This is a genomic window from Shewanella sp. 10N.7 (assembly GCF_020806285.1).
Lineage (GTDB): Bacteria > Pseudomonadota > Gammaproteobacteria > Enterobacterales > Shewanellaceae > Shewanella > Shewanella electrodiphila.
Window position 1 is genome coordinate 1 of record NZ_JAJGZS010000003.1, and the last position, 57,671, is coordinate 57,671.

The 57,671-nt window shown below is 40.7% G+C and carries 41 protein-coding genes and 1 tRNA gene (1 of these 42 running past the window's edge); 22 read left to right on the forward strand and 20 right to left on the reverse strand.

Annotation, left to right across the window (positions count from 1 at the left end):
• Window positions 1-200: 200 nt before the first annotated feature.
• From LMH66_RS02980 to LMH66_RS02990, 3 genes are read right to left on the reverse strand one after another with little or no spacing between them, the layout of a single operon-like run.
• Window positions 201-836, reverse strand: a complete 636-nt coding sequence (locus LMH66_RS02980; protein WP_229368469.1) for a bifunctional 4-hydroxy-2-oxoglutarate aldolase/2-dehydro-3-deoxy-phosphogluconate aldolase — start codon at window positions 834-836, stop codon at window positions 201-203.
• A 40-nt stretch (window positions 837-876) separates the two neighbouring features.
• Entirely contained in the window at window positions 877-1,806 is a 930-nt protein-coding gene (locus tag LMH66_RS02985; protein ID WP_102526626.1) for a sugar kinase, read from the reverse strand.
• 26 nt (window positions 1,807-1,832) lie between these two features.
• Window positions 1,833-2,168 carry a cupin domain-containing protein gene (locus tag LMH66_RS02990; RefSeq protein ID WP_102526625.1) on the reverse strand — a complete coding sequence of 112 codons (336 nt, stop codon included), beginning with the start codon at window positions 2,166-2,168 and terminating at the stop codon, window positions 1,833-1,835.
• A gap of 296 nt (window positions 2,169-2,464) precedes the next feature.
• Here LMH66_RS02990 and LMH66_RS02995 point away from each other — a divergent pair, with 296 nt between their 5' ends.
• The 3 genes from LMH66_RS02995 (at window position 2,465) to LMH66_RS03005 (ending at window position 7,618) form a co-directional block, all read left to right on the forward strand.
• The gene (locus LMH66_RS02995) at window positions 2,465-4,618 is read left to right on the forward strand and encodes a heparinase II/III domain-containing protein (protein ID WP_229368470.1); all 2,154 of its coding nucleotides are present in this window, start codon (window positions 2,465-2,467) and stop codon (window positions 4,616-4,618) included.
• A 1-nt stretch (window position 4,619) separates the two neighbouring features.
• Window positions 4,620-6,794 carry a heparinase II/III domain-containing protein gene (locus LMH66_RS03000; RefSeq protein WP_229368471.1) on the forward strand — a complete coding sequence of 725 codons (2,175 nt, stop codon included), beginning with the start codon at window positions 4,620-4,622 and terminating at the stop codon, window positions 6,792-6,794.
• A gap of 338 nt (window positions 6,795-7,132) precedes the next feature.
• Window positions 7,133-7,618, forward strand: a complete 486-nt coding sequence (locus LMH66_RS03005; protein WP_229368472.1) for a VOC family protein — start codon at window positions 7,133-7,135, stop codon at window positions 7,616-7,618.
• A gap of 94 nt (window positions 7,619-7,712) precedes the next feature.
• Here the strand turns inward: LMH66_RS03005 and LMH66_RS03010 are convergent, their stop codons facing one another.
• Window positions 7,713-9,086 (reverse strand): MATE family efflux transporter, encoded by a 1,374-nt coding sequence (locus LMH66_RS03010; protein ID WP_229368474.1) that lies wholly within the window; start codon window positions 9,084-9,086, stop codon window positions 7,713-7,715.
• Between the two features lie 126 nt (window positions 9,087-9,212).
• A complete protein-coding gene (locus tag LMH66_RS03015) occupies window positions 9,213-9,923 on the reverse strand; it encodes a FadR/GntR family transcriptional regulator (RefSeq protein ID WP_102526620.1) in 711 nt (236 codons plus the stop codon).
• 766 nt (window positions 9,924-10,689) lie between these two features.
• Here LMH66_RS03015 and LMH66_RS03020 point away from each other — a divergent pair.
• Entirely contained in the window at window positions 10,690-11,505 is an 816-nt protein-coding gene (locus LMH66_RS03020) for a FadR/GntR family transcriptional regulator (RefSeq protein WP_229368476.1), read from the forward strand.
• A gap of 104 nt (window positions 11,506-11,609) precedes the next feature.
• On the opposite strand, the gene LMH66_RS03025 is transcribed toward LMH66_RS03020, so the two are convergent.
• A complete protein-coding gene (locus LMH66_RS03025; RefSeq protein WP_420709397.1) occupies window positions 11,610-13,430 on the reverse strand; it encodes a sodium:solute symporter family protein in 1,821 nt (606 codons plus the stop codon).
• A gap of 609 nt (window positions 13,431-14,039) precedes the next feature.
• Between LMH66_RS03025 and LMH66_RS03030 the strand changes: the two genes are divergently transcribed.
• Window positions 14,040-15,293: an alginate lyase family protein gene (locus LMH66_RS03030; RefSeq protein ID WP_229368478.1), complete on the forward strand. Its 1,254-nt coding sequence runs from the start codon at window positions 14,040-14,042 to the stop codon at window positions 15,291-15,293.
• Window positions 15,294-16,410: 1,117 nt separating this feature from the next.
• Window positions 16,411-17,850 (forward strand): PIN-like domain-containing protein, encoded by a 1,440-nt coding sequence (locus LMH66_RS03035; RefSeq protein WP_229368480.1) that lies wholly within the window; start codon window positions 16,411-16,413, stop codon window positions 17,848-17,850.
• A gap of 260 nt (window positions 17,851-18,110) precedes the next feature.
• Here the strand turns inward: LMH66_RS03035 and LMH66_RS03040 are convergent, their stop codons facing one another.
• The 3 genes from LMH66_RS03040 to LMH66_RS03050 all read right to left on the reverse strand — a co-directional run bounded on the left by LMH66_RS03040 (window position 18,111) and on the right by LMH66_RS03050 (window position 21,757).
• The gene (locus LMH66_RS03040; protein ID WP_102526614.1) at window positions 18,111-18,830 is read right to left on the reverse strand and encodes a 3'-5' exonuclease; all 720 of its coding nucleotides are present in this window, start codon (window positions 18,828-18,830) and stop codon (window positions 18,111-18,113) included.
• Entirely contained in the window at window positions 18,830-20,695 is a 1,866-nt protein-coding gene (locus LMH66_RS03045; RefSeq protein WP_229368481.1) for a putative nucleotidyltransferase substrate binding domain-containing protein, read from the reverse strand. Before LMH66_RS03045 ends, LMH66_RS03040 begins: the two co-directional genes overlap by 1 nt.
• A 108-nt stretch (window positions 20,696-20,803) precedes the next feature.
• Window positions 20,804-21,757 (reverse strand): polysaccharide lyase family 7 protein, encoded by a 954-nt coding sequence (locus tag LMH66_RS03050; protein ID WP_229368482.1) that lies wholly within the window; start codon window positions 21,755-21,757, stop codon window positions 20,804-20,806.
• 299 nt (window positions 21,758-22,056) lie between these two features.
• Here LMH66_RS03050 and LMH66_RS03055 point away from each other — a divergent pair, with 299 nt between their 5' ends.
• From LMH66_RS03055 to LMH66_RS03075, 5 genes are all read left to right on the forward strand, one after another.
• The gene (locus tag LMH66_RS03055) at window positions 22,057-23,607 is read left to right on the forward strand and encodes a polysaccharide lyase 6 family protein (protein ID WP_229368483.1); all 1,551 of its coding nucleotides are present in this window, start codon (window positions 22,057-22,059) and stop codon (window positions 23,605-23,607) included.
• 39 nt (window positions 23,608-23,646) lie between these two features.
• Complete coding sequence (locus LMH66_RS03060) at window positions 23,647-26,214, forward strand: hypothetical protein (protein ID WP_229368484.1); 2,568 nt, start codon at window positions 23,647-23,649, stop codon at window positions 26,212-26,214.
• A gap of 91 nt (window positions 26,215-26,305) precedes the next feature.
• Complete coding sequence (locus LMH66_RS03065; RefSeq protein WP_229368485.1) at window positions 26,306-27,061, forward strand: oligogalacturonate-specific porin KdgM family protein; 756 nt, start codon at window positions 26,306-26,308, stop codon at window positions 27,059-27,061.
• A gap of 438 nt (window positions 27,062-27,499) precedes the next feature.
• Window positions 27,500-31,204, forward strand: coding sequence for a response regulator (locus tag LMH66_RS03070; protein WP_229368486.1), 3,705 nt, complete (start codon window positions 27,500-27,502; stop codon window positions 31,202-31,204).
• Between the two features lie 115 nt (window positions 31,205-31,319).
• Complete coding sequence (locus LMH66_RS03075; protein WP_229368488.1) at window positions 31,320-33,698, forward strand: zinc-dependent metalloprotease; 2,379 nt, start codon at window positions 31,320-31,322, stop codon at window positions 33,696-33,698.
• A 77-nt stretch (window positions 33,699-33,775) separates the two neighbouring features.
• Here LMH66_RS03075 and LMH66_RS03080 read toward each other — a convergent pair whose 3' ends face one another.
• Entirely contained in the window at window positions 33,776-35,584 is a 1,809-nt protein-coding gene (locus LMH66_RS03080; RefSeq protein ID WP_102526606.1) for a serine/threonine protein kinase, read from the reverse strand.
• 300 nt (window positions 35,585-35,884) lie between these two features.
• On the opposite strand from LMH66_RS03080, the gene LMH66_RS03085 reads away from it, so the two are divergent.
• On the forward strand, window positions 35,885-36,235 hold the full coding sequence (locus LMH66_RS03085; protein ID WP_102526605.1) for a hypothetical protein: 351 nt from the start codon (window positions 35,885-35,887) through the stop codon (window positions 36,233-36,235).
• A gap of 204 nt (window positions 36,236-36,439) precedes the next feature.
• A complete protein-coding gene (locus LMH66_RS03090) occupies window positions 36,440-37,099 on the forward strand; it encodes a thiopurine S-methyltransferase (protein ID WP_229368490.1) in 660 nt (219 codons plus the stop codon).
• Between the two features lie 102 nt (window positions 37,100-37,201).
• On the opposite strand, the gene LMH66_RS03095 is transcribed toward LMH66_RS03090, so the two are convergent.
• Both LMH66_RS03095 and LMH66_RS03100 read right to left on the reverse strand, forming a co-directional pair.
• Window positions 37,202-38,233 (reverse strand): porin, encoded by a 1,032-nt coding sequence (locus LMH66_RS03095; protein ID WP_229368491.1) that lies wholly within the window; start codon window positions 38,231-38,233, stop codon window positions 37,202-37,204.
• A 486-nt stretch (window positions 38,234-38,719) separates the two neighbouring features.
• A complete protein-coding gene (locus LMH66_RS03100) occupies window positions 38,720-39,778 on the reverse strand; it encodes a porin (protein WP_102526666.1) in 1,059 nt (352 codons plus the stop codon).
• Window positions 39,779-40,223: 445 nt separating this feature from the next.
• Between LMH66_RS03100 and tcdA the strand changes: the two genes are divergently transcribed.
• Together tcdA and LMH66_RS03110 are read left to right on the forward strand one after the other, a co-directional pair.
• Window positions 40,224-41,018, forward strand: coding sequence for a tRNA cyclic N6-threonylcarbamoyladenosine(37) synthase TcdA (gene tcdA / locus LMH66_RS03105; RefSeq protein ID WP_102526665.1), 795 nt, complete (start codon window positions 40,224-40,226; stop codon window positions 41,016-41,018).
• Window positions 41,019-41,112: 94 nt separating this feature from the next.
• Entirely contained in the window at window positions 41,113-41,724 is a 612-nt protein-coding gene (locus LMH66_RS03110; RefSeq protein ID WP_102526602.1) for a superinfection exclusion B family protein, read from the forward strand.
• 124 nt (window positions 41,725-41,848) lie between these two features.
• Here the strand turns inward: LMH66_RS03110 and LMH66_RS03115 are convergent, their stop codons facing one another.
• A complete protein-coding gene (locus LMH66_RS03115) occupies window positions 41,849-41,980 on the reverse strand; it encodes a DUF3149 domain-containing protein (protein WP_065109785.1) in 132 nt (43 codons plus the stop codon).
• Between the two features lie 362 nt (window positions 41,981-42,342).
• On the opposite strand from LMH66_RS03115, the gene LMH66_RS03120 reads away from it, so the two are divergent.
• Window positions 42,343-42,427: transfer RNA gene (locus LMH66_RS03120), tRNA-Leu, on the forward strand.
• A 261-nt stretch (window positions 42,428-42,688) separates the two neighbouring features.
• On the opposite strand, the gene LMH66_RS03125 is transcribed toward LMH66_RS03120, so the two are convergent.
• Complete coding sequence (locus LMH66_RS03125; protein WP_229368492.1) at window positions 42,689-43,249, reverse strand: outer membrane beta-barrel protein; 561 nt, start codon at window positions 43,247-43,249, stop codon at window positions 42,689-42,691.
• 649 nt (window positions 43,250-43,898) lie between these two features.
• Between LMH66_RS03125 and LMH66_RS03130 the strand changes: the two genes are divergently transcribed.
• Complete coding sequence (locus tag LMH66_RS03130) at window positions 43,899-45,221, forward strand: anaerobic C4-dicarboxylate transporter (RefSeq protein WP_229368493.1); 1,323 nt, start codon at window positions 43,899-43,901, stop codon at window positions 45,219-45,221.
• A gap of 101 nt (window positions 45,222-45,322) precedes the next feature.
• Here LMH66_RS03130 and LMH66_RS03135 read toward each other — a convergent pair whose 3' ends face one another.
• The 5 genes from LMH66_RS03135 to LMH66_RS03155 form a co-directional block, all read right to left on the reverse strand.
• Window positions 45,323-49,189, reverse strand: coding sequence for a S8 family serine peptidase (locus tag LMH66_RS03135; protein WP_229368495.1), 3,867 nt, complete (start codon window positions 49,187-49,189; stop codon window positions 45,323-45,325).
• A gap of 255 nt (window positions 49,190-49,444) precedes the next feature.
• On the reverse strand, window positions 49,445-49,906 hold the full coding sequence (gene asnC, locus LMH66_RS03140; protein WP_055022683.1) for a transcriptional regulator AsnC: 462 nt from the start codon (window positions 49,904-49,906) through the stop codon (window positions 49,445-49,447).
• A 155-nt stretch (window positions 49,907-50,061) separates the two neighbouring features.
• Window positions 50,062-50,739: a bifunctional tRNA pseudouridine(32) synthase/23S rRNA pseudouridine(746) synthase RluA gene (rluA, locus tag LMH66_RS03145; RefSeq protein WP_102526664.1), complete on the reverse strand. Its 678-nt coding sequence runs from the start codon at window positions 50,737-50,739 to the stop codon at window positions 50,062-50,064.
• A 186-nt stretch (window positions 50,740-50,925) separates the two neighbouring features.
• Window positions 50,926-51,216, reverse strand: coding sequence for a hypothetical protein (locus LMH66_RS03150; RefSeq protein WP_102526598.1), 291 nt, complete (start codon window positions 51,214-51,216; stop codon window positions 50,926-50,928).
• A gap of 36 nt (window positions 51,217-51,252) precedes the next feature.
• Window positions 51,253-51,672 carry a hypothetical protein gene (locus LMH66_RS03155; protein ID WP_102526597.1) on the reverse strand — a complete coding sequence of 140 codons (420 nt, stop codon included), beginning with the start codon at window positions 51,670-51,672 and terminating at the stop codon, window positions 51,253-51,255.
• A gap of 187 nt (window positions 51,673-51,859) precedes the next feature.
• On the opposite strand from LMH66_RS03155, the gene LMH66_RS03160 reads away from it, so the two are divergent.
• Window positions 51,860-52,849: a 2-hydroxyacid dehydrogenase gene (locus LMH66_RS03160; RefSeq protein WP_102526596.1), complete on the forward strand. Its 990-nt coding sequence runs from the start codon at window positions 51,860-51,862 to the stop codon at window positions 52,847-52,849.
• A 76-nt stretch (window positions 52,850-52,925) separates the two neighbouring features.
• Window positions 52,926-53,663, forward strand: a complete 738-nt coding sequence (locus LMH66_RS03165; protein WP_229368497.1) for a dienelactone hydrolase family protein — start codon at window positions 52,926-52,928, stop codon at window positions 53,661-53,663.
• A 186-nt stretch (window positions 53,664-53,849) separates the two neighbouring features.
• Here the strand turns inward: LMH66_RS03165 and LMH66_RS03170 are convergent, their stop codons facing one another.
• Complete coding sequence (locus LMH66_RS03170) at window positions 53,850-54,446, reverse strand: mechanosensitive ion channel family protein (protein WP_229368498.1); 597 nt, start codon at window positions 54,444-54,446, stop codon at window positions 53,850-53,852.
• A 162-nt stretch (window positions 54,447-54,608) separates the two neighbouring features.
• Here LMH66_RS03170 and LMH66_RS03175 point away from each other — a divergent pair, with 162 nt between their 5' ends.
• From LMH66_RS03175 to ahpF, 3 genes are all read left to right on the forward strand, one after another.
• Window positions 54,609-55,352 carry a spermidine synthase gene (locus LMH66_RS03175; RefSeq protein ID WP_229368499.1) on the forward strand — a complete coding sequence of 248 codons (744 nt, stop codon included), beginning with the start codon at window positions 54,609-54,611 and terminating at the stop codon, window positions 55,350-55,352.
• A gap of 307 nt (window positions 55,353-55,659) precedes the next feature.
• Window positions 55,660-56,229: an alkyl hydroperoxide reductase subunit C gene (ahpC, locus tag LMH66_RS03180; RefSeq protein ID WP_102526592.1), complete on the forward strand. Its 570-nt coding sequence runs from the start codon at window positions 55,660-55,662 to the stop codon at window positions 56,227-56,229.
• A gap of 231 nt (window positions 56,230-56,460) precedes the next feature.
• Window positions 56,461-57,671, forward strand: the 5' portion of a protein-coding gene (gene ahpF / locus LMH66_RS03185) for an alkyl hydroperoxide reductase subunit F (RefSeq protein WP_229368503.1). 367 nt of this gene lie beyond the right edge of the window; 1,211 of the gene's 1,578 nt are visible here — the first part of the coding sequence; it begins with the start codon at window positions 56,461-56,463; its stop codon lies beyond the right edge, outside the window.

The following is a 57,671-nucleotide window of genomic DNA, read 5'->3' on the forward strand; positions in this document are numbered from 1 at the left end:
TGTTGGATGAATTTTGCTTAGATGACTAGGCATCAACTCATCCGCCTCGATTAAAGCGCTTTTATTTCGAACAAAAATTAACCGGCAAAGGTCAACAGACCCTAGCATGCAAATAGAACAATCAGTGTTGAGTTGTCTGCTGATGAATCAGACTAGCGCTGAGGGAACAGCATTGTTTTTATTGTTAATTTTTACTTATATTAGGCTACGTGAGCCACTGCTTCTTTAACTAAACGACCAATTTCTTCCCATTGACCTGCAGCAATCATTTTCGGCGGTAACATCCAAGTACCACCACAAGCTAGTACCGCTGGAATCGCTAAATATTGATCGACATTCGATAAACTTACGCCACCAGTAGGCATGAATGACACTGGGTAAACAGCCGTTAATGCTTTAAGCATTGGGATCCCGCCAGATGGTTCTGCTGGGAAGAACTTAACAGTCTTAAGGCCCATTTCCATCGCTTGTTCAACCAAACTTGGGCTATTCACACCAGGAATGATGGGAATGTTTTTATCTAAGCAGTACTGCACGACTTTTGGATTAAAACCAGGACTAACGATGAAGTCCACACCTGAATCGATAGCATCATCAACTTGCTCAGGGGTTAAGATAGTTCCAGCACCAATCAACATATCTGGAAAAGCTTCACGCATATTACGGATAGCTTGTGATGCACAAGCAGTTCTGTAAGTCACTTCGGCACAGTTCATGCCGTTTTCGACCAGCGCTTTTCCGAGTGGTACAGCGTCATCAGCATTTTCAATTGCGATAACAGGGATAACTTTTAATTGTGATAGTTGTTCGTTTAATGTCGGCACAGTATTTCTCACTTCTTACTCATTATTTAATAGGCTTAAATCAGGCTCAAATTTAGCCCAAACTAGGCATAGCATCTGGATGTATAATCGCACCTGCATGTTGGATGACAGTGCCAGCAAGTAAGTGACCTGCTTTGGCTGCTTGTTCTGTCGTGCCACCGGTTAATCTTTTCGCAAGGTATCCTGCGCTAAAAGAGTCGCCAGCTGCAGTAGTATCAACTACGTTTTCTACAAACGTCGCCGCAACACTGATCCTTGAATCTGGGGTGATCACCAAGCAAGGCTCACTGCCCAGTTTGACAACGATTTCAGATACGCCAAGGTTTGAGGTGCGCTCAATACATTGTTCAACATCAGTGTCACCATATAGCGCTTGTTCATCTTCAAAGGTTAAACAAGCAATGTCAGTGAATGACAACATTGTTTTGTAACTTGCTATAGCTTGAGCTTTATCTTGCCAAAGCTGTGGACGGTAATTATTGTCAAAAATAACCTTGCCGCCTGCTTCTTTAAATTGCTCAAGCACACTGAATAAAGTTTTACGGCTTTCACTGGTTAAAATAGCCAGTGAAATACCACTTAAATACAGATAATCAAAATCGATCAAAGACGCTGCCAGCTTTTTGCTGCCAGCTTGCTCAAATAAGTACTTCGCAGCGGCATCATTACGCCAGTAATAAAAAGAGCGTTCGCCGCAATCATCAGTTTCAATGTAATAAAGACCTGGCTGCTTGTTTTCAACATGCAATACATAATCAGTATTGATGCCTTCAGCCTGCCAAGTGTCTTTCATGGAAGTACTAAAAGGGTCATGACCTAACGCAGTAACATAATGGGTCGCTAAATTGGCACCTTGGGTAAGGCGCGCTAAATACAAAGCGGTATTTAACGTGTCTCCACCAAAGTTTTGCGCCAGCAATTCGCCTGATGGCCTTAGCTCAACCATGCATTCGCCAATAATCGCAATTTTTTGATTTTTCATATTCCAGTGCCTATTTAGAGGTTAAGTTACTTAAGGAAGTCTTCTCTTGAAGGCGAGAAAACATCGACCAGAATACTGTCTTCTTCTAGTGCTACTACGCCGTGCTCAAAATGTTTACGCGCAATAAATGCATCACCCGCATTAAGAATTTTTTTCTCACCATTAATTTGAGCTTCAAAGCTACCTTTCACTACATAACCAATTTGATCATGAATTTCGTGAGTGTGCGGGGTACCAATAGCACCTTTTCCAAAGCAAAGGTGAACCACCATTAAATCATCCGTGAAGCCTACAATTTTACGCTTAATCCCTTCACCGACTTCTTCCCATGGATGCTCATCTGCTTTAAAAAATATATTCATTGTGTTTCTCCGAAGCGTTTTAAATATTGCTAATCATCAATATTTAGTTATCATAATGCTTACTTTTGATTTGTAATACAATATGTTTTTATTTGTGTGAGCTAAATCAACTATTCTTTATTGGGCGAATTATAAGATATTTATCCGTAAAACGCTGTATAGCTTGAATATGGCCATTTGATTGCGAATGTGATCAAGTTCATTTTTCTGATAGGATTAGATATATCTATGACGCATATTGTATTACTTTATGTGCAGCTCTTAAATTTCATGACTGTAAAAAGGTGACAAAACCTATGGCAACGCAACCAATATTGCTTACTGAAGCCGAGATTTCGCTGTTAAGTAAAGAAGTAGGTCGTTCAAGCTTGATGGGAAAGACCATCGCGGCTAACCAGAAAGACGTCGATGCATTTATGCAACTGCCTATAGATATTCCTGGGCATGGTGAAGCAGGTGGCTATGAGCACAACCGTCATAAGCAGAACTACACTTACATGAATTTGGCCGGTCGTTTATTTTTGATCACTAAACAGCAAAAGTACGCTGATTTTGTTATTGAAGTTTTAGAGCAATACGCAGATAAATACCTTACTTTTGATTTTCATGTTCAAAAGAATACCAATCCAACAGGTCGTTTATTTCATCAAATTCTTAACGAGCATTGCTGGTTGTTCTACACCAGTATTGCTTATTCTTGTGTCGTTTCAGAAATGACACAAGCTCAACAAGAACGTATCAAAGAACGCATTTTTGAACCTATGCTAGATATGTTCACTGTAAAATATGCCCATGATTTTGACCGCATTCATAATCATGGCATATGGGCTGTAGCCGCAGTGGGGATATGTGGCTTAGCCATTGGTAAGCGTGAATACCTTGAGCACGCTGTATATGGTTTAGACCGTGATGACACCGGTGGATTCTTAGCGCAAATATCACAATTGTTTGCGCCATCGGGCTACTACATGGAAGGCCCTTACTACCATCGCTACGCTATTCGCCCAACTTGTGTGTTTGCTGAAGTATTACATCGTCATATGCCAGAAGTGGATATTTACAGCTACAAAGACGGCGTGATTGGCAACACAGTGCAGGCGTTATTATCAACGGCTTATCCTAATGGTGAATTCCCAGCATTGAATGATGCTTCTCGTACCATGGGGATTACCGATATGGGCGTTCAAGTGGCAGTCAGTGTTTATAGCAAACATTACGGGCTTGATGACAACTTATTAGGCATGGCGAAAATTCAAGATGCTGTGTGGATGCACCCATGTGGCTTAGCATTATCGCAAGCATTTGAACAAGCGACCCAAGAACGCGAAATTGGCATGCCATTCTGGCCGAGTGTAGAGCTTAACGAAGGCCCTGAAGGCCAAAGTGGCGCACAAGGTTTTATCCGTATGCAGGATAAAAAACAAGATGTATTCCAGTTGGTTATGAATTACGGCCAACACGGTATGGGTCATGGCAACTTCGATACTTTAGGTATTACTTACTTTAACCGTGGCCAAGAAGTACTACGTGAATACGGTTTTGGTCGCTGGGTTAACGTTGAGCCTAAATTTGGTGGCCGTTACTTAGACGAAAACAAATCTTATGCTCGCCAAACGATAGCCCATAACCTGGTCACGATTGACGAAACTTGCCAAAACTACTTTGACGTTAAGCGCGCAGATGGGGTTCATGGTATCCCTCACTTCTTCGCTGTCGACAGCGACAACATTAAAGGCATGAGCGCATTTGCCAATGACCATTACGATGGTTTCGACATGCAGCGCAGCGTATTTATGTTGAACATTGAAGAACTTGAAGCCCCGCTTTTATTAGATCTTTATCGCTTAACGGGTGAAGGTGAGCATCAGTATGATTACTCACATCAATATGATGGCCAGATTATCCGTACTAACTTCGATTACACCACTCATCAAGAACTCGACACCCTTGGTGATAAAGATGGTTACCAGCATTTATGGCACGTTGCAGATGGCAAAGTAAATGACACTGCATTGGTTAGCTGGTTGCAAAACCATAATTATTACACTTGGTTAGGCACAAGCTCTAACGACAATGATCAAGTCATCTTTACCCGCACAGGGGCAAATGACCCAAGCTTTAATTTACGCAGCGAGCCAGCATTTACGCTACGCAGCAAAGGTGGCAACACGTTATTTGCTTCGGTATTAGAAACTCACGGTTATTTCAACGAAGAGTTTGAGCAATCAGTTAGTGCTCGTGGCCAAGTGAAAAATATTAAGGTTGTTGGCCACAATGAAGTGGGATCAGTCGTAGAGATTGAAACCGCTAGCAGTGTCGTTACAGTGATGATCAGCAACCAAGCTGATGCGACTAAAACCACTGAGCATCATCTAGATATCAACGGTCAAACTTATACTTGGACAGGGTTTTACGCTGTATCAAGCCAAGCGACAGTGCAGGAGAAGTAACATGAGTTATCAGCCATTATTAATCAGCTTTGATGAAGCAATTGAGCTACGTAAAGAGCTGGGTCAAGATACGCTTCTTGGCAATGCATTGAGCCGTGATATTAAACAAACAGACAGCTATATGGCCGAAGTGGGCATTGAAGTGCCAGGCCATGGTGAAGGTGGTGGCTATGAGCATAACCGTCATAAGCAAAACTATATCCATATGGATCTTGCTGGCCGTTTGTTCTTAATCACTGAAGACACTAAATACCGTGATTACATTGTTGATATGCTCACAGCATACGCGACCGTGTACCCAACACTTGAAAGCAACGTCAGTAAAGACTCAAACCCACCGGGTAAGCTGTTCCACCAGACGTTAAACGAAAATATGTGGATGCTTTACGCATCTTGCGCGTATAGCTGTATTTACCACACATTAACTGACGATCAAAAACGCTTAATTGAAGATGATCTTTTGAAGCAAATGATCGAAATGTTTGTGGTGACTTACGCTCATGACTTCGACATCGTTCATAATCATGGCCTATGGGCTGTGGCTGCTGTAGGTATTTGTGGTTATGCCATTAATGACCAAGAATCAGTGGATAAAGCGCTATATGGCTTAAAGCTTGATAAAGTTAGCGGTGGTTTTTTAGCGCAATTAGACCAATTGTTCTCGCCTGATGGCTATTACATGGAAGGGCCTTATTATCACCGCTTCTCACTGCGTCCAATTTACTTGTTTGCAGAAGCGATTGAACGTCGTCAGCCTGATATTGGCATTTACCAGTTCAATGACTCAGTGATTAAAACCACGTCTTATGCAGTATTTAAAACCGCATTCCCAGACGGTTCTTTACCTGCATTAAACGATTCATCGAAAACGATTTCGATTAACGATGAAGGCGTGATCATGGCAACATCTGTATGTTTCCATCGTTACGAGCAAACTGAAACCTTACTCGGTATGGCGAATCATCAGCAAGATGTGTGGGTTCACGCTTCAGGACAAACCTTGTCTACGGCAGTGGCTAACGCTGACGATATCAAGCCGTTTAACTGGGGCAGTTTATTCGTTACAGATGGCCCTGAAGGCGAAAAAGGTGGCGTGAGTATTTTACGTCATCGTGATGCGAAAGATGATGACACTATGGCACTGATTTGGTTTGGCCAGCACGGCAGCGATCATCAGTATCACTCGGCGCTGGATCATGGCCATTATGACGGTTTACATTTAAGCGTATTTAATCGCGGTCATGAAGTGTTAAACGACTACGGCTTTGGCCGTTGGGTTAACGTTGAGCCAAAATTTGGCGGCCGTTATATCCCAGAGAACAAATCATATTGTAAGCAGACCGTTGCGCACAACACAGTGACAGTTGACCAGAAAACCCAAAACAACTTTGATACTGCCACAGCTGAATCTAAGTTTGGCCAAAAGCACTTCTTTGTTGCGGATAACCCAGCATTGCAAGGCATGAGTGGCGTTATCAGCGATTATTACGACGGCATTACCATGCAACGTAGTGTGATATTGGCTGAGCTCGAAGAGTTTGAAAAACCATTAGTCATTGATGTTTACTTGATTGAAGCTGATGCTGAGCACCAATACGATTTACCGGTTCATTATAGTGGTCAAATCATAAGAACTGACTTTGACTACGACGTGGAAAGCAAACTACGTCCATTAGGCAAAGACAATGGTTATGAGCACTTGTGGAATGTCGGTTCAGGTAAAGTTGAAGCAAGCGCATTAGTGACCTGGTTACATGACAGCAGCTACTACAGTTTAGTTACTAGCGCAGTTGAGCACAGTGAAGTAATTTTTGCGCGCACAGGTGCCAATGATCCTGACTTTAATATGCGTAGCGAGCCTGCGTTAATTATGCGTCAATCGGGCAAAAACCATGTGTTTGCCTCGGTACTTGAAACCCACGGTTACTTTAACGAGTCAACTGAAGCATCATTGAATGCGCGTGGCGAAGTTAAGTCAGTTAACGTGATGGGCCATGACGACATTGGTACTGTCATTCGTATTGAAACGATTAAAGGTAATGACTACTACTTTGCAATTTCAAACGAAGAAGAAGCCAAGCATGCTGAAACCCGCACCGTGAAGTTTGATTCTCACTACTACACTTGGGCAGGGGCATTTGCTCAAGTCGAGCCTACAGATGTAGAGCCAGCGTAAACGGCTGTTATTTGATAGCTTTAAAGCAGCTTAAGTAACAGCTTAAAAAACAGTTTATTTAAGCAAGTTTATCTTAATCATAAATGGGAAGCAGTTGCTTCCCATTTTTATTGGGCGTATTTCAGGGTATCTAAGGTCATCATTAAGATGTTGAGTTAAAGCGATGCAATGAATAACTCTAGTAAGACTGAACCATAAACTATGTGATAAACACAACTTGTGATAAATAAAAATAATCATTTTAATAAAATCTAATAATTTTTATTTATTAATGGTTAAGCTTAATATTACCTCATCGAAACAGAACATGGTTTCACTAATAGAATTTGAGGTAAGTTATGAAAATGAATCACGTCGGTATTATGGTCGGTGACATGGACCAAGCGGTTGAGTTTTACACTAAAGCTTTAGATATGAAGGTTGTCATGGGCAACACTAAAGTGAAAGAAGAACGTGAAACGGCTATCGGTAGAATGTGTATCGCGGTATTTGGTGAAGGCTTTAAAGGTTTTAACATTGCTCACTTACTTACATCAGATGGCATTGGTTTTGAGCTTTTTGAAATGAAAGATCGTCAAGAGCGTCACGAAGTAGACTTCTCACGCATTGGTATCTTCCATTTTTGTTTGCAAACTGATGATTTTCAAGGTGTTATCAAACGCACTCAAGCGCTTGGCGGTAAAGTCCGTATGGACATTATGCGTTACCATCCAGAAAGTGATAACAACACTGCACAAATGGTTTATCTAGAAGACCCATTTGGAAACTTATTCGAATTATACTCGCACACGTATGAAGAAACATACGCAGCTGATTACGAGTAATACTTATATTGCAAAAAAGGGCTAACTGAGAAGTTAGCCCTTTTGTTTTATCTGTTTGTCCCGTACAGAGATAAGCTTAACCCTATAACTCAGGTTAATAACTGAGCTTTTCAGCATCGTGATGACTAAATTCTTTGACCGCTTTTCTGGCTAAAAATCGAAATGGAAACGCTTTAATGATTTCTTCAAAAGGTTGAATTGCAAATGCCCAAAATATTGATGCATCAAAGTACAAGATAAGCAGGGCGCATAAAGGGATTGATATGAGCCACTGACCCGTAAAGTTAATCTTAAATACCGCAGTAGTATGCCCCATTGCTCTGAGCACATGCCCATGTACTGTGTTGTATCCGCGAACCAAAGGCAAAATAATATAAATTGGAGCAATAATGGCTAACGCCTGATAGGTTTCGTCTGCCATATCAGGGTATATATCGGCAATCCAAAAACTTAAAATGAAGAAAAAGCCCATGGTCATCAGTGAAATTGCCACAGCAAGATTAATGCTGATATTCACATTATCTTCTAAATCATGCAGCTTCTTTGAGCCAATGGCTTGGCTGATTGAAATGGCAGAAGAGTGGGCCCAGGCTGTAATAAATTGCCCACCTGCTCGCATCCAAGGCAAGACTAAGGTGATGGCTACGTAAGCGTTAATTGATAGCTGCGAGTAAAGTAACTGATAAACACTGACACCAATAGACAGCATGGTGACATTGGCAGCAACAGGAAAAATTTCCATAAAATGTTTGCGCGCATTGATCAGTGCTTCATGAATATTCAATGCAAGCTTTAACGAGATATTATCTAACGTGGAAACGCACAGAGCGAGGTGAATAAAGCGCACGAAAATAGCCACTAAACTACCCACAGCAGCGCCGACAACGCCAAGCTCTGGGGTGAATGCTGTGCCGTATATGAAAGCGTATGACAAAACTGCATTAATAGGGAGTTCAATCAAATAGCCTTTAAACGCGATTTTTGTTTTGCCTAAGCTATTAAAGAGGGCAATACATACTTGGGTAACAGCGTTAAAGAGCACCACATACTTGGCAACACTTAAGTAGCGCAATACTTCAGCCTGTAAGGCGACATCTTGGGTAATTAGCGCGACTATAGATTCTTCAAATAACAGAAGTACAGACCAAAACAGTAATGCGACAGAGAAATTGATACTCATGCCAGACCAGCATGATTTAGTCAGTGCAAGGGCGTTTTTAGAACCAACGGCACGGCTCATAACCAGTTGCGATCCATTGGCCAATGCCATTTGAATGCCCATGATAAACGCCACTATGGTGGTGGCTATTCCCATTGCTGCCAACGGGATTTCACCCAGTGGTGATACTAATAGGGTGTCTATCATCAGCATTGACTGCATCAACAGGGCGTTTAATGCTAAAGGCCAAGCTAAGGCAATGTTATTGCGAACATATTGGTTTTGAATATAGCGATTAATGAACTGCATGTTCACCTTTCATTATTATCGAGTTTGTCATTCATTCTTCCTTGAACTAGGGCTTCTGTACTTGGTACTCCAGTTTGCAGTTAACTGATAGTAACCTCACTTTTTAAGCAGAAGCCTTAGTAAATATTAAGCAGTAGGGACCTCAGAGAACCTTTGATTGTCATCGCGTAATAATTCCTGACAATAGCTGCGTGCTTGGTCGGCATCACCAGACATAATCGAGTCATAAATGCCTTTGTGTTCGTTAATACAAAAGCGGCCACCTTCAGCTGAGTGATCGATAAACAACTTAAAGATGGTGGTTAATATATTGCCGAAAGGAATATAAAACTGATTATCTGTCGATAAGTAGATCGTTTGGTGGAACAAGTGATCGTTAATGGTCCATTGCTCATAATCAAACTCTTCAGCAGCTTTAATCATATTTTGCATTAATACCGACATCTGCTTACGTTGTTCAATTGTGGCGTAGCTGGCTGCCAGTGCACAGGCTTCGGGCTCAATGGCTTTACGTAATCCTAAAAACTTACTTAAGAACACTTCAGTATTTTCAAGCCCTTGAATCCAGTCTAATAACTGTGGGTCAAGAAAATGCCAATTTGCACGTGCCCTTACCGTCGTACCCACTTTAGGACGTGACTCAATCAAGCCTTTGGCCGATAGCAATTTAGTTGATTCACGTAATGCTGTGCGGCTAACACCGAACATTTCACATAAATCCATTTCACAAGGAAGTCTCTGCAAAGGCTCAATCTCGCCTGACAAAATTTTACGCGCAATTTGTCTAGCAACTTGCACATGGACTCGTCTGCTTGAATCTTCTACTTGTATGAACATGATCTTGCGATCCTTTTTAAAATGAAAATTGACTCAAAATATCGATGAGATCAGAACACTTCTAAGCCACATGAGTTGTAGTGCAGTGGGTTTAATGCTCATCATAGATAGTTATAAAATGGTATTACGTATCAGCGACATTTGCCTGTTGGCTTATGGCTAAAAAGGCTGTTATGGAACGGGGTATTCGCAGAACTTGATCAGCATCAAATCATGTATATACCTTTACAATTGAATGAGTGTTTACAGTCTGAATCGCAGATTATTTGCTATCATGTAAGCAAATAAAGGTAAGCGTTTCACTCATTCTGAGACTCCTTACACTCACCATTTCCTGTTGTATTATACTACAATATACCGTGTTTTTATAAAACCTGTTTATGTTACCAATGGGTGTTAAAAGCTGTTTAGACTCACATATATGAATAAAAGATTAATTTTTATTTATTATCTTTAGCTTGTTTAAAGCTGACTAAGTTGGATAATTTCTACTTTATATTGTCGTACAAATATCCAGAGTAAGTACTTCTAAAGACTGAATAAGCTCTAAGTTATTCAGTTCAAACAAGTTTACTTAGTTTGCCATGGTAAGAGTCAAAATATGTACAATCGAGTAAACTCAGTAACGATATGATAGTTATAAAAAAGATAAATATTTTGTCTTTTCTATAGATTGTTTTTCACATGTTAAATTGTCATATGGGTTTGAAGACCGAATGAACTTGATTTTATTTGTATGATTTATCAAAGGCAGGCAACATGAAACTTGTTGAAAATCAGTGTTAAAGTACAGTTTTCAAGCATTCTCGTCTCATATTTATCATGTTATATTGGCGCAATTATCCCAATAACAGCGTTGTATAAGCAAATGGCGAATAGCTTCAATTCAATTTCAGGGGCTAAACGTAGTTTACATTTACACGTTGCCCGCGAAATCGCTCGTGCGATCCTTTCAGGTGAACTTGCTCAAGGCAGTATCATTCCAAGTGAAATGGTATTGTGCGAACAATTTGGTATTAGTCGAACAGCGTTAAGAGAAGCAGTGAAATTACTGACTTCAAAAGGTTTGCTACAGTCACGTCCCAAAATCGGTACACGAGTGGTTGAGAAGATTAATTGGAACTTTTTAGATCCACAATTAATTGAGTGGATGGAAGGGCTGACTGACATTAATGATTTCTGTAACCAATTTTTAGGCTTTCGCCGTGCAATTGAACCAGAAGCTTGTGCATTAGCGGCGCAAAATGCCACTGTCGAGCAGCGTAAAGAGTTGTCTTCAGTGTTTCAGAAAATGAGCGAGTTGAATTCAGCGCCTGAGTTAGACATCGAAGCATGGATTGACATTGATATTCAATTCCATCGGATTATTTTCTTCTCTACGGGTAATGACTTTTACCTGCCTTTTGGCAATATTCTCACCACCATGTTTGAGCACTTTATTGCTTATTCATCTGAAGAAGGTGGCACCTGTTTTAATGAGCATAGGTTGATTTATGAAGCCATTATGATTGGTGATTCAACCAAAGCTCGCGAAACATCTCGAGAGCATTTACAGTCAATCAATCACCGAATTAAAGAGTAAGTTAGCTCGTTAATCGGACATAAAAAAACGCAGACCTAGGTCTGCGTTTTTTGTTGGGTTAGACAACAGGTTATTAGTCTATTGTCTTAATGCCATTATTGGTTTTACTTAGCTTCTGCTTCTTCCGCAGCGGCCGCATCTTCAATGCTGCTATCAACTGCATTGACTAGCAGTAAACCAACCGAGAGTACAATCGCACCACATAATACAAATATCATACGTGACCAGAATGGATTCGGTAGCAGGAACATTGCCATGACAAAGATACCAGCGACAGCGATTAATGTACCTAACATGCGACGTTGCTTGTTATCCAGTTGCTTTTGCGCATTGCCTTCAGAAACCAGTGGTGTCGCTAAGTTCTCAAAGAACTTATCAACATTCTTCTGACGTTCTTCAGTTAACGGCTTGTAGAACAATGTTGATAGGACGAAGAAGCCTGCTGTAAACACAACGTGTGCCATCAGACCAATCGCAACCGTAATTTCAGACCATTCACGTCCAGTTAACGCTTGTTCTAGACCTAAAGCGTTCTCAACCATTTCAGCAGTAATCACAAAGCCAACAATATAAGAAACAAAGCCACCGACCACTAAGGTTCCCCATGCTGCCCAGTCAGGCGTCTTCTTAATGAAGAATCCACAGAATGCTGGAATAGTCATTGGGAAGCCAATTAAGGCACCAACGTACATCATGGTATCGAATAAGCTCAACCCTTTAAGTGAGTTAATAAATAACGATACTAAGATAATGGCAATACCGAAGAAGGTTGAAGTCAGTTTAGACACTAACATCAATTCTTTTTCGCTAGCATGTGGACGAACGACTGGCTCGTAGAAGTTCTTAACGAAAATACCAGAGTTACGGTTCAGACCTGAATCCATAGAAGACATGGTTGCGGCAAACATTGCGGCAATCAATAGTCCAACCATGCCCACAGGCATATATTCTTGTACGAAGTATAGGTATGCAAAATCAGCCGCTTTACTACCCGCTTCAGGGTAAATCGCTGCTAAATCAACACCAGAACCCGCTAAGTACCAGCTAGGTAGGAACCAAATAACAGGGCCAATACTCATTAATACACAGGCCAGTAATGCGGCTTTACGTGCATTCTTTGAATCTTTAGCTGCTAAGTAACGGTAAGAGTTCAACATGTTGTTGGTAATACTGAACTGCTTTAAGAAAATGAATACTGCCCATACTGCGAAGATACTTAAGTAGTTAAGATCGCCACCAGCAATAAATGAATCCGTTGGGAAGTTTTCAATAATGTTAGTGATACCACCGCCGTGTACGTAAGCCATTACCGCACAGGTAATCGTTACAGCCATGATAATAACCATTTGCATAAAGTCAGATGCAATAACCGCCCATGAACCACCGGTAACTGACATAACCAATACAACAAGACCAGTCAAAATAATTGTTGTGGTCATGTCAAAGCCGAAGATACCTGATGCAATAATGGCGAGGCCATTTAACCAGATACCCGCAGTGATTACGCTGTTTGGCATACCAGTCCAGGTAAATACTTGCTCATTGGCGTTACCAAAGCGCATACGGATGGCTTCAATTACCGTGACAACACGTAGTTGACGGAATTTAGGCGCGAAGTAGACGTAATTCATTAAATAACCAAAGGCGTTGGCTAAGAAAAGAATGGCGACACTAAAGCCGTCTGTGTATGCCTTACCAGCTGCGCCAGTAAAGGTCCATGCGCTGAATTGGGTCATAAAGGCAGTCGCCCCAACCATCCACCACAACATACTTCCGCCCCCACGGAAATAGTCACTTGTATTACTTGTAAATGTTCGGAACATCCAGCCTATTGCAATTAAGAATAGAAAATAGATGCCTACAATGAGTGTATTTAGCTCCATTTTTATAACCTTTTCTAAGAGTAAATCTATGGGAACCAACATCAGCAATAATGCTGAAAAAAAGCCTTAATTACTCAGTAATCAGACTGACCTTATTAAAAGTGCAAACTTTAAAACTTCAAACATTCTTATTTCATCAACGATTTAGCATCCTGAGTAGTGGATGCATTTGCTAAAGCACATATCGTAGCTGCAATAACCTAAAATCTATTTGTCACACTGACTTATTTTCATCGTTTCAATCTTGTTGTTACCTTGACCGCAGTTATTCTTTTTAGGGTGGTAACTTCATTGCGGGTCGAAGACGACACCACTAAGATAAACCTCAGTGCTGATTTCTCGTACTCGCTGTATGAAAACGATAAATGGGAGTGTATTAACCAAGTCCTCTTAGACCACGTCGATACAGTGAAACCATATTCCCAATAAATCAATAAAATAATACTAACATAATACAATATCAATTGTGAGACACACATCAAATTTCGTTATACAATTTATTGATATCAATTGCTGGTTAAAATAACTCGTTGATTTTATTGTGTTAAAAATATTTATAGAATGTTCTTATCCATTTTATACATGATCTCGATCACTGAACAACTCTTGTTTTATGTTATATTTGTATTACTTAATAGCTGGAGGAAGTAAATGAAAGTCTCAAAATCTTTGTGCGCAGCCGCTTTAATGAGTGTATTTGCAACGAGTCCTGTATTGGCGGCCAGTTTTGTTTTTTTAGATGAAGCCACATTGGCAGCTAATCGTGCTTTGTTACATTCAGAAAATGCACCTAAATCAATGCAGCGCAGTTACCAGCAACTACTTGAAGAAGCAGATATCGGCAAAAAGGCAGGTATTTTCAGTGTAGCCCATAAAGGCTTCACACCTCCTAGTGGCGATAAAAATGATTATATGAGCATTAGTCCTTATTGGTGGCCAGATGAATCTAAAGCTGACGGCCTACCTTGGATACGCTTTGATGGGAAAACTAATCCAGCGTCTAAATCTGATGAAACGGACTCAGTAAGAATTGGCACTTTTACTCGTACAGTGCGGGCATTAGCATTAGGTTATTACTTTAGTGAAGATGAAGCCTACGCCAATAAAGCGATTGAATTAGTTCGTGCTTGGTATATAGATGAAGACACACGCATGAATCCCAATGTGAATTTTGGTCAAGGTGTACCAGGTGTGGCAGAAGGACGTCGCAGTGGTTTGATCGATACTCGTACCTTGGTTGAACGTAATTTAGATGCGATAGCTATTTTATCTCAGTCACCCTCGTGGACAGATAAAGACGAGCAGGGGATAGAGCAATGGTACAGCGATTACCTTGATTGGTTAATAGAAGACGATTTAAGTGGTGGCCCTAAAGGCGAGGCTTATGCACCTAATAACCACGGCACTTGGTATGATTATCAAATGGCAGGCATTGCATACTTCTTAGGTAATACACATTTAACTAAGCAAATGGTTCAAAAAGGTAAAGTTCGTGTTGATACTCAGTTTGCTGAAGATGGATCGCAGCCACATGAAGCGCAAAGAACTCGTTCTTATCATTACCATTACTTCAGCTTAGATCCGTTAGTAGGCATTGCTCAACTTGGTGATAAGGTTGATGTTGACTTGTGGCACTATGAAAATGATCAAGGCGTGTCTTTATCGAAAGGCATCGAGTTTATGGTGAATTACAATGATCCTAAAGCCAGTTGGCCTTTTCCTGAAAAAGACAGCCGCAGAATTGCCCGTATGTCACCGATTTACCTAAAAGCAGGTCAAGCATTGAATAACGAGCAATGGATTAACTTGGCGAAAGACACTGACTTTAGTAATTACAGCGTGAGTAAAAACTTAGCTGAGGTATGGGCACAGCGTGAGATTGAACTGCTGTATCGTTCAAACTAACTGATTCTGACTGCTTAAAATGAAAAGCGAATACTGATATAGGTATTCGCTTTTTAGTTTCAGGGATTTTTATTACAAGAATTGATCACAAAGAATTGATCACAAAGAATTGTTCACCCATTAATGAATTATTGTGGGTTCATAAAACAAAGTCGTGGCGCTTAGTTAACACCTGATTTAGACCGTAAACTTCCTTTCTGTATTTCCAAACTCCGTTTGGATAAAGGTCGTGGGTTTTCCACCCACACCCGACCAAGAGGGTATCAACAGCAATACCCTCTTGGATCACCCTGCCGCCCCTAACGAAAAATGCTGAAAAACGCATGTTTTCAACGGGGATTGATCCAGCTTTAGACTTCATTTTGAGTCCGCTTCGGCAAGCTACAAAATCACTAACGCTTGCGATGGGGCGTCCCTTCCCCTCGAAAGCTAGCCAGACATCCATGTCTGGACTCACGTAATTTTCTTGCTTACCTCATTTCAAATTGAACATTCAAAGAAGATCAAAAGCACCCACGCAACTTGAGTAATTTAGCTTTTTAAATTGTCACAAATATAGTCAAATCGAAGAGATAATAATCCCAGTGTAGATGCAGCAGCGAGCTTCCAAAACATGGATGTTTTGGCAGAGCTTACATGGACGTACTTGTAGCGTCTCGCAGCTGTATCTGCACATAAGCCTGCGGCAGGCAATGGATTAGATAGAAGTAATGGTCTGCTGTAACTGAGCCAATATAAATGAAATATAGAATTGGTGACCTTAAACGTTTTTGTCCCGTTGAGAGTTACAGCCGCTAAGTAGTACAGATAAGTAACAAGCCTGTGACCTACTTTTGCTAATCGATAAGTGACTGCTGCTGATTACTTCTGATTAGGCATCAATTTCAATGCTCACTTTGCAAATATTTGTGCTCGTTTATCCAATACCACTCTGGTAGAGTGCTTATAAATCAATAGCTTTACTTTAGTAAGGCTTAAATAATAGGTTTATTAAATGTGCATGCGCGTTTGCCAAATAAACGCGCATGCGCACTATACAAATGTTAGGCATACAAGCTAAATTAACTACATCCCTCAAGTATATTTACTTGAAACTAGAATTAACTTAGGACAATAAATGAAAGACGCTTTTAAAGGATTTTACAATATTGAAAAAACAGTATTGGAAGAGCTATGGATGGATGAAAAAACTCTTTTTGTCTTTGATACCAACGTACTTCTTAATTTGTATGGGTATGCTAAACAAACTAGGGATGACTTCTTTAGTATTCTTGAAGCTGTCAATGATAAGTTGTGGATTCCATACCATGTAGGCTTAGAATATCAGAGACGCAGATTAAGCATCATTAGAAATGAAAAAATAGTTTTTAATGAGATTGAAAGTAATTTAGATAAAGTCCAAAAAGTTTTTAAAGGGGATTTTGAAAAACTGGCACTAAAACGCCGCTTCCCTAAATTGTTTGAAAACACTGAGAAACTTGAAAAAGAGATTAATAAAAGTATCTCAAATTACAAAAAATCAGTACAGCATTGGGATAGTGAACAACCATGTGTAAGGTCGCATGATGAAATAAGAGACAAACTCAATGATTTGTTCAATGAGAAAGTTGGTGAAAAACCAGAAAGTCAAAAATGGTTGGACGAGCTTTACGTTGAAGGAAAAGATCGCTTTAAAAAGAAAGTCCCACCGGGTTTCAAGGATGCGGGTAAAGGTAATAGTGATGATGAAACGCACTTTTACAATGATGGCTTATATTATGAAAGACAATACGGAGATCTTATTCTTTGGAAACAATTGATTAAAAAATCTCAAAATGAAAATATTGAAAATGTGATTTTCATTACTGACGACGCCAAAGAAGATTGGTGGTATAAAATAAACTCAAATGGAAAAAAAACCGTTGGTCCTCTTGCTGAGCTACAATCTGAAATATATCGAGAATCCGATATAAAAAACTTTCATATGTACAGTACATCAATGTTTTTAGAAGATGGTAAATCAAATTTAGCCGTTGATGTAAGTGAAAGTTCTATCGAAGATGCAAGTACTCCTCACGTTACAGAAAATTCGAGTGGCTTAGCTTCGAAGCTAATGGAATCTTATAGGGCTCAATCAATCAAAAATGATCAGTGGAGAGAACTTATTGACCGTACTCATAAAATCAAATCCATTGATAATGATCGATGGAGAGAAGCACTAGAGCGTACGAATAACATTCCATCTATTGATAATGACCGATTGAGAGAAGCTCTAGAACGTACGAATAACATTCCATCTATTGATAATGACCGATTAAGGGAAGCTCTAGAACGTACTAATAACATTCCATCTATTGATAATGATCGATTGAGAGAAGCTCTAGAACGTACTAATAACATTCCATCTATTGATAGTGATCGGTTGAGAGAAGCTCTAGAGCGTACTAATCACAGCCCATCTATTGATAATGAACGATTAAAAGCGATATTTGAATCTCAGGGCAGAACCCAAACAGAAAGTGATATTTTTTATAAAAATTTAAACAGTTATCTAAGAAAAAAAGATGAGGATGATTAACCTTTTAAGTAAGGCGTAATGTAAGCCTAACAAGCTGTTAAACAAGGACAAAATACAGTTGGTTTTTGCTCCTTCGTCGCTTATTCTAACCAACTATATTTTGCCTGTTAACAGGGCGTTACCACATATCAGATCGCCATACTTTCCCTAATGGAAGTTGTTGCTTTCAGAGTTTCAGCTTTAAATGATTTCTGTCCAAAAGTATGTTTGAAAATGATCAAACTTTAATATGGTCGTACACTTCTCTGGTGTATTTTTAGCTATTTTTTCTGGCTTAATCGATAGAGTCGGGCAAAGCTGTCGCGACTGCCTCGAGATAACCTTTTTTGTTGCGCCAACAATAATTCTGCCGCCCCGAGAGCATCGACTAATGCGTTATGACTATTATATTCTGGCAAGCCATAACGTTTGCGGGTGCCTGCTAATGTAAGATCAACATCTGAGTAATGATCGATTGCAGTAGCAAAATGCTTCTCCAAGCATAAGGTATCGAGCCAAAGTAAAGGCAGCGTAGGCAGTTGCCAATACTTTTTGGCGTAGTAGTTTATAAACCCCGATTCAATCACTGAACCGTGAGCTACTAATACTCTGTCGCCCAATTGAGTGAAAAAGTAGTTCATTGCCTCATGCAGTGAAATGCCGTTATCTAACATTTGTGGAGTGATGTGATTGATGACTGCGGATTCAGGTTTTACTTTGTCACAGTTTTTAATATAAAGGTGTTGGCAATTGGCTAAGTCAATTTGTTGGTTGTTAATCACTACCCAACCCATACTGAGAATGTCATCATCAACAGGATCGAAGCCCGTGGTTTCGATGTCGAGTACCACGTAGGTTAAGTCTTTGCATAACGCCTTAAGTTCTGGCAGCTCTGCTTTGGTCGGCTTAAGCAGATTTTGCATTGAGCTGTCTTTAATAAGAAAGCTTTCACGTTGCCTTTTTAAAACCGACAGAGGATGGAAATAGTCTAAAAGAGCCATTAGATATTTCCAAAGCGCAGTTTAGCGGCATCTTGTTGATCGGCAATGATCCGAAAGGCGTCTTTTAAATGTTTACGCTCGAAGCTACCAAAAGTATCTGGATTAATATGGTTATTAGGAACTTTGCCTTCCTTTAATGCCGTTAGTTGATGGCTGTATCTGAACGACAAAATAAAGCGGTATGCGCCCATAATATTTTTAAAGGCATCATCACTTAATACTCCCGCATCATTAGCCGCTTGGAAACGAGCCTCTGTTTGCAGTGCATCACTGCCAACAGCTAAGGCATAAATCCTTGCTAGATCGATAATTAAGTTAATCGCATATTTTTTGATATTCAGTGTCTTATTATTCTCACCACTTTTTTCTAGCACTAATGAATTAAAGATACCGAGGGGTGGACTGGTATTTGTCGCGTCTTTGACTAAGATCCCCAAGAATTCTGCATTTGCACGTATATGGTTATGCATAGACTCATGTAATTCATGTTCAAACTGCTGATTACCAAATGCAGTTCTAATCTCTAAAAATACACTGATATTGAGTAGGCGTTCGTATTCAGGATTAGCGACCCACTTTTTATAATATTGCTTCCACATTGATAATGGTTGGCACCACTTTTCAGTGGTCGGCATATAAAAGCCCGTGCAAAGTGGGTAATCACAACGATTAAGCCCTTGAGTGACAAATTCGGCTAAATGTTTGAAGTAAATCCGATCATTGGCAGTGGCGGTGTCGGCTAACACGATTGCACTATCTTGATCCGTTAAGCAATGTACTTCATTGCGGGCATGGGAACCTGCGACAATCCAGGCAAATTCGCAGGGCGGCTGGCCTAGTTGATCAATCATGATATTGATTAATCGTCGAGTGTAAGCATCGAAAATCATCGCCATTACTTTGCCGATGGTTTCAGGTACCACTTTGCCTTCTACTAAAGCTTCGAAAATGGCTTGGCGCTCAGGGTTTAATTCAGCAAGTTCTTTGACACTGACAGCATACTTAATTTTCTCAATTAGAAAAATGGCCTGCATTCGGTGATTTTGCACTAAGTGTGTCGTAGTTAATAACCCGACGACTTTGTTGTCTTCGACGACAGGAAGATTACGCACGTTGTATTGCATCATCAGTGAGGCAGCTTGCAGAACAAGATCATCGGGCGCGACAGTGAGCGGATTCGATGTCATCACATCTTTAATTGGGTTATCAATTGGGTAGCCTTCCACAATGACGCGTTTGGTCATATCACGGTCGGTAATCAAGCCGACAATTTTGTCATTTTCGTAAATGACAGCGCAGGAGGTACGTTTAATCATGCGCATTTCATGGGCGACAGCTTGAATGCTCATATCGGCGGTGACCACAGCAATACGACCACTGGCGACATCTTTTACCTTGCGAATGAACAAGCCTTTTTCTTTATTTGACCAGACAACATCTAATGCTGAGTTCAAACGTACTTGTGCTTGTGATGCAAAATGTTCTGCGTATTCAGGTGTCTTAGTAAACAAGCTTTGCAGTGCTGAATGAGGGATCAAGTACAGTAAGCAGGGCTCAATGGCGATAGCTTGATAACCTTGATCGTCATCAACATCAGAATCTAAAAAGGTGAAGCCAAATAAGTCTTCTGATTCTAGACGGGCGCGTAACACACCACTTTTTTTACGTTGCTCCATCGCGCCTGACCGCACAATATACAAATGCTTTTCTTGATTATCTGAAGATAAATCAACAACTTCACCTTGAGAAACATAAATAATTTTAACCACTTCAGCAAGGTCGCGAACTACGGCTTTAGGCAGTTTATCAAATGGATCGATTTGTCCAATAAATTGGATGACATTAGGAAGTAAAGATTCGTCCATTTTTATACCTTAAATAATGAATAACTCATGATCTTACATAGCTTAAACTCAATTTTCTCAAGCTGCATGAAAATTTATGCAGCCTGGACAGTTACGATCATAGCCTAGCTATGGAGCATGAGTGACCTTAAGTTCGGTAAAGCCGACTTCAAATATTTGTCCAACATAGTTCGACGACGTCACTATTTGAGGGTATATGCCAGCTTTAAAGTAATATTCTTCACCAAGCCAAGCGGTATCTAAGGTGTATTCTTGGCCATTATTTGCGATCACAGGTTCGCCCCATTTTAACGTTTTTTGAGTTGTAGCGCCTGCAATTGTAGTTGAAAGCGTTACGCCATCAGTATCAAGATGAATCGAGTATTGCCAATCTTCGTACGCTGGCGCTGTGCCTAGTTCGATACTGAAAGGCTGACAAGTATCACAAGTCTCATTATTAGGATTGAACGTGTCATTTAATATGACTCTGACAGGCTTATCCTCGCCCTCCCATAATACTTTTACCAATGCTTGCTTGATATCTTTGCCATGTACTTGGCCAACAATCACTTTTGGTGTCGTCGATGAGATTTGTGGATATTGAATGATGTTCAGCGATGCCATTAATTGATGCTCACCACTAATAGACCAATTTTGATTGCTTGTAGAGCATGCACTTTCAGTATCGTATCGATATAGCTCACGTAATTCAGAGCGTACATACTGGGTATTGGGTGTCGTCGCGCCATCTATGCCTAAATCAAGGTTAAACACCATTTGCTGTGGATTGGTTTCAGTCCAGAAATAAGCGATGTCTGTGTCATTTGAGAAGGTTTGATTATTACTGCATGTACCAGGTTTTAGTTCTGCAGCACTCGTTCCGCCTGAACCATAAAAGCTGTCTTTGCTCTCAGGAATAGTCAATTTCCACTGCTCAATTGTCCAATTGCAGGTTTCGCACGGAGGCACTTCTGGAGGCACTTCAGGTGGCGTTTCAGGTGGCGTTTCAGGAGAATCAGAAGAACCTGAACAACCTAAAAGAAGTATAAGTAATACATTAGAGATAAATATTCGCATTAACATAACGATAACCTTCCTTATTTGTAAGACAATATATCTTACTTTTTCAAACGAATTTGTGGGAGAAATTTTTAATATTCTAGTCAATTAGCAATCAGCTAATGAGACCATTGTTAATTTTTGTGATTAAAGTTTACCCTGAAAGTCTCATTGTTAAAGGTTTTTTTGCTTTGGTTGCAAAGAATAATCAATTATATACTCCTAATTAGTTAGTTTATGAACAATCTCACAGTTTTTCCTACCAAAAGATTAATAATACAAATAAGCTTGTGTTAAATAATACAAATAGGAAAGGGGAAAGTATGAAAAAGCGTATTATCGCTTCAGCTATTTCTTTGGTATTGCTGGCAGGTTGTGCAGCTACCGAGCCTGCGGTTGATGTTGTGGGGACAGCAACAATCACAGGATCAATGGTTGAGCAAAATAATAAAAGTGCTATTGCTGCGTCATCTTTGCAAAGTGCTGATGCTGCAGCATTAAAAGATAAATTACTCACACTCCAAGATGGCGAAACGCTCGTTATCGATGCTGGAAAATATGCCAACCTTGGCAAGTTCGATATCAAAGCAAATAACGTCACGATTAAAGCTGCGAACCCTGGGGAAGTTTGGTTTACCGGTTTAGTACAGTTTAATCTTCGTGGTGACAATATTACCTTAGACGGTGTGGTATTTACCGATGGAGGCCCAGCAGAAAGAATGGGCGGTGTGGTCTTCCGTGGTGATAATAATACGCTAACTAATTCTACTTTCTACTTCTTCAATGATGACTACCTTTATCAGCCTGACGACAGACGCGCTGAATACCCTAAATATTTGTGGATTTCCTTATACGGTAAACACAACAGCCTAATCAACAATACTTTTGAAGGTAAGCATAAACGCGGCACCTTGATTGGTGTACAAAAGAAAAAAGGCGACACTACCGCTGATCATCACACCATCAAAGGTAATCTTTTTTATAACCAACAGCACAACCAGTTTAATGAGTTCGATAACCCTGATGCGGTTCGTTATAACTCAAATAGCTGGGAAGCTATTCGTTTAGGTGACTCCAAGAGCTCAATTTACGCTTCAAAAACCTTAATTGAAGGTAATTTATTTTTGAAATGCGATGGTGAGACTGAATTAGTTTCATTGAAATCAGGCGGTAACACGCTTAGAGGCAATACTTTTGTTGATAATGCTTCGATGATTTCACTGCGTCACGGTACCGACAATGTAGTAGAAGACAATGTCATTTTAGGTAACAACAAAAAGCAATCTGGTGGTATTCGTTTCTATGATGCTGGTCATACGATTCGCAATAACTACATTGAGCGAGTAATGGGCACTGGTGATGTGCGTGGCGGTATCGCTGTGAACACTGGTATCACTGATGTTGCTGCAGGTGAAACCTTAAATAATGATGTGAAAGGTAAAGAGCTCAATAAACAGGCTACACCTTATAAAGTTAAAATTGAAAACAACACCATTATCGACTCTCGTCAAAACTTCCTTTATTCCACCAAAACTCACCGCGTCAGCCTTTATGACAATGCCAAAGTGAGCACCATCTTTGCGGGTACCGATCTGAGCTTTAAGAACAACCTGTCTTATGCACAAGGTTCAAGAACTTTGGCTCTCACGGGTAATGAAAGCGTTGCACCTTTGGTGAACCCAACTTACGAAAATGATTTGTACTACGGCCCAGTGGCGGGCATCGAACTGCCATGGGACGGGGTTATTTACCGTAATCCTCAACTACAGCGCGCTGAAAATGGTTTGCTTGAAGCGACTAATTTCGATGGTGGTGCTAAAGGATTGAAAGTACTAACGACTCAAGATACGGGTGCGAGCTATCGCATCAAATAATAAAAAGATGAACGTTAAACTCATTAATGGGGCAGTAAAATGAGAATTAAAAAAATATCGGCTTTAGTGGCCATTGCTTTATCGACAAGTTTAGTAGCAGGTTGTGACTTTTATGATGAACCTCCAGGGGATGGTGGAACAGATCCTGGGCAACCACCCGTTGAAACACCTGATGTAGCCGATGTGGTTGCTTCAAGTTCAGCTGAGTTATTGTCAGCAATTGATACCGCAGAAGCGGGTACTGTTATCGGCTTGAATATCGATGGTAGCTTTGAAAATGTTGGCACTATTGTTATTAATAAAGCCATTACCCTCATTACCTCTGATGCCGATGGCGCAATTGATGATCCTGTAGAAAATGAGCAGGCGATTTTATCTGGCGCGGTTTGTATTGATATTCCTACTGAAGCTGCAGAAATTCTTCGTGGTGGTGAGCAAGCGCGTATTTCAAACTTGGCGTTTGAAAACATCGTCATGGATAGCTGTGGCTTAGGTGAAAGCACCTCTAATTCAATTATTAATATCGGTAAAGTCGGTAAAGATAAAACAGCGGTTATTTTAGATAACCTGTCTTTTGATGGCACTGGCTTCGAAGAATCTACCAGTGATAGTGCTGCTTGGGTTTATTCACGTGGTTTAGTGAATATTTCAGACAGTGTATTCACCAATAAATCGACAGATGCGCAAAGCATGATTTACCTGAACTGTGGTAGTTCAGCATCTCGAGGCGGTAGTTACGCCAATGATCTTGGCTCTACCATGACTGGCAATATCTTTGCACTGGCTGAAATCAATGCAAATGACGCGACAAAAGCGGCCACAATCGGTGTGCCTAGCAACTTAGGTCAAGATAATAAGAATTGTGCTGCGACCTTTACAGGCAATACATTCGAAAAATTTGGCTTTTTAATCAGCGAGACTAGCGATCAATCAACTGCACTTTATGATGTATTTGGTGATACCACTGAATCTGACAATACCTTAACTGATGGTGATACCGACCCAGGTGTTCCACCAGAAGCTCCTGATGTGGTGACAACGGTTGCTGAGTTACATGCAGCAATTGATGCGGCAAGTTCAGGCACTGTTATTAGTTTAGATGTTGCAGGTGACTTTGCTGATGCCGGAACCTTAGTTATCAATCAAGCTATTACCTTACAATCAACTGATTCAGAAGGCGTTGTGACTGAGACAGAGCAAGCTATTTTCTCTGGCGCAGTTTGTATTGATATCCCTACAGAAGCAGCTGAAATTTTACGTAACGGTAATCAAGCAAAGATTTCTAACATCGGCTTTGAAAATATTGTGATGAATGACTGTGGTTCGGGTGAAAGCACCTCAACTTCTATTATTAACATCGGTAAAGTGGGTAAAGATAAAACAGCAGTTGCGCTTGAAAACTTAACCTTTGACGGTAGCGGGTTCGAAGAATCAACGGGTGAGAGTGATGCTTGGGTTTACTCTCGTGGTTTAGTCGATATTTCTGACTCTGAATTTGTCAATAAATCAGCCGATGCGCAAAATATTGTATATCTAAACTGCGGAAGCTCTGCTTCTCGTGGTGGCTCAAACAGTGACCCACGTGGTTCAATCATTTCAGGTAGCACTTTTGGTTTGGGCGCTGATAACACTTCAGGTATGACAATCGCTGCAACCATTGGTGTGCCAAGTAACTTAGGCCAAGAAGATAAAAACTGTGGCGCTGAGTTCACTGACAATACCTTTGATAAATTCAGTGCGTTAATCAGCGAAAACAACGATATTGGCACTGCACTTTACGATGTCTTTGGTGATACGACTGAAACCAATAACACGGTAACAGGTGGCGGCACAGATCCTGAGCCGACTTACCCTGAAAATGTTGATGAAGTTAATGCGGCAATTCAAGCTGCAACAGCAGGTAGCACCATTACTTTAGGCGCAAGCTTTGAGTATTCAGCAGGTGTGATTACCATCGATAGAGCCATCACGTTAACAGGTCAAACTGGCGCGGCTATCTCAGGTAGCGCTTGTATTGATGTGGTTGATGGTGCGGCGGGTGCACAAATCACAAACATCACGTTTAATAATGACGCCATAGCTAAATGTGGCGCGACAGATGATGCCAAAGAAGCAGTCATTAATATTCAAAAAGTCGGTGAGGATGGTATGCCAATCATCTTGGATAACCTTTCATTCGACGCTTCAAATATCACCGAACAAGATCAAATCGAAAATAAAGGAGCTTGGATCCGTTCATACGGTTTCATTAACTTAACGGGCAGTGAATTCCTTTCTCAAAGCCGTAACTTACAAAATGACATGGTAAAGCTGACCTGTAGTTCAAGTAAAGGACGCATGGGTACGCTAGTTGATGGCAACAGTTTCAGCATTATTGGCGATGGCAATAAAGAAACTGCAGCAGTCAAAATTGGTGATTCAAGTGGCGGTGTCATTAAAGATGCTGACAACGAAAATACTTGTGCTGTCACAGTGAGCAACAACAGCTTCACTGATTACACCCTAGAAGCGGTTAATGATGTGGGTGAAGGTGTGCGTGATGCTGCTATTTTCGCTCGTTTACCAGCTGAAAGTACCAATGTATTTACTGGTAACACTCACAACTAATTACGCCTTGAATTGTAATTTATTCGATATTGATAAGGCATGTGCGATGCACATGCCGGGTATTTAACTACCTACAGGAAGATATTTTAAGATGAAAAAATCAATTTTAGCCTTGGGCTTATTAAGTATGGTGAGTGGTTCAGCACTAGCGAACAGCACCATTACAATGAAGTGGGAACATAAAGTATTAGATGGCCGTACAGATCGTCCTAAACTTGAGTTTAGCCACAGAATGGATAACGGTTTTAACTTCGGCTTTGAACAAGTATGGCAATATGACCGCAGTAAAACTGAGCTTGAAACAGGTTATGCACCTGATCAATATGAATTTACTGTTAAAACGGGTTATCGTCATCGTTGGGGCGATAAGAATGAACACGAAGTTGGTCCATTGCTGGATTACCAAATCAAAGAAAACGCTAAAAAGCTTCGTCTTGGCGCTTTTTATGGCTACCGCATAACCAAAGATTTTCAAATGAAATTCCGTGCCCGTTATTCAGAGGATTTAGATCGTTTGAGCCTAAGTAGCGGTGTTTATGATGATGCTGTGGGTAAAGAAATGCGTTATGACCTGTGGTTAACGTATACGTGGAATGACTTTAGATTTGTTTATGATGCGATTTACAAAGACAAACTGGATGACAACGTATTTGATAACAACAAAGGCACGGTATGGGAGCATGAATTTAGCGCGGAATACCGTTTGCCAAACGCCCGTGCTCATGCATTCTATGGCAAGTATAAAATTAAGTCTGAACTCCTTAAATCCAGCCATTTAGGCAGTGATTATGAGTGGTATGGTGAACGTGATAATGCCATTGAGTTTGGTTATAAGTTCCGCTTCTAGTTAGTGAGAAATTAGCCGTAAATGATAAACCGATGATGCGTTGGCATTGTCGGTTTTTTTGTTTTTAGTCGTTGTTATTGTTTTGAGGCAACTTTTCAATTTTCAGTTTTCACTTAACGCTAGCGAATATTAATTCTGCAGTGAGTCATTGGGGTAATGGCAGGGAAATTGAAGCTTTTATCTATCACAAAATAAGGAATCAGATTTCTTGGTATTAAAGGTAAAATCACCATGATTCTATAGTGATAATTTGCTATGTTTTAGAAGCCATTTATAAACTGATTAAAATGACATGTTTTCTAACGATTGATCTAGGTTATTCATGTGCTTAAGAATAGCTTCCTGATAATATGCGTAAATAAACCAGAATTAAACTATGTAGCGCCTCTCCTTTTTCTTTTGAACATCGACGCTATTGAGTAAACCATAGGGATTTCAATGAAATCGACCGAGCCAGATTTACATCTAAAATCGCTTATTCAACGAAAGTACAATCGAGCTGTTTTTTATACCTATATTGGCGTTATTGTTATGGCGCTATTATCGGCTTGGATGCTATTTGAACGTCAAAAAACGCAATTAATTAAAGAGCGTGAAGAGCAAGTTTTACGTCATGTACTGCAAATTGATTTACTGCTTGAGTCCAGTATTCGCGCGGTTAAAAGTTTACGTAATGTGGCGGTTGATAACTTACGTCTGGGCGAATTAGTGCGTAAAGATCGTTTGCCTCAGTATGAAAAATTCAATGAAGATGGTCAGTTCTTTACCTTAGAACCTAGCTACGCCATTAGCGGTGAGCCTTTTACCAATATGGGGCGGATCACCGGTATGGGCTCGTTAGATGGCCGCAGTGATACCTTCTATCAAGAATTAGAAATGCTGTTTGAACTGTCATTGTCTTTCCCTGTTGCTAAAGAAGCAGCGCCAAAAGCATCATCAATTTACTACATCTCTAAACAACGGATAATGTCTTCATTTCCGTGGTCGACCAATGAGACCCGATTTAGAGAAGAACTGTTAAACAAGAAACAATTCCAACTTGCAACGCCCGCAATGAACCCGCAGCGCAGCGTATTCTGGCGCGAAGCGTATGTTGATTTAGCCGATCAAGGACTGTTAACTACATTAGGGTTACCGGTTTATCTTGAAGATGATTTTATCGGTTCAATCAACCTTGATATGACACTGGCATCGCTTGCTAAGCAAATGCGCATGTATTTCAAAATGCCGGGCACGGTGATATTGCTGGATCAATACAACAATATCCTTTCTCATAGTGACTTCGACGCCAATGATATGAACCGTGTTTATCACATTAGTCAGCGGATCCCGTCAGAGTTACACTCGCTACCTGAGTCAGAGCTATTCGATGCCCACGATGGTATATTACGTAATGGTTATTACATCCATTCAGTTGCATTGCAAAATCCACCTTGGCGTTTATTGTATTTACAAGATGAAGATGTGTTATTCCAAGATGCGTGGGATAAGTTAAAGCTGACGTTTTTATTAGTTGTTTTAGCGTTATCAGTATTGGTGACGATAGTGCATTGGCAGACTCGTCGTTCATTCGTTAATCCAGCATCTCGCCTGCTGACCCATTTAGAAGAGTGTTCCCGTGAGCCGATTGCTGCGCCAAAGAAAATTACCGAAGGTTGGGAGCCGTGGTTTTTACTGGTCAGCCGCATTTTTGAAGAAAACAAACAATATACCCGCCACTTAGCTGAGCAGAATAAGCGCCTTGATAATCTCGTTGCGCGGCGTACTCAACGACTGCGTGATACCACAGAGCGTCGAGAACGTGAATTTGCATTACTGCGTTCTTTGATTGACTCAATTCCCGAGGCGATTGTTTATAAAGATAAAGAGGGTAAGTATTTAGGCTGTAATAAGTCAGCTGAATACATGCTTGGCTGTAAAGAAAATGAACTAGTAGGCCAACTATCACTTGATGCAACTCATGATCAAGGCGCACGTATTCGTGAAGAAGATCAGAAAGTCTTAAGTGATCGCTCGTTGCTGCGTTATCAAGAAAAAGTCGATATCGGCGGCAAGACAGTATTACTCGATACCTTAAAGTTACCTTTCTACAATCGTCGTGGCGAGCTATTAGGGCTTATTTCGGTTTGGCGTGATGTGACTCGTGAGTATGAGTCCGCTGAGCAGTTACGCTTATCTGAAGAGCGTTACCATCTTGCAATGGATGCGGTAGAAGATGGCTTATGGGATTGGTATTTAGATTCAGAGCAGCTGATTTGTAACCCTGCTTTCTATTCAATGCTGGGTTATAAGCCAAATGAATTCCCTGCGCTTATTTCATCAACGGATGCGTTAATTCATCCAGATGATCGCATGCGTGTTGAAGAATACCGCAGTGGCTATGCCAAAAAACCTGAAGGCACCTATGAGATTGAGTATCGGATGCGAGCGAAATCCGGTGAGTACCATTGGGTATTATCACGTGGTCGTGCGGTAGAGTTTGCCGATGACGGTCAATCAAAACGTATGTTGGGTACCCACAAAGATATTACTCGTCAAAAAAGTAATGAGGTGGCCTTGCTTGAAGCGAAGCAAGACGCTGAACTTGCCAATATGTATAAGAGTGAATTCCTGGCTAATATGAGTCATGAAATCCGCACCCCAATGAACGCGATTATCGGTATGTTGCAGCTAGCGCAGCGTACTCAGCTAACACCGCAGCAGCAAGATTACCTTAACAAGGCAGGTTTCTCGGCTCACTCTTTACTGCGGATCATCAATGACATTTTGGATTTCTCCAAGATTGAAGCGGGTAAACTAGAGTTAGAGCGAGTGTCATTCCCGCTTGATAAGGTGCTTGATCACGTCATTGATATGAACGCGCAAAAAGCACAAGAGAAAGGGGTAGAGTTATTACTGTATGCCCCAGTGACCGCAGGCTTAATTCTTAGTGGCGATCCGCTGCGTTTAGGCCAAGTATTGGTTAACTTATTATCTAACGCAGTCAAGTTTACCCAAAATGGCGAAATTGAACTGGGCTGTGAAGATGTCGGTGAGCGCGATCACCGTATCAACCTTAAGTTTTGGGTACGTGATACCGGGATTGGTATTAGCAAAGAGCAACAAGCTAAGTTGTTTGATGCCTTCTCACAAGCCGACGGCTCTACGACTCGTAAATACGGTGGTACAGGCTTAGGCTTATCGATCAGTAAGCACTTAGTGTCGCTGATGGGCGGTACGATGGAAGTGTCATCAGAGCCAAATCAAGGCAGTACCTTTAGTTTCAATATTAGCTTTGAAATTGCCGAAGAGAATGTTGTTGCGCCGTTAGTGGTGCCTGAGCAGTTGAATAACTTAACCACCTTAGTGGTTGATGATAACCCAAGTGCATTGCAAATATACTCAACCGTTATGGATGACTTTAGCTTTGATGTTAAAACAGCGCAAAGCGGCGCTGAAGCCATTGATGTGCTAACCCATAGCTCAGTGGATTTGCTGTTATTAGATTGGATGATGCCTGAAATGGGCGGCGCTGATGTTATTGATATTATCGATGAGATGGTGGCAGATGGTCGCCTTAAAAAACGTCCCGTCATCATCTTAATGACGGCTTATTCAGCCGAGCCATTAGAAGCTGAATTTGATGAAAGCCGTGTGTTTGCCGTGTTACAAAAGCCATTTAAAGCCTCGGCATTATTTGACGAAATCATCGGTGCATTTGCCGCTGAACCTAAACTCAATGTGGCGCCAGTAGTCGAGGAAGATCCTGAGCAAACTAAAGAAGCTGGTTTAGTACTGTTGGTTGAAGATAACTTTATTAATCAGCAAGTCGCCACAGAGTTATTGAAAAGTGCTGGCTATGAAGTAGTGGTGGCTGATAATGGTCAAATCGCCCTAGATATAATTGATAGTAAGCCATTTGATGCGGTATTGATGGATATTCAAATGCCAGTGATGGATGGTCTCACAGCCGCTCAGGAACTACGTAAACGTTATACCAGTGAACAAATGCCCATTATTGCCATGACTGCTCATGCAATGTCAGGCGATAGAGAAAAGAGCTTAAAAGCGGGTATGAATGCCCATATTACCAAACCTATCGTCTTGAATGAGTTATTTGATTCGCTTGAGCATTGGATAGATTATAAGAATAGCCATAAGTGATAAGTGCTAAGCCAGATTTAAATCTGGCTTAGCACAGTTGTTTGTATTAACTTGCTTAAAGTTTGAGTTGTTTATTTGTTTGTAGACCCTGTTTATTCGATTTGGAGATAGTTTAATGATCCGCCACAGCATCGCACTTTCATTGGCATTAACCGCCATTCCCATCATGACGTATGCGGCGACACCTGCGCAAACCGTGATTAAGCAAAGTGAGAAAGCTTCTGGGTTTATTAATTTCTATTACCAAAACAAATCAGGAGAGCTATTTTTAGAGGCCCAAAAGTTAAATCAACCCTTTTTGATGATAACTAGCTTGCCCCACGGCGTTGGCTCTAATGATATCGGGCTAGATCGTGGCCAATTAGGTGAAACCAGAATGGTGCAGTTTGAGCGCCAAGGTCCTTTCATATTATTAAAGCAATTAAACACTTTTTATCGTGCCAGTAGTGACAATCCTGCGGAGCAATTAGCGGTTAAAGAAGCTTTTGCTGAATCAGTGTTATGGCGCGGCAAAGTCTTAGATGGCAAAACGCCATTAGTGTCGGTGAATGATTTAGTCCTTAATGATCTCCACGGCGTCGGGCAGCGTTTTGCTGATACTAAGCAAGGTCATTACAGTTTAGATACCTCGCGTTCGGTCATTATGGAAGAGGGGATAAAGTCCTTTGAAAAGAATGCCGATGTGGACGTTTTATTAACCTTCACTAGCAACAAAGAAGGCGAGCAAGTCAGGCAAGTAACCCCTGATGGCAAGTTTGTCTCGGTAAGAATGCGCTATTCATTTGTGGCGCTACCAGAGGAAGGTTATCAACCTCGCGAATATCAACCTATGAGTGGGTACTTGTCAGGTGAATATTATGATTACTCTGCTGCAATAGATTCTCCGCTCAGTAAGCGTTATTTACTCAGACATCGTTTAGAAAAAGTCACTCCAGGTATAGCGCCCAGTGAAGTCATCAAGCCTATTACCTATTATCTCGACCCTGGTGTGCCAGAGCCGATCCGTACTGCACTGTTAGATGGTGCTCGCTGGTGGGAAGAAGCCTTTACTGAAGCAGGTTTTATTGATGGCTTTAAAGTCGAAATGCTGCCTGAAGATGCTGACCCACAAGATATTCGCTATAACATGATCCAGTGGGTACATAGAGCGACGCGCGGTTGGTCATATGGCGCATCAATCAAAGATCCTCGCACCGGTGAAATCATTAAAGGCCATGTGACTCTAGGCAGTTTGCGGGTTAAACAAGATCACTTAATTGCGCGTGGTTTAACAGCTGGCTGGGAAGACAGAGAAGCGGCAAGTGATGCATCTATGGCATTAGCACTAGCCCGTATTCGTCAGCTGTCGGCACATGAAATTGGCCACACAATTGGCCTTGACCATAACTTTGCCGCATCGACCAATGACAATGCATCTGTGATGGATTATCCACACCCTAATGCCACACTTAACGGTGATAAAATTGATATCTCAGCGCCATATGCTGAGGGTATAGGCGCATGGGATAAGTTCACTATTGCTTATGGTTACGGCAATGAAGCGAACATGGAAGAGTTGGTCAGACAAGCGAGAACTCAAGGCCTACGTTATATTGGCGAAGCTGACTCTCGTTCACCTTCAGCCAGTCACGCTTATGCAAGTTTATGGGACACCGGAGCTTCGGCTGCGGCTGAGTTAACCCGATTAGAGCAAGTTCGTCGCACCGCCATTGAGCAATTTAATGCTCAAGTTTTACTGCAAGAACAGCCATTAGGTGAGCTGAGTGATGCATTTGTGCCCATCTATCTACTGACGCGTTACCAGATAGATGCCGCGGCTAAATGGATTGGTGGTAGTGATTACAGTTATCAGCAGCAAGGTTCAGCTGAACGCTGGCATTACCTTTCGCCAAAATTGCAGCATGCGGCTTTATCTTCACTGTTAGAGGTGATTTCGGCGCAGAGTTTATCAGTTCCACAAGAAGTAACAGAAATGCTAGTGCCGAAAGCGGGTAACTATCGAAAAACGCGAGAAAGCTTTGATTCTGGTATTGGTGTATTAACAGATCCTATAGGCATGGCAGAAGTACTGAGCCGCCAAATTGCTAATAGGTTACTAGCACCTGAACGACTAAATAGAGTAAATCAAGGCTATATGGATGATTCAGAGCAGTTATCTGTAGTGAGTTTAGTGGATAAACTATTGGCGAAAACGGTTTATCAAGATCTGCAGCGCGGTCAGTTATTGGCGGTGCAAATGCGAGTCAATACAGTGGTGATGGATGAATTGTTAGCCAGTTACCATAATGAGAAAACCTCGCCGGAAGTAAAAGCTCAATTACTTGCAAGGCTGCATTATGTTGAGAAACAACTCAAACGCCGCAGTAACCGTGCGAGTAACTATCAAGCTGCGTATTTTGATTGGCTGTTACAAGGCCTGGCTCAAGGGATAGAGTCGAAAGAGTATCGCTTTATTGCTAAGCCACTAAAAATGCCGCCTGGTTCACCTATTTAAAGGGTTTCACTGGTGCGATAGTAAAAAGCCTCATTACGAAATGAGGCTTTTTTGTGTGAGGCGCTGCTCGAAGCGGGTTAGCTTTGCGCTTGCTTAGGATTCTTGGGGTAAAAATGATCGCTTTTTTGATCGATATGCGAAAACTGTCGGGTGTTTTTATAGGGCAGCTTCATAAAGCCTGACACACCATGACCTTGTATTTTGCTAGCATGATGGAGAATTCGATCTAATGAAGCCCTAAATGCAGCTTGTTTACGAGGATTGAGTAAACGTAAATAACTGTGCACTTTAAGGTGATTAGGTAGCGCTTCAAAAATAATACAACCAGTGTGATGAATTTGGTTAATCCAGCCAAGCTCGGTCATGATCTCAGTGGGCAACTCAAGATTTTCTTCAGGATCTTTACCGTCTTCAAAGTAGGAGTGTAATCGAGAGCGTCCTTCAGATGCGGGGACATCACCCACTTCAAAACTAAGTTGGGCATCATTGATCATCTTATAAGGCTCAGAAGGCGTGTCCCTCTCAAGATGTAAGGTGTCTTTTGCATTAAAAAAACAGGCCTTAAATACCCCGATCCGTTTTATTCCACGGGCTAAAGTGACCATATTATTGACTGCTTTTATGAGCACATCTTTGGTATCAGGGTCGTATATGGCCAGATTTGAATCAATGTATACGCCGCTTTTACGCCAGTGAATAGCAAGACCGCCAACAATTGGATATTGCGCCAGTTTACCCACTGCAGCTACGAAGCCTTTTTCAGTGTCTCCCATGCCAGCTAAAAAGTTTCGATAGTACTTTTCCAGCTGTACGTCGTCCATTTTAGCAATAGGATCTTGGGTGTTATGTTCTTTTAAAAATGATTTTCGAGAGCTATAACTCACGGTTTCAACTTGTTTCTGTTTGGGTAATACCCACAGCGGTATGTCTTCATGCAGCGGCTGGGTTTGCAAATCAGGTAGGTGCATTCGATGGTTGTGGCGCATGCTCTTAAGGAAATAATCTCCAGCAAGGTTTTGCCTTTCAACATCATCACTTAGCATGCCATCTAATGTTCGGGCCAGTTCAATGGGCAGACCTAAGCTGCTTGCTGGTATCACTTTACTGCCGAAACGGCTAATTTGTCCTGAGGCTAACGCGTATAAGGTTGCGGCTACACCTTGCTCGTCAAAGCGTGGGCTTGAGAGCGCACCATTTAGCTGCTCGGAGCCAATAAAATAGACATCGCCCATTCTGGCATTGGTATGGTGTTGATCGCTGGACATTAACGACATGACATTATCTTCAACCGCTTTGTTGTGTTCATCTCGCTGAGCGAACACTGCCGATCCCCAGTCGATTAACGACAAATGATCGTTTTTAATATCGTAAACTAAGTTAGAGGGTTTTATATCGCCATGGACAAGACATTTACCGGTGCGAAGATAATAAAGTAAGTTAGCTAATTGGCGGGCAATACTGATAATCATCGCTACAGGCAGTACGCCTAATCGGTGGCAAATTTTATCTAAATCCTCCCCTTGAGCACGCTCCATTACCATGATCCCTTGCTTGCCAACACGTTCAAACTTGATGGCATTAGGAACGTTTGGGTGAACTAACTGGCTGAGCATAAACGCTTCTTCTTCCAGTCGGTCTTGAACGCTTCGGGGGAGGGTAATACGTGAAAATTTAAACACGTGGGATTCACCAATATCATTGGTGCCAGCAAACACAAAGCCATAGGCGCCTTTACCGATGAATTCGATATCCGCATAACCCAGTTTACTCAGCTGTTGGTTACATAGTCTTATCCAAGCGCGATGTTTACGTGCATCTTCAGCTTTTAATAAATAGACAGATTGTTCTTCATTGATATAAAAGTGTTGTAGCTGAGGTGTCTGCACTTTGTACTCCAGTTAGCTAACCCATTGGCTTAATGTGTTAGAAACACTATAAACTCATATTTAGATTTATCAGGCAAGTGCTGATGGGAATTTTTATGTTTAAGAATTCATAAAATGCTAAAAGTGCGGCAGGATCAATTATTGTCGGCGCTATGTAAGTATTTATATTAGCAATTCAGAGTAAAGCTACCTATCTCAAATAAACGGTGTTGTAAACTTTGACTTGAATCAAGTTGTTTTTGGTCATAGACAGGTACTATTTAACTGAATCAACGGATTCGGTTTAATCAAGGAGCGCTTATGCCTACCATCAATAAAGCAGATTTAATTCCACTGTTTAGGTTTCCTCGTCAGCGAATTTTACAGTCAATGGAAGTGACGCATTGTCCACATGCCGTCTTTTATAATGCCAGTGACGAGCAATGTACGACTTGCCATCAAGGCGAAGAGTGTATCTGGATGAATCATAATGATGAGCTAGTTGCCATAGAGAAAAAATCCGTTGAGGAATTGAAGCAGCAACTATTGATAGCAGTGGATTTTGTTGATTCTAATTTGAGTCCGCATCATCTTTCTCGTCGTAACTGCCAATGTGACAACTGTAAATGGCTTAAGAAAGTCCAGTTTGTGCTAGAGGGTGAGCCTGAGTAAGTCCCCTAGGTTTATTGCTCAATAAATTAGCTTAGCTTGAGTGTCCTGAGCTGATAAAAGTTAAGTGACGATTGCCGTATTTGGCTTGATGATAAGTCAATTTGCTAACGCTGTGTGAGTGACCAAGCTTATATGGTGTGTTGCATCTCAGTATTTTTGTGATTACAGTGAAGCCCATTAGTTACTGAACAAGGGTTTGTTATCATGGAGCCGAGCTTTTGGCACGAAAAATGGGATTTGAAACAAATTGGATTCCATCAACCTCAAATTAATGAATTTCTGCTTAAGTATTGGTCGCGTTTATCGCTAGAACCATCTGCGGAAGTATTTGTACCTTTATGTGGCAAATCCTTAGATATGTGTTATTTAGCGGAGCAGGGCCATAGTGTGCTTGGCTGCGAGTTAAATCAAATTGCTGTCGAAGACTTTTTCAAAGAAAACAACCTACCAGTTAATCGTCAAACTCACGGTGAACATCAAGCTTACTCAACTGAGCAGGTTTCACTGATCCAGGGTGATATTTTTACTTTAGCTAACGAATCAACCCAGTCAATTAACGCATTTTATGATCGCGCCGCACTCATTGCGTGGCCAGAAGCCATGCGTCAACAGTACGCTAAAAAACTGGCTGAACTTATTCCTGTTGGCGTTAAGGGATTATTAGTGACACTGGATTATGATCAAGCTGCGCTCAATGGCCCACCATTTGCTGTAAGTCCAGCCTGGATTGAGCAATACTTAGCAAGCCACTTTGAAGTTGAATTACTCGAGTGCGCCGATGTACTTGCTGATAATCCACGCTTTGTTAATAAGCAAGTACCATGGCTGAATGAAGCGGCTTACCTGTTAACCCGTAAAGGGTAAACTTATTTGCTAAACTTACTAAAATAGCCACATAAAAAAAGCGACCTCAAGGTCGCTTTTTTTGGTATAGCTTTATTGAAATGAGCCTAATGACTCAATCAATTAGAAGTCGTAACGCATACCAACAGTAAATACGTTGTCATCTTCTAAATCGATGGTTGGGCCACCGTCAAGTTGGTAATCACCTTCGTACATAGCGTAGTGGCCATATACTAGAGTAGATTTAGAGATGCGGTAATCAGCACCTACAGTGATTTGAGTAATGCTAGCATCAGTAACAACACCATCTGCTGCTTTTTGCTTAGTTAGGTAACGACCAAAACCACCTTCATCAACACCGTACTCAGCTTTTAAATTAACGCCGTTTAGGTTGTAAACCACGTTTAAGAAGTATGAATCACCTTCTTGATCGGTAGTTTGGCTTTCAGTGCTTTGGTATAAACCGCCTACTTTGAAATCACCAAATTTAACTTGTGCCACACCACGGTATGCATCGATGCCGCCAATTGTGTTGTAAGCCGCTGCTACATAGTAGTTTTGCGCTTTAAGTTTTTTATCACCAATAGTTGCACTTAATGCATACTGATCTTCATAAGACTCGTTGTCATCAGCATCAGTGTAGTTATCTTCCATTAAGTAAGTCGCGTTTAAGGTAATTAAATCAGCGATTTTTGGAGAGTAGTACCAGATACCATCAGCAGAACGAGTTTGACCCGCCACTAAACGGTCGATATCAGCATTGGTGTTACCGAAAACGTCAACGCCGCCTTCAGATTGCTTAAATACAGTGTCGTTACGACCCACTAAAACAGTACCGAAGTTAGTTTTTAAACCTAGGTAAGTATTACGCGCTTTGAAAACGTCTGAACTAGAAGATGTGTTTTCAACTTGGAATTCCATTTGGTAAAGCACTTCAACAGCATCAGAGATTTTTTCGCTGCCTTTAACACCTAAGTGAGAGAAGTTGTTTTCGAATACAGTGCCTTCTTTCCCTTCTTGAGTTGTTACACCAAGATCTGAATTGGTTACAGCTAGGTCTAAGCGACCGTAAAAGTTTGGACCTTCAGCTGCTGCGCCGAAAGAAGTTAATGCAATTACTGAGGCTACAGATGCTGAGATTAGCGTCTTTTTCATCTTCATACTCCCTTTAGAACCTGAGGTTCTATCCCCTTTAAACGGGGGTGTTTTAGTGAATTTCAGTCATAGAGCTATCTAAATAGTAATAGGTCAACGACATGAACTTGAGAGGATTTTTACAGGTTTGAGGTGTTTAAGTTGTGGGCTATGTCAAACTTTATGGGATAACGTAATGATTTGATGAAAAAATGTGACAAGTTCGATACTTTTGGCTATTAGTTAACACCAATGTAGCAAACTACCTATTTATAGAGGTTCCCAAAGTTATCAGTATCGTGTAAGGCTTGATATGATAGGCTTTCGAGTTAGTTAAGTTGTTGCTAAAGTGTTAAGCTTTAAGGCTTGTATAGGCTGGGGTTATGCAGTTTTGCATATCTAAAAATTCATTTGGAATGCTCTGGGCAAAAAAAAGCGACCTAGCTAGGTCGCTTTAGCAATTGCTTAACAATTGACTGTGATATTTTTCAACAGCTTAAGGGCAGTTTAGAAGTCTAAACGAACACCAACTGTGAAAATATCATCACTTAAGTCTTCAACAACACCATTTAGCTTCATGTCGCCATCGTACTTAGTGTAGTGTCCGTATACTAATGTATTAGCACTTAAACGATAATCAGCACCGATGCTGAACTGCTGGATTTCAACGTCAGATACGTCTTTGCGTGCATCTAACACGTTGACATCACTTTGGCTTTCTAATTGACCGGTGCGGCGGTCAACGATTTTACCAAGACCTGAATCATCGTAGCCGTACATTGCTTTAAGCTTTAGGTTGCCCATTACATATGCAGCATTGATGAAGTAAGAGTCACCTTCTAGGTGAGCTAACTCGCTTTTTAAGCTTTCAGTGTTTTGGTATAAGCCACCAACAATAAAGTTACCGAATTTAGCTTGAACCACACCACGGTACGCTTCGACATCTGTAATACCATCTTGGTAAGCAACAGCGGCATAGAAGTTTTGTGACTTAAGTGCTTTGTCACCTAGCGTTGCACTTAATGCATACATTGAATCACTTTGTGACTCGTAATTGTCATCCATTAAGTAAGTTGCGTTGAACGTCACCATGTCAGCAATTTTTGGAGAGTAGTAGCTGATACCGTCGCCTGAACGCGTTTGACCTGCTGCTAATAAATCGATATCAGAGTTACTGTTACCAAATAAATCGAAGCCACCTTCAGAAGCTTTGAACACAGTGTCGTTACGACCCACTAAAGCCGTACCTGCATTGGTTTTAAGACCAATAAAAGTGTTACGAGCTGCGAAAGTATCGCCTGAGTTATCAAAGTTACTTACACCGAATTCCATTTGGTAAAGGATTTCGAAGTTTTCATTGATTTTTTCACTGCCTTTAACACCTAACCAAGAAAAGTTATTCTCGATAACTGTGCCGTCTTTTTGATTTTGTGTTGCAACACCTAAATCAGAATTTGTTAATGCAAGATCTGCGCGACCATAGAAATTTGGGCCATCAGCTAACGCAGTGAAAGAGGTCATTGCTGTGCAAGATACAATAGCAGCAGTGATCAGGTTTTTTTTCATCATCTTAATCTTCCTTTGGTAAGGGCTTGATTTTGTTACGCACTCATCAGTTGTGCGCAACATTGATAACAATAGCGACTCGCTAATAATTTAGCGGTAAGCGCTATTATTTAGGATCCTTTATCTGCGGCTGATACTGACATAAAAGCTTCACTAAAAAGTGTGATTATTGTCACTAAAGGCTGGTTTTATTCGATATGTATCATATTGATTTACAAGGTTTACGGTTATGGATAACATGTTTTTTAGCTTGTTTAACGGTAAATCAATTAAGTTTACTTAATTGGCGTCTGTAGGTAACAACTGTGTCGTATGGTTATTGAATTCAACGAAAGTAATAATAAAGACATCGACTCTCATTTTTCACTGTTCAGTTATATCGGTTTGTATCAGATTCGGATAAAATATCGCCCCTTTATTAGTGAGTACTCAAGAGCGTTACATGTTGTCAGAATCTTATTTAAATCGTTTTGGTGGTATAGGCCGTTTATATGGTCAAAATGCACTGCAAAACTTTGCAAATGCTCATGTTGTTATCATTGGTATTGGTGGGGTAGGGACCTGGGTTGCTGAGTCATTAGCCCGAAGCGGAATTGGGCAGATTACCTTGATTGATTTGGATGATATTTGTGTCACTAATATTAATCGCCAATCCCATGCGACGACATCAACAGTGGGCGAATCTAAAGTTGAAGTGATGGCACAGCGTATTCGCGACATCAATCCTGAATGTGTCGTCAATGAGATTGAGGATTTTGTAACCGCTGACAACCTAGCAGAGTACCTTGGAACTAAAAGCGATCCTTTATCTATCGACTATGTTGTTGACTGTATTGATGCAGTAAAACAAAAAGCCGCGTTAATTGCTTGGTGTAAAAGAAATAAACTCAAAATTGTCACTGTCGGCGGCGCTGGTGGGCAAACTGATCCCACTCAAATCCAACTTACCGATCTAGCTAAAACGATCCAAGATCCATTACTTGCTAAAGTGAGAGGGATTTTACGTCGTGAGTATAATTTTACTAAAAATGTCCAACGACGTTTTGCTGTCGATGCGGTGTTTTCTACTCAACACCTGGTTTACCCTCAAAGTGACGGTTCAGTTTGCAGTACTAAAGCGACAGCAGAAGGTAGTATGCGTATGGATTGTGCATCAGGGTTCGGCGCTGTGACAATGGTTACAGGTACATTTGGCTTTATTGCTGCGAGTCGTGTGTTAGCAAGGCTAGCTGAAAAGTAAGTTATTGTTTTAATAAGCTGATTAATGCGTACTATTTGGCATCAAAATTGCTTTTGAAGTATTAGATTCAAAAATCTGACACTTTGGAAGCGAGATGATGAAAATTAAATTAGATAACTTAAAATTTGCCAACGCAAAGCGTGTGCTTGTCAGTGTAATGCTCTGGTGGGTTGTTGCTTGTGCTGTATTGTTGTTTGCCCCTTCTCATGTCTTGCAGACTTTATCGTTAGATAACCTAGTGAACGAATATGGTCATTTTATTGGCCTAGGTCTCATTGTCGGCGCAGCTTTCTTCTTAAGTCAGTTATTCACTTTTGTTGTTGATGAATCTATTAATTATTTACGTGAAAAACGCGCGATAGAAACCATTGAGTCTAAAGTTAAATTGCTGGATCCTGCAGAACGTGCATTGTTGCGTGAATTCTTCCTTCAAGGTGCCACTATTTTGGCATTACCTCAAAACGAACTCGCGGTGAAAGGATTAGTTGCGACGAGTATTCTTGAGTTAGTGGGTAATGAACGTCATTACGCAATACAAGGCCCGACAGCTGAGTATAAAATTTCGATGAAAGCGAGAGTGTATTTGAATCGCGATGTATTACGATTACCTGCTGGTGAGCCTAGTAAAGAAGAATTGTCGCATTTGATTAAAGCTAGACCGCAATTCATTAATGGTTTAGTGCAACCTAGAAAACATGCTGCTTAATCACCAACCATGATCACTTACCATTGATTTTATGTTTATTAGGCAGAAAAATGGGGGCTAATTGCCCCCTAATTATTTGCTAAAAAACACAAAAAAAACTGACTAAAATAAAAATAAGTAACACCTATTTCTTTGGAGCCGACTTCACTATAAACATCCACATCATGTACGACATAATTCCCATAGTGCAGAAGATGACAATCATAGATAGCAAACCTATTGCATTACCAAACATTAAATCTAACCAGAATGCCATTTTATTATCTCCTTTATTGTGAAGTCATAAATAACATACTAGATACATCTTTTAACAATTATGATCTCGATCAATTAACTTGTCGGTTATTGCTAGAATGCTAATGTAATGAATTAAAAATTAGTAAACTCTGCAATCGATCACTATTTACATGATGTCGAGTTAGAACCGAATTTTCGAAAGGGATGTGTGAGCTGTTGTTTAGAGTCCGCTTAGCGCAGCAAAGAGCGCTGGTTGAATGAGATTTGAGCTGTTGAAAGTAAATAGACGAAATAGCGCATTAAAGAGCTTGCCATTGTTAATGGCCTAGGTATAATTCTGACTCTCGATAGAGCCTAGCTCTGTTGAGACATCAATATGATGCCGGTGTGGTGAAATTGGTATACACGACGGATTCAAAATCCGTTGCTTTCGAGCGTGGCGGTTCAAGTCCGCCCACCGGTACCACTTCCTCTTTGAGGATTAAACCGACTTTATGTCGGTTTTTTTGTGTCTTAAATTTGTATCGTGCTAAGTTTTGATTATCCAGTAAGGTTAGTTTTTCTTTTTCTGGCATTTTTATTTATATTCTCAATTATTAATAGTTTATTAGTGTAACGATCATTAATTATAGTGATATACATATTTGTTTGCATATGTAATATGCCACTATACTTATAATTAAAGGATGCCTAGGCATCCTTTAATATCCGGTTAGATTATTTAAAACTAAAATTTATAATCAATGGCTAAATAAACTTGTTGGGTATCATTTAATGAGAATGTACCGGTATTAGCGCCATTTTCAACATCTTTCTCGTAGTCTTGTTTCAGGTATTGGTAACCAATTTCAGTCGACCAGTTGTCGTTGATGTTGTACATAAAGCCTGTTTGACCACCCCACACAAAATTGTCACCAGAGCTTAAATCTGCTTCCTTGATACTGGTATGAGTCATACCGGCTGTTGCACCCACAAACCAGTTAACATTACTTTGTCCGAGTGGGACTAAGTAGTCATAAGATAATAAGAAAGTCTGCTGTTTACCTATGTCTTCAGAGTTGTAGCCATATGTACCATATACACGGCTATTGTCGTTAATATACTTACCAACACGAAGTTGATAGGCCATATCTCTTTCGTTCTCTTTTTCACCGTCGACAGAAGAGTCTAGCTTGTAAGTATTTTTTTGGTATCCAGCGGCGCCACCAACAAACCAATCAGATGCCATTGCTGGAACAGACATCATTGACGTTACTACACCCGCTAAAATAAGTTGTTTAGTTTTCATAATCACTCCAAGTAAAAATAGTTATTTCGTTTTGTTGGAGCAATCATAGTCTGACTAAGCTGTATCAGAACTGAATGAGTTTAAGAGTAAAAATAAATGACTTGTTGGTGATTTAATTAATAATATTATTTCTATTAGTTAGTGGATTCATTATTATAAATAGATAAGTTTGTAGTGATTACCCTAAATAAATTCAATTCCTCATATATAACTATTGTTATTCAATTCTAGCTTTAGCAGTAATTTAAACCTTATTTCAATATTATTAATTACTAATTTAATATGTTGTCTTTTTTTGATGTGTTCACTTGGTTTTCTGTGATTTTTAAATTAAAAAATTAGAGCCTTTGATCGGTATAGGTGTGAGCAGATCACAAATTTAACAAGCTGTTGTTGAAATCCTTGCGCAAGGTCACTGTATGGTTTTTAGCTGATATTTGATGTGCTGCATTTGATGTATAAACAAGATGAAGGCTGTGAAAATAATAACCACTCTGTCAGCCTTCAACTGTTATTTTCTTTGTTTATGCTAATGATAATATGCGATTCCTACAACGCATAGATAACCAATTTGTTTATGACATAGAAAATGAATTTAATGCAGCAGGAGTCGCTGCAATTACTTAATGTTTGCTAAGGAGATTAGCTAATGTTTTATGTTCATATGCTGTTGTTGTTGGCGGTAATATTTGTTGGTATTCGCCATGGTGGCGTCGCGTTCGGTTTATTAGGTGGATTAGGCGTTTCTGTTTTAGCGTTTGTGTTTGGGGTTGCTCCAGGCTCACCTCCAGTCAGTGTTATGCTGATTATCCTTGCTGTTGTGGCGGCATCAGCGACACTTGAAGCCACTGGCGGTCTTAAACTACTGGTTAAATATGCTGAAAAGCTATTAAGAAAACACCCAAATCAAATTACTTTCCTCGGTCCTTTGTGTACTTATTCATTAACAGTGTTAGTAGGAACCGGTCATTCCGTGTATCCTCTTTTACCAGTAATTTATGATGTTGCTTATAAAAAAGGTATTCGTCCTGAGCGCCCATTGGCAATGGCTACGGTTGCTTCGCAAATGGGGATTACAGCAAGTCCAATTGCTGCTGCCGCCGCAGTGGTAATGGCGACTGCAATGGATAATAGCCTTGATATTAGTTTGATCAATGTATTGTCAGTCACTATCCCTGCTACCTTAATCGGTGTGCTTGCAGGTTGTGCATGGAGTTTGAATCGAGGTAAAAATTTAGATAAAGATGAAGCGTTTCAACAACGTCTTAAAGATGAAGAGTTTCGCAGTAACCTAATTGATCCTGATGTAGAGTCTTGCGATCAAGCGCATACCGATTCGGTTGCTAAACGGGGTCTGTTTTTATTCTTAGCGGGTATCTTATCAGTCATCATGATTGCGATGTTCAGCAAGGAAGTGTTGCCAGAAGGCGTGAAAATGTCGGTAGCAATTCAGTTTATGATGTTATCTGTTGGTGCGATTATATTATTGGCAACTAAGGTGTCACCGCAAAAGATTGTTAATAGTAATGTCTTTACTGCAGGAATGACTGCAGTGGTGATCATTTTTGGTATTGCATGGTTAAGTGACACTATTATTGGCCATCATAAAGCCTACTTAGTGAGTTCGCTCAGTGATTTAGTCAGTGCCTACCCTTGGTCATTTGCTATTGCGATGTTTATGGCATCAATCTTCCTTAAAAGCCAAGCTGCAGTACTCACTATTATGTTCCCACTAGGATTTGCGTTAGGTATCCCTGCACCTGTGCTTATTGGTGTGATTCCAGCGTGTTATGCCTACTTCTTCTTCCCATTCTACCCAAGTGATTTAGCCGCAATCAGCTTTGATAGATCTGGCACAACGAATATTGGTAAATATGTTCTTAACCATAGCTTCCTTATCCCAGGTTTTATCGGGGTCACGACAGCAACGGTGTTAGGTTACTTTATTTCGACATTGGTGATTAACCACTAAGTGATGTTATGAGTAGAGAAATTGTCTGAATAATCTTTGATGATTCAGGTATAAAAAAGCCCAGCAATTGCTGGGCTTTGACGTTAAGTTTTAGCTAATGATTAAGACTTCATCTTACGACGACGGAATGCCGCTAAAGGAAGAAGAAGTGTTGTTAACCAGCCCATAGAGCCGCTGTCATTTACATCAGGGTAAGGGTTAGCAGTTACACTGACTTCTCCGAGGTTACTATCTTCAGTTCCATCATTTGCCGTCACTGTGAATGTATAAGTATCAGAAGAATCTGCTGTAAAACTTATATTCTCAGCTGATGCATCGAAGTCTACAGAAGGTCCACCTGTTTGAACCCAGCTATAAGTCAATGAATCATTATCTGCATCAGTAGAGTTTGACTTTACAGAAAGCTCTCTTCTTACAAAATCATCAGAAGCTGATGGAGCAACCTTAGGCGCATCTTGAACGTTAGTAACTTCAATCGATACCATAGTCGGAGTGCTAACTGTTTCGGCTTCATCTGTCACAGAGTAAGTGAATGTATCTTCACCAAAAAAGTCAGTGTTTGGTGTATAAGTTACTTCACCGGATTCAGCCACAGTGACTGTACCATTTGCAGGCTCATCGACTATTGCAACACTTCCTAAGTCACCAGAAGCTGCAGTGTTAATAATACGTTGAGCAGTCGCAGTAATACCATCGCCAGTAACTTGTGAACGAGCCACTTTTTGGTCAGGCATTGTGTCGTTATCTAGTACATTGAATGTCACAGCAGTTTCTTCAACAGTAGTTGAAGAGTCCATAGTGCCTAAGTCAAATTCACTTGCAGTTGCTTTATAGTCAATTTTAACTTGGCCTGCTGCCGCAGAGACTACTTGCAGGTAATCACCTGAAGTGACTGCTGAACCTTCACCGTTGTAATGGTATGTTGTGCCAATCGTGCCGCCAATATTCTCAGCACCAACTGAAACATTTACAGGTAGGTTAGGAATATCTAGGTAATTAAATGACACATCTTGAGTGTCGCCAGCTTTGATCCATACGCTGAACGAGTATGCGTCTCCAGATGTGTCGTTCCAAAGCTGGGCTTTATCCCACTCGACAACAATGTAGGTATCATCTCCACTTGAAACAAATTGTAAGCCTAATTGACCACCACCAGTATCTCCTTCTGTTCCATCACTTAAATCATAATCTGACCAGAAAGGCGCTAATATGTTATTTGGGTTTGTGCTATCAGGTAACTCTTTGTTGTTCCATGTGCCACTAGTATTTCCGCCGCCAACTAATACAATCCCGTTGTCAGAAATAGTTATAGAGCTGTAAGTCACACCATTATACTTGAACGAAGGTGTATTAAAGTCGAATGACTTTTCGTCACAACCTTCGTCACATGGAGGAACATAAGCTAAATCTAGAGCGAAAATACTCGGATAGGTGCCTGTTGACGCATCCAGTGACATTTCAGATTGCTCAAGGCTACCGACCCAGGTAATAACGCCAGTATCTTCATTGACGCTAAAGCCATTTTGAGTGGCATTAGTTAAGCTAACTGAAACATCATCTTCTGAGGTTAACATTGTTCCTTCAGGTACTTTAGCTGTAAAGGTGACCGTATTTTCAAACATGGTGTTGTTTAATACTGCGGTAATTTCCATATCATCAGCTGTAGTTAAATTACTGTCATCTGATGAAATAGAAATCAGTGAAGCATCACTAGACTCCTGAGCAAGGACAGCTAATGGTAAGTGCGCATTTTGCAGACCTGCAGCACTTGTTAGCATTACATTACCGAATATCCAGTCACCGTAATCAGAGAAGGTTGAATCAACAGTCACCATAAAGGTTGCAGAGCCACCTGCTGGAATATCCAACATCGATGGTGATACTGTAATGCCTGCAGAATCACTGCTTGCCGCTAATGACCAAGATGTATCTTCGTCACTCTTGTTGTAGACAGTACGAGTGAAAGTACATGGACCAACACATGAGTCAGCTGCAATTGAAGGCTTATCGAAGGTTAGTACTGCTTTAGCTGCAGCATCTAAATCCATACGACCAGCACCCATCGCAAATGGTGTTGCCGCAGTCGTTGCATCATCATCTAAAATGCCTTCGGTAGTCGAAGTAGATGTTAATGCTGTTTTAATGTCATTTGCAGACCAATCTGGATGAAGTTGTCTCATCATTGCTGCAGCACCTGCAACATGAGGACTTGCCATACTGGTACCAGAAATCATGTTGAAATCTTCGCCGCCATCATCAGGGGAATAAGCTGACAAGATATTGGTTCCCGGTGCTGCCAAATCAGGTTTCAGCATATTCTGATTACCGTTTGGACCACGTGAGCTAGAGCTATTAATAGTATCAGCTAAAGCTGGTACCATTATACGCTTAATTTCAGAGCCAACAGTACCTGTAGTTGCTGTTTCACCCATAGCATCAATAATTGCAGTACCATCATCGTTAGAAATCATTATTGAAGGGAAAGTCACACCAGGCATAGACATAGTAATTGGCGCGCCAGGGTTACTGTTGTAAACAACTAATGCTTCAGCGCCTGCATTAATAGCATTTTCTGCTTTTGTTGAGAAAGCACACAAGCCACGTGAAATTAGTGCAATGCTGCCTTTAAAGCTATCAACAGGGAAAGCTTCACAACCTTCAAAGTTCATTTCGTCAACATTTATAGCAGCGATAACAGGTGCCGTGACATCCATTTCAATGACAGTATCAGAACCAGGAATTGCTAATAAGTCTTCGCCGCCGGCATTAAAGCTATTGGCAAAATAACGACCCGTTGTGCTGTTTGCTACGGCAATACCAGATTCAATACAAGCCGGACAGCCAATAGTGCTCGCATCATTACCATCGTTACCTGCTGCTGATACCACAATGACGCCAGCAGCTTCTGCGGCTTCGAACATTGTTTTATACGGGCTGCTTGCTGGATCTGCACCAGCGCCGCCGCCCCACGAGTTGTTGATTACATCTGCGCCATCGTTAACCGCATGTTCTAGCGCTTCCATTAACATGATGTTAGAGCCGCTACCACCAGTACAATCAGCTGTTGAGTATAATGCTTTATATGACATTAAGTATGCAGCAGGCGCCACACCTGATAATTCTACATCGATGTCGTTAAATTGAGTTGATACTTGATTACCTACAGCGGTACCTGCCACGTGAGTACCATGACCACCGAAACCTAGCGGACTCATATATTCATCGGCACACACTTCAAAAGTGGGTTGAGACCAGCGGGCAACAATGAGTTTATTATTACAAAAAGACTCATCAGTCGTTGAACAGTAGTCATCAGTTGGCATAGCACCCATTGGTGCTTCAAAGCCTTCATCAGCAAACATTGGGTTTTCAGGACGGATACCGCCGTCGATGACAGCAACACGGATACCTTTACCCGCATTCTCCATTCCACTGACTGTTTCCCACATTGCTTCAGTGTTAATCACTTGAAGTGATGCATCCATGCTGATGTCATACATGGTTTCTGGATAAACAGACTTAACACCTGGGATCGCCATTAACTGCTCTACAGTTAGGTTTTGACCAGTAACAGTGACACCATTAAACAGTGTTTTAAATTGACGTTCGACTTTGCTGTTTGCAGACACACTGCTTAATGCATTTGTGAATGCTTTTTGCTCTGTAGCAAGGTGCGAAGCATAATTTTGTACAGCGGTAGATTGAATGTTTAATTTAGTGTCTTTAGCTGAAACGGCAGTTGCTGCTAAGTTTGCTGTGCCGCCTTGGTACGCTGCAACAGCAGGTGAAGACAGCTCAACAATAAATCGCTGTGGTGTTGTAATATTGTTCAGCTTTACTGCTGGTTTCTTATGTTGGTCAATAGACAATATTTCTAAATCATATTTATTGCCTGTCATTTGGGTGTTTGCAAAGCTAGCGCTAGAGAGTAACGCTGCTGATATCGCTATAGATAATTTAGTCTTCACAACTTCTTCCTTGGTTAAAGCATTTACCACGTCCAAGCATTTGTAGGGTAGAGACTAGGTCGGTGGCAATGCTGTTTATTATGTTTTTACATTAATGCGTTTGGTGCATTCTTCGATGCACTCAATGACTTTTTAACACAAATAATTAACAAAGGTAATCAAAGCTGTTACAAATTAATAAATTTATCGTAAATTATAATTATTACTTTAGAGGTATGTCTCAATTAAGTTGGTTATAGGCAAGAATAAAATACACTAAGGCTTAACACCTCTAACAATGGGGTTTTGTAGGCTAATTAAGGTTTCTGTTGATTGAATTTCATCAATAGATTGGATGCGATTGATTAAAACGTGCTGTAATCCGTCGATAGATTGGCACATTACCTTTACAAAAACACTGTAATTACCAGTGGTATAATATGCTTCAACAACTTCCTCTAATGCATTTAACTTTGATATAGCAGCAGGATAATCCCCTGCGCTTTTTAAATTGATGCCAATAAAACAACAAACGTCATAGCCTAAAGCTTTAGGATCCACTGTTATCCTTGCACCTGTGATAATGCCTGCTTGTTTCATTTTTTCAACGCGTACATGAATCGTACCGGCACTTACTGCAAAACGTTTAGCGAGCTCTGCAAAGGGAGTTCGCGCTTCTTCCATTAATGCTTCAAGAATTTGATTGTCTAGCTGATCTCTTTGAAATGGAGTTTCCATAGTAAAATGCCTAATTAAATTATAATTAGGCATTAATTTACGATGAATAATGAACAATGGCTATCAAAAAGTTCTCATGAACAATTTATGCATAACGTAAACTGTTGAGGTTGATGACTGCATTTATCAAGAAAAGGACTGGAGTAAACTTAGTATTATTGCAATCCAACGGGATGAATAAAGGGCACTTCAGCATTGAATGTCATTTTCTGTTGGCTATATGGATGATGAATGGTGAGCTCTGCGGCATGCAGCAATAGTCGTTCAGATAAACGTTTCGCTAATGGGTCGGCATAAAAGCCATCGCCTAGGATCACATGACCCAATGCCAACATATGAACGCGTAGTTGATGAGAACGCCCAGTAATAGGGGTTAACTTTACCAGCGTTGACTGCTTAGCATAATTGATTATTTCGACATGAGTTAAAGAAGGTTTGCCGAGCTTATGATCAACTTTTTGTTTAGGCCGGTTGGGCCAATCGCAGATAAGCGGGTAATCGACTTGTTTTATTTCAGGATTAAGGTGGCCTGCTACTCTGGCATAATAAGTTTTAGCTGTTTCTCTGTCTCTAAATTGGCGCTTTAATTCTCGCTCAGCGTTACGACGCAGTGCCACTACAATGACACCAGATGTTGCCATATCCAGTCGATGTACGATTTGAGCATTGGGGTGCTTTTCTAATACACGGCTATAAATGCTGTCGTGGTATTGGGCATCACGTCCAGGTATAGACAAGAGTCCTGAAGGCTTATTGAGCACAATAATATCTTTATCTTCATGGATAATATCGAGCCAAGGATCGGTAGGGGGAGTGTAGATGAAGTCTGCCATGGTAAGCCCTTTACAAGAATGCGCGGCAAAGATACCTTTCAGCTTAAGTAAGTGCAAGCAATCTATGAATGATACTGCTTGCACGCCCTAGTGTGCTTTGACGCCAACGTTTTAGTTATACCGCTCAAGGTTTATAAAAATCGTTGTTCACTTAACCTTTATAATAAGTCGCTTATCCAAAAACACTTATGAAAATGCGTTGCCATTGACGTGCATAATGGTAAAAGTCCAGACAACAAATGCCAGCGGGACATGGACTAGTGCGTAAAAACTTTGGTCAAGTCGCGACATTCCTTGTGCATTCCAAATCAAATACACATGCCCAATGAGTACCAGTGGGAACAGGGACAATAAAGGATAAAGTGCAAACGGGCTGGCATCAGCAAAAATACTGTGGCTTAGTAGTGCCCAAAACACCATGAAACTTGTAGTTAACGGTGGGGCTGCTAAACGATATTGCTCCGGATAAGGAAACATCCTATTACCTTAAAAATAACAAAAGATAATACTAGATTAACCTTTAATTTCCTTTTTGCCATGTATTACTTTTCGATGCACCACAGAATAATGACGTAATCCAGCAGGACCATGGGATACTACGACCGATAACAGCACGATAAAAATTGTTATTTCAGGCTTCCAATCTGCCATTGGAATAAATAAACCCAGCAATAAAACTTTGAAGATCGTTAACACGCCTTTCAATTGAATTAACCAGCGCCAATCTCTAATCACTTCCCATGCAAATAATGCCACGCCGCTAGTCATGGCTAAAATCCAGTAATTGATCCAAAGACTTTGCTCTATTCCCAGTAATAGTCCACCGCCAGCACCGACAATGCCGACAATATGTAAGGCTCTTAAACTGGTTTTGCCTAAGCGTTGTAGCCAAAATTGGAATTCAGAAACTTCTTGATGCTGCTTTTTAGACATGAATTACACATAATTGAGATGTTAATGAGGTAACAGCTTAGCAAATTCATCTTGAATGAATAGCGATCTATAGCAAAATCTAAATTATTGGTATGCTAGCCAGATGACATTTTATAAAAATAACACCGTGAATTGTTAATCGGTGTGTTAAGACAAGCCCTTGAGCTTGTTGACTAAGGACTGTTAAATGAAAATCGGATTCTTCAGCGCAAAAAATTATGATATTCAACATTTTGATGCGATGAATAAAGACTTTGGCGCCAAGATTGAATACTTTGATTATCGACTTTGCATGCAAAATGCCAAATTAGCGGATGGTTTTGAAGTGGTATGCGCTTTCGTCAATGATTCTCTATGTGAAGAAGTCTTAGTTGAGCTGGCCAAAGGTGGCACTAAAATTATTGCCATGCGTTGTGCTGGCTTCAACAATGTCGATTTAGATGCTGCTAAACGATTAGGCATCACGGTTGTTAATGTCCCTGCATACTCGCCTGAATCTGTCGCCGAGCACACCATTGCCATTATGCTAACTTTAAACCGTAAAATTCATAAAGCTTACCAACGCACTCGAGATGCTAATTTTGCCTTGTCAGGTTTGGTCGGTTTCAACATGCATGGCAAAACAGTTGGCGTTATTGGTACCGGGAAAATTGGTATCGCCACTATCAAAATCTTGCTTGGTTTTGGCTGTAAAGTTGTTGCATACGATCCGTATCCAAGTGAAGTCGTTAAAGGTTTAGGCGTTGAGTACATCAGCCTTGATGAACTGTATCCACAGTGCGACATCATAAGCTTGCACTGCCCACTAACAGAAGATAATCACCATCTATTGAGTCAAAATAGCTTTAATAAAATGAAACCAGGCGTCATGGTTATCAATACCAGTCGTGGTGGCTTATTAAATGCGATTGATGCCATGGAAGCATTAAAGGTGGGTCAGTTAGGCTCGCTAGGGTTAGACGTATATGAAAATGAAAAAGAGCTATTTTTCCAAGATAAATCAAATGAAATTATTAAGGATGATGTGTTCAGAATTTTGTCTGCCAGTCACAACGTTATTTTTACTGGTCACCAAGCTTTCTTAACTGATGAAGCACTTAATGCCATTGCCTATACGACCTTGAAAAATATCACTGATTTATTGACGAGTCACCATTCAGATAACGAACTCAATTAAGCTGGTTTAATATCGTAAACAGGCTCTAGAATAGCCATTTGACTTACTGTGAAAGGATTAAAATTAAAGAGGGATTATGATCATTACCAAAGAAGTGCATGATATAGCAACGGCAACTGGCGTGATGCGCACGTATGTTTATCGCCCAGACGAGTCAGGCCAGTATTCAACGATTATTTTCTACTCGGAAATTTTTCAGCAAACAGCCCCGATTGCTAGAAGCGCTGCAATTTTAGCTGGCCATGGATTTGTTGTTTTGGTGCCTGAAGTGTTTCATGAGCTAAACCCAATTGGAACTGTGCTGGAATATGATGATGCTGGAAAAGACAAAGGTAATGCAGATAAATTTGCTAAACCGCTAGAGCACCATGACAGTGATACTGAAGCAATGGTGGAGTTTGCCCGTAGTCAGGCATATTGCACCAGTCAGGTTGGAGTAATGGGCGTTTGTATTGGTGGCCATTTAGCCTATCGTGCAGCGCTTAATGCCGATATCAGTGGCGCATTTTGTTTATACCCAACGGATATTCATTCAAATACGTTACCTTGCGAAAAAGGCAATGACTCATTGACCCGCACAGGTGATATTGCTGGCGAAGTGGCTATGATTTTTGGTAAACAAGATCCTCACGTATCCAGTGAAGGACGTAAATTGATTTATCAAAAGTTGGAGCAAGAGCAAATCAACTTTAGTTGGCAAGAAGTGAATGCCCAACACGCCTTTATGCGTGACGAGGGCGAACGCTATGATGCGGCGCTAGCACTTCAAATGTATTTGCAAGCGGTGGCATTTTTTCAAAGAGTATTAAGCTAACCGATGAATAGAGCCCATTAATTTGGGCTCATAAACTGAAACTGAAACTGAAACTTAAACTCTTAAACTTGAGCTCATAAACTTAAGCTCATAAACTTAAGCTCATAAACTTAAGCTCATAAACTTGAACTCATAAATCTGGCCTTATGCACTAGCATACGGTGAGTCAGACTTGTCAAAAATTGATTAGCTTACGGTATTGTTTTCTGTTTCGCTGACAGTTGAAGCTTCGACATTGTTACCCGCTACTTGAGTAACATCTTTTTTAGGTTGCTGCTCGTTACCAGCCTTTGAATTCGTATGAGGCAGTTTTATCACCGCTTTTTGCAACATTAAGCTATTGGGGTACGTCATTAAGTCCCCCTTATCTCGTTTTAAAATGACATGAAATAAGCTTATCTCGACAATAATACCCGTCATATCTTCATCTTTATCAACGATTCTAATTTTTTCGCCAATACGATAAGGGCACGCAAAAAATATCAACACTCCAGCAGTGATGTTGCTCAAAATTGACCATTGAGCGAACAAAGCGACCCCAAGCACAGCAAAAGCTGATGATACAAATAGGGAAACTTCTTGATAGCCTAGCCCTAATGACACCGCCATAATCGATGCCGTAATGAAAAATAATAAATATGATAAGAGCCGAGTGACAAGTCGGGTTCTGACCTCATTTATTTGCTTCTTCTCTGATTGCTTAGTGATGATTTGCTTTAATTGATGTTGCACAAAGAAAAACACCGCTAAGCAAATACAACTAATTAATATTTGGGTCGTCATAGGTTTTATTTACTCTTTTGGGGCTAGATTTCAGATTGTTCTTGTTAAGTTTGAACTCAGACGATGAGAGTTAGAATTTATCCTGTAAACTGTCCAGCTTGCAATCAAATTCGTCATGTTGAATATAAGAAAATCTACAGTCGGATCACTAGAGTCAGTTAAATGTTAGATTACCAGCAGTTACACCAGTGCAACGATGAGATCGGCCCAATATTCGTATTAGAAGATAACGACTACCGTATTTTATCCTTTGGTGATAATGACGAACAAAGCAAAATTCTTAAAGCTAAGCCTCATGTTCCTCAGCATACTTATATTCAGGCAATGCTAGCGGTATTACTTTTCTCAACACCTAAAAGTGCAATTATTCTAGGGCTAGGGGGCGGTGGGTTGGTGCATGCTTTAAGGCGTTTTGATGCGGGGATTAAGCTCACTGCTGTGGAGCTTCGACAAGATGTGATTGATATTTCTAAACGTTATTTTCAATTACCAATTGGCAAAAAGCTTAATCTTGTTCATCAAGATGGTGGTGAATTTCTCGCTAAAGGCGATCATAAGCGAGTAGACATCATTTTTGCAGATATGTATATCGAACAAGGTGTTGATGAAAAGCAGTTAACCAAGGAGTTTATTGAGCATTGCCATAAAGGCCTTAAAGCTGATGGTTTTTTGGTATTAAATTGTTGGAAAGAGCACAGTAAAAGCGAGCTGTTAAAGCAAACGCTATCGCAGCAGTTTGCGAATGTGTATGCAACCCTAACAGGCGGGGGTAACTGGGTGATTTATGCCAGTAAACAACCTAACTCATTCAGCGCCGCAAGTAACAAACAGCAGCTACAGCAATTGTCACAGCAACTTGATTACCCTGTAGGGCGTTCACTGACTCGTTTCACCCAATGGGAATAAAGGTTTTAGAATATAAAACTTGAGTGATAGTGATTAATGATGTGATTGTTAGTCCGTTACTCTTGTTTGATAAGTGCTTGTTTGATAAATGATTGTTTGATGAGTGCTTGTTTTAATCCTCATTATTTAGACTGTTGAAATTGGTCATCGGAAAATCCGATAACACTTCCCCTAACTTTATCGTCATTCTAAAAAACCGATTAAGGTGATAGTTTTTATCCGTTATATTTAATTCTGAGTTGTCGCTATTATCTATCCCATCAAACGGATACAGCTAAACACTTAATTAAATTTACGGAGCAATACAATGACTCAATCAATCATCAATTCAACTATCAAGCCATTCTCAGCAACAGCATTTCACAATGGCGAATTTGTTCCTGTGTCTGAGCAAGATCTGCTAGGCAAGTGGTCAGTTGTTTTCTTCTACCCTGCGGATTTCACATTTGTATGTCCTACTGAGTTAGGCGACATGGCAGACCATTACGCTAAGTTACAAGAAATGGGCGTTGAAGTTTACTCAGTATCAACTGACACTCATTTCACTCACAAAGCATGGCATGCAAGCTCTGACACAATCGGAAAAATCAACTACCCAATGATTGGTGACCCAACAGGCGCAATCACTCGTAACTTCGGTGTGATGATTGAAGAAGATGGCCTAGCACTTCGCGGTACTTTCGTAATGAACCCAGAAGGTGAAGTTAAAGTTGCTGAAATTCATGACCTAGGTATTGGTCGTAGCGCATCTGAGTTAGTTCGTAAAATTCAAGCAGCTCAGTACGTTGCAACTCACGATGGTGAAGTATGTCCAGCAGCATGGCAGCCAGGTGAAGAAACACTTGCTCCATCAATTGACTTAGTAGGTAAAATCTAAAAGTCACTAAAATCTAAGCGTAAAATATTATCAGCATTGGCTTGCTCATCTCACCATCATGAGTGAGTCAATATTTGATAAAACGGTTTCAATTAGATTATCTCCATTGTTCCAAATCATCTCCTGTCAATCTTAGGCCCCCTTGGCTCAAACAAGTTTCATCACCTTGTTGGAGTTACTGAGATTGACACATTTTTTTGCTCAACTTATTTACTTTTTAGGAGCACACGTATGTTAGATACGAATATTAAAAATCAACTGAACACCTATCTGCAAAACCTCAAGCGCCCAGTTGAACTTGTCGTGTCAGCAGACGCTAGCCCAAAATCTCAAGAATTATTGTCACTTGCTACAGATGTCACAGGACTGTCTGACTTAGTGAGTTTGACGGAAAAAACGGGTTCAAGAACCCCATCCATGAGTATTATTAACCCGCAGCTAAACACTAATATTACTTTTGCTGGTTTACCTATGGGGCATGAGTTCACTTCATTAGTGCTTGCTTTGCTTCACTCTGGTGGTCATCCGATTAAGCTTGCCGATGAAGTGATTGAACAAGTTAAATCCTTACCTGGTGAATTTCATTTCGAAACCTACGTTTCGCTGAGCTGCCAAACGTGTCCTGAAGTTGTTCAAGCATTAAATATGATGGCGGCAATTAATCCAAATATTACCAATGTGATGATTGACGGTGCTTTGTTTCAAGATGAGATCAATGAGCGCAATATCATGTCGGTACCAACGGTATACATGAATGGCGAACCATTCTCAGTAGGCGCCATTAGCGTAGTAGAAATATTAAATAAACTTGATGTTAATGCTGTAGCAAGAAAAGCCGAACAGATTAACAATAAAGAAGCTTTTGATGTGCTTGTCGTCGGCGGCGGCCCAGCGGGTGCATCTGCGGCAATTTATGCTGCACGTAAAGGACTTCGAACGGGTATTGTTGCTGATAAATTTGGCGGCCAAGTGGCTGAAACTGTCGGTATTGAAAACTTTATTTCAGTATCTAAAACTGAAGGCCCTAAGTTGGTTGCTAATTTAGAAGCACACGTAAAAGATTATGACGTTGATATTATGGATAATCAGCGTGCATTGTCTTTAAAAGACGGCGGCTTATTTGAATTAGAGCTTGAAAGTGGCGCTAAGTTATCAAGTAAAACAGTATTATTAGCAACCGGAGCTCGCTGGCGCGAAATGAACGTACCTGGCGAACAAGAATATCGTGGTAGCGGTGTTGCGTATTGTCCACATTGTGATGGTCCACTGTTTAAAGGAAAACGTGTCGCGGTGATTGGCGGCGGCAATTCAGGTATCGAAGCTGCGATTGATTTAGCCAATATCGTTGAGCACGTTACTGTTCTTGAGTTTGATACCACATTGCGTGCAGATGAAGTGCTGCAACGTAAAGCCCACTCTATGGGTAATATCGATATCATCAC

Bases quoted from the DNA above. Each gene is read 5' to 3' on its own strand.
- LMH66_RS03030 (WP_229368478.1), top strand. From the start codon at position 14,040: ATGAAAGTCTCAAAATCTTTGTGCGCAGCCGCTTTAATGAGTGTATTT.
- LMH66_RS03090 (WP_229368490.1), top strand. From the start codon at position 36,440: ATGGAGCCGAGCTTTTGGCACGAAAAATGGGATTTGAAACAAATTGGA.
- LMH66_RS03075 (WP_229368488.1), top strand. From the start codon at position 31,320: ATGATCCGCCACAGCATCGCACTTTCATTGGCATTAACCGCCATTCCC.
- rluA (WP_102526664.1), bottom strand. From the start codon at position 50,739: ATGGCAGACTTCATCTACACTCCCCCTACCGATCCTTGGCTCGATATT.
- LMH66_RS03025 (WP_420709397.1), bottom strand. From the start codon at position 13,430: ATGTTGGTTCCCATAGATTTACTCTTAGAAAAGGTTATAAAAATGGAG.
- LMH66_RS03000 (WP_229368471.1), top strand. From the start codon at position 4,620: ATGAGTTATCAGCCATTATTAATCAGCTTTGATGAAGCAATTGAGCTA.
- LMH66_RS03150 (WP_102526598.1), bottom strand. From the start codon at position 51,216: ATGTTTCCTTATCCGGAGCAATATCGTTTAGCAGCCCCACCGTTAACT.
- LMH66_RS03060 (WP_229368484.1), top strand. From the start codon at position 23,647: ATGAGAATTAAAAAAATATCGGCTTTAGTGGCCATTGCTTTATCGACA.
- LMH66_RS03005 (WP_229368472.1), top strand. From the start codon at position 7,133: ATGAAAATGAATCACGTCGGTATTATGGTCGGTGACATGGACCAAGCG.
- ahpC (WP_102526592.1), top strand. From the start codon at position 55,660: ATGACTCAATCAATCATCAATTCAACTATCAAGCCATTCTCAGCAACA.
- LMH66_RS03125 (WP_229368492.1), bottom strand. From the start codon at position 43,249: ATGAAAACTAAACAACTTATTTTAGCGGGTGTAGTAACGTCAATGATG.
- LMH66_RS02995 (WP_229368470.1), top strand. From the start codon at position 2,465: ATGGCAACGCAACCAATATTGCTTACTGAAGCCGAGATTTCGCTGTTA.
- LMH66_RS03055 (WP_229368483.1), top strand. From the start codon at position 22,057: ATGAAAAAGCGTATTATCGCTTCAGCTATTTCTTTGGTATTGCTGGCA.
- LMH66_RS03040 (WP_102526614.1), bottom strand. From the start codon at position 18,830: ATGGCTCTTTTAGACTATTTCCATCCTCTGTCGGTTTTAAAAAGGCAA.
- LMH66_RS03165 (WP_229368497.1), top strand. From the start codon at position 52,926: ATGATCATTACCAAAGAAGTGCATGATATAGCAACGGCAACTGGCGTG.
- LMH66_RS03170 (WP_229368498.1), bottom strand. From the start codon at position 54,446: ATGACGACCCAAATATTAATTAGTTGTATTTGCTTAGCGGTGTTTTTC.
- LMH66_RS03070 (WP_229368486.1), top strand. From the start codon at position 27,500: ATGAAATCGACCGAGCCAGATTTACATCTAAAATCGCTTATTCAACGA.
- LMH66_RS03035 (WP_229368480.1), top strand. From the start codon at position 16,411: ATGAAAGACGCTTTTAAAGGATTTTACAATATTGAAAAAACAGTATTG.
- asnC (WP_055022683.1), bottom strand. From the start codon at position 49,906: ATGGAAACTCCATTTCAAAGAGATCAGCTAGACAATCAAATTCTTGAA.
- LMH66_RS03045 (WP_229368481.1), bottom strand. From the start codon at position 20,695: ATGGACGAATCTTTACTTCCTAATGTCATCCAATTTATTGGACAAATC.
- LMH66_RS03010 (WP_229368474.1), bottom strand. From the start codon at position 9,086: ATGCAGTTCATTAATCGCTATATTCAAAACCAATATGTTCGCAATAAC.
- LMH66_RS03130 (WP_229368493.1), top strand. From the start codon at position 43,899: ATGTTTTATGTTCATATGCTGTTGTTGTTGGCGGTAATATTTGTTGGT.
- LMH66_RS03085 (WP_102526605.1), top strand. From the start codon at position 35,885: ATGCCTACCATCAATAAAGCAGATTTAATTCCACTGTTTAGGTTTCCT.
- LMH66_RS03175 (WP_229368499.1), top strand. From the start codon at position 54,609: ATGTTAGATTACCAGCAGTTACACCAGTGCAACGATGAGATCGGCCCA.
- LMH66_RS03160 (WP_102526596.1), top strand. From the start codon at position 51,860: ATGAAAATCGGATTCTTCAGCGCAAAAAATTATGATATTCAACATTTT.
- LMH66_RS03050 (WP_229368482.1), bottom strand. From the start codon at position 21,757: ATGTTAATGCGAATATTTATCTCTAATGTATTACTTATACTTCTTTTA.
- LMH66_RS03095 (WP_229368491.1), bottom strand. From the start codon at position 38,233: ATGAAAAAGACGCTAATCTCAGCATCTGTAGCCTCAGTAATTGCATTA.
- LMH66_RS03155 (WP_102526597.1), bottom strand. From the start codon at position 51,672: ATGTCTAAAAAGCAGCATCAAGAAGTTTCTGAATTCCAATTTTGGCTA.
- LMH66_RS03110 (WP_102526602.1), top strand. From the start codon at position 41,113: ATGATGAAAATTAAATTAGATAACTTAAAATTTGCCAACGCAAAGCGT.
- LMH66_RS02990 (WP_102526625.1), bottom strand. From the start codon at position 2,168: ATGAATATATTTTTTAAAGCAGATGAGCATCCATGGGAAGAAGTCGGT.
- LMH66_RS03015 (WP_102526620.1), bottom strand. From the start codon at position 9,923: ATGTTCATACAAGTAGAAGATTCAAGCAGACGAGTCCATGTGCAAGTT.
- LMH66_RS02985 (WP_102526626.1), bottom strand. From the start codon at position 1,806: ATGAAAAATCAAAAAATTGCGATTATTGGCGAATGCATGGTTGAGCTA.
- LMH66_RS03065 (WP_229368485.1), top strand. From the start codon at position 26,306: ATGAAAAAATCAATTTTAGCCTTGGGCTTATTAAGTATGGTGAGTGGT.
- LMH66_RS03115 (WP_065109785.1), bottom strand. From the start codon at position 41,980: ATGGCATTCTGGTTAGATTTAATGTTTGGTAATGCAATAGGTTTGCTA.
- LMH66_RS03100 (WP_102526666.1), bottom strand. From the start codon at position 39,778: ATGAAAAAAAACCTGATCACTGCTGCTATTGTATCTTGCACAGCAATG.